The sequence below is a fragment of the Enterobacter sp. 22499 genome, from assembly GCF_052044815.1.
GTDB lineage: Bacteria > Pseudomonadota > Gammaproteobacteria > Enterobacterales > Enterobacteriaceae > Enterobacter > Enterobacter bugandensis.
Genome location: NZ_JBQENR010000005.1, coordinates 1 through 55255, shown reverse-complemented (window position 1 = coordinate 55255; position 55255 = coordinate 1). Strand labels below are relative to the sequence as shown.

General features: G+C 59.4%; 53 protein-coding genes and 2 pseudogenes (1 of these 55 cut by a window edge). 24 read left to right on the top strand and 31 right to left on the bottom strand.

What is annotated here, in order from left to right; translation table 11 throughout:
* From ACTJI7_RS15510 to ACTJI7_RS15490, 5 genes are all read left to right on the top strand, one after another.
* A protein-coding gene (locus ACTJI7_RS15510; protein ID WP_023331928.1) for a hydrolase crosses the window boundary here: on the top strand, positions 1 to 594 show its 3' portion. It extends 93 nt beyond the left edge of the window; only the last 594 of its 687 coding nucleotides appear in the window; its start codon lies off the left edge, out of view; the stop codon is at positions 592 to 594.
* Between the two features lie 61 nt (positions 595 to 655).
* Positions 656 to 877: a DUF1427 family protein gene (locus ACTJI7_RS15505; protein WP_028015362.1), complete on the top strand. Its 222-nt coding sequence runs from the start codon at positions 656 to 658 to the stop codon at positions 875 to 877.
* Positions 874 to 1134: a XapX domain-containing protein gene (locus ACTJI7_RS15500; protein WP_028015363.1), complete on the top strand. Its 261-nt coding sequence runs from the start codon at positions 874 to 876 to the stop codon at positions 1132 to 1134. Before ACTJI7_RS15505 ends, ACTJI7_RS15500 begins: the two co-directional genes overlap by 4 nt.
* Before the next feature lie 23 nt (positions 1135 to 1157).
* On the top strand, positions 1158 to 1538 hold the full coding sequence (locus ACTJI7_RS15495; protein WP_048960182.1) for a response regulator transcription factor: 381 nt from the start codon (positions 1158 to 1160) through the stop codon (positions 1536 to 1538).
* 9 nt (positions 1539 to 1547) lie between these two features.
* Entirely contained in the window at positions 1548 to 7130 is a 5583-nt protein-coding gene (locus ACTJI7_RS15490; protein ID WP_440670758.1) for a trifunctional serine/threonine-protein kinase/ATP-binding protein/sensor histidine kinase, read from the top strand.
* A 3-nt stretch (positions 7131 to 7133) separates the two neighbouring features.
* Here the strand turns inward: ACTJI7_RS15490 and ACTJI7_RS15485 are convergent, their stop codons facing one another.
* Together ACTJI7_RS15485 and ACTJI7_RS15480 are read right to left on the bottom strand one after the other, a co-directional pair.
* The gene (locus ACTJI7_RS15485; protein ID WP_045259555.1) at positions 7134 to 7751 is read right to left on the bottom strand and encodes a response regulator transcription factor; all 618 of its coding nucleotides are present in this window, start codon (positions 7749 to 7751) and stop codon (positions 7134 to 7136) included.
* A 179-nt stretch (positions 7752 to 7930) separates the two neighbouring features.
* On the bottom strand, positions 7931 to 8317 hold the full coding sequence (locus tag ACTJI7_RS15480) for a VOC family protein (RefSeq protein ID WP_045631073.1): 387 nt from the start codon (positions 8315 to 8317) through the stop codon (positions 7931 to 7933).
* An 85-nt stretch (positions 8318 to 8402) separates the two neighbouring features.
* On the opposite strand from ACTJI7_RS15480, the pseudogene ACTJI7_RS15475 reads away from it, so the two are divergent.
* A pseudogene (locus ACTJI7_RS15475) lies at positions 8403 to 9008 on the top strand (ATP-dependent Clp protease proteolytic subunit); the annotation flags it as partial.
* Between the two features lie 135 nt (positions 9009 to 9143).
* Positions 9144 to 10265, top strand: a complete 1122-nt coding sequence (locus tag ACTJI7_RS15470; RefSeq protein ID WP_047367254.1) for a ribosomal protein uL16 3-hydroxylase — start codon at positions 9144 to 9146, stop codon at positions 10263 to 10265.
* 38 nt (positions 10266 to 10303) lie between these two features.
* On the opposite strand, the gene ACTJI7_RS15465 is transcribed toward ACTJI7_RS15470, so the two are convergent.
* Positions 10304 to 10492 carry a hypothetical protein gene (locus ACTJI7_RS15465; RefSeq protein WP_047363975.1) on the bottom strand — a complete coding sequence of 63 codons (189 nt, stop codon included), beginning with the start codon at positions 10490 to 10492 and terminating at the stop codon, positions 10304 to 10306.
* Between the two features lie 221 nt (positions 10493 to 10713).
* Between ACTJI7_RS15465 and ACTJI7_RS15460 the strand changes: the two genes are divergently transcribed.
* From ACTJI7_RS15460 to foxA, 3 genes are all read left to right on the top strand, one after another.
* On the top strand, positions 10714 to 10947 hold the full coding sequence (locus tag ACTJI7_RS15460) for a DUF2171 domain-containing protein (RefSeq protein ID WP_028015371.1): 234 nt from the start codon (positions 10714 to 10716) through the stop codon (positions 10945 to 10947).
* Between the two features lie 138 nt (positions 10948 to 11085).
* Positions 11086 to 12039 (top strand): helix-turn-helix transcriptional regulator, encoded by a 954-nt coding sequence (locus tag ACTJI7_RS15455; RefSeq protein WP_440670761.1) that lies wholly within the window; start codon positions 11086 to 11088, stop codon positions 12037 to 12039.
* A 121-nt stretch (positions 12040 to 12160) separates the two neighbouring features.
* On the top strand, positions 12161 to 14272 hold the full coding sequence (foxA, locus tag ACTJI7_RS15450; protein WP_440670803.1) for a ferrioxamine B receptor FoxA: 2112 nt from the start codon (positions 12161 to 12163) through the stop codon (positions 14270 to 14272).
* Between the two features lie 79 nt (positions 14273 to 14351).
* Here foxA and ACTJI7_RS15445 read toward each other — a convergent pair whose 3' ends face one another.
* Positions 14352 to 15767, bottom strand: a complete 1416-nt coding sequence (locus tag ACTJI7_RS15445) for a PLP-dependent aminotransferase family protein (protein WP_440670763.1) — start codon at positions 15765 to 15767, stop codon at positions 14352 to 14354.
* A gap of 176 nt (positions 15768 to 15943) precedes the next feature.
* On the opposite strand from ACTJI7_RS15445, the gene ACTJI7_RS15440 reads away from it, so the two are divergent.
* A complete protein-coding gene (locus ACTJI7_RS15440) occupies positions 15944 to 16105 on the top strand; it encodes a DUF1127 domain-containing protein (RefSeq protein WP_063154866.1) in 162 nt (53 codons plus the stop codon).
* A 39-nt stretch (positions 16106 to 16144) separates the two neighbouring features.
* Here ACTJI7_RS15440 and pdxR read toward each other — a convergent pair whose 3' ends face one another.
* Complete coding sequence (gene pdxR, locus ACTJI7_RS15435) at positions 16145 to 17533, bottom strand: MocR-like pyridoxine biosynthesis transcription factor PdxR (RefSeq protein WP_063154865.1); 1389 nt, start codon at positions 17531 to 17533, stop codon at positions 16145 to 16147.
* 101 nt (positions 17534 to 17634) lie between these two features.
* Between pdxR and ACTJI7_RS15430 the strand changes: the two genes are divergently transcribed.
* Positions 17635 to 18114 carry a carboxymuconolactone decarboxylase family protein gene (locus ACTJI7_RS15430; protein WP_014882392.1) on the top strand — a complete coding sequence of 160 codons (480 nt, stop codon included), beginning with the start codon at positions 17635 to 17637 and terminating at the stop codon, positions 18112 to 18114.
* On the opposite strand, the gene ACTJI7_RS15425 is transcribed toward ACTJI7_RS15430, so the two are convergent.
* The gene (locus tag ACTJI7_RS15425; RefSeq protein ID WP_028015376.1) at positions 18101 to 19003 is read right to left on the bottom strand and encodes a LysR family transcriptional regulator; all 903 of its coding nucleotides are present in this window, start codon (positions 19001 to 19003) and stop codon (positions 18101 to 18103) included. The genes ACTJI7_RS15430 and ACTJI7_RS15425 overlap by 14 nt on opposite strands.
* A 100-nt stretch (positions 19004 to 19103) precedes the next feature.
* Here ACTJI7_RS15425 and ACTJI7_RS15420 point away from each other — a divergent pair, with 100 nt between their 5' ends.
* From ACTJI7_RS15420 to ACTJI7_RS15390, 7 genes are all read left to right on the top strand, one after another.
* Positions 19104 to 20516, top strand: a complete 1413-nt coding sequence (locus ACTJI7_RS15420) for an aldehyde dehydrogenase family protein (RefSeq protein ID WP_440670765.1) — start codon at positions 19104 to 19106, stop codon at positions 20514 to 20516.
* A gap of 75 nt (positions 20517 to 20591) precedes the next feature.
* Complete coding sequence (locus ACTJI7_RS15415; protein WP_041911331.1) at positions 20592 to 20915, top strand: antibiotic biosynthesis monooxygenase family protein; 324 nt, start codon at positions 20592 to 20594, stop codon at positions 20913 to 20915.
* Positions 20908 to 21303, top strand: coding sequence for a hypothetical protein (locus tag ACTJI7_RS15410; protein ID WP_063154863.1), 396 nt, complete (start codon positions 20908 to 20910; stop codon positions 21301 to 21303). Before ACTJI7_RS15415 ends, ACTJI7_RS15410 begins: the two co-directional genes overlap by 8 nt.
* A complete protein-coding gene (locus tag ACTJI7_RS15405) occupies positions 21278 to 21973 on the top strand; it encodes an ArsR/SmtB family transcription factor (RefSeq protein WP_063154862.1) in 696 nt (231 codons plus the stop codon). The genes ACTJI7_RS15410 and ACTJI7_RS15405 overlap by 26 nt, the downstream gene beginning before the upstream one ends.
* 149 nt (positions 21974 to 22122) lie before the next feature.
* Positions 22123 to 22593 carry a MarR family winged helix-turn-helix transcriptional regulator gene (locus ACTJI7_RS15400; RefSeq protein WP_028015381.1) on the top strand — a complete coding sequence of 157 codons (471 nt, stop codon included), beginning with the start codon at positions 22123 to 22125 and terminating at the stop codon, positions 22591 to 22593.
* Positions 22590 to 23657 (top strand): HlyD family secretion protein, encoded by a 1068-nt coding sequence (locus ACTJI7_RS15395; RefSeq protein WP_120279559.1) that lies wholly within the window; start codon positions 22590 to 22592, stop codon positions 23655 to 23657. Before ACTJI7_RS15400 ends, ACTJI7_RS15395 begins: the two co-directional genes overlap by 4 nt.
* On the top strand, positions 23647 to 24711 hold the full coding sequence (locus ACTJI7_RS15390) for a DUF2955 domain-containing protein (protein ID WP_248203793.1): 1065 nt from the start codon (positions 23647 to 23649) through the stop codon (positions 24709 to 24711). Before ACTJI7_RS15395 ends, ACTJI7_RS15390 begins: the two co-directional genes overlap by 11 nt.
* Here ACTJI7_RS15390 and ACTJI7_RS15385 read toward each other — a convergent pair.
* Entirely contained in the window at positions 24702 to 25082 is a 381-nt protein-coding gene (locus tag ACTJI7_RS15385; RefSeq protein WP_248071517.1) for a tautomerase family protein, read from the bottom strand. The genes ACTJI7_RS15390 and ACTJI7_RS15385 overlap by 10 nt on opposite strands.
* Entirely contained in the window at positions 25082 to 25390 is a 309-nt protein-coding gene (locus ACTJI7_RS15380; protein ID WP_028015385.1) for a carboxymuconolactone decarboxylase family protein, read from the bottom strand. Before ACTJI7_RS15380 ends, ACTJI7_RS15385 begins: the two co-directional genes overlap by 1 nt.
* A 97-nt stretch (positions 25391 to 25487) precedes the next feature.
* Here ACTJI7_RS15380 and ACTJI7_RS15375 point away from each other — a divergent pair, with 97 nt between their 5' ends.
* A complete protein-coding gene (locus tag ACTJI7_RS15375) occupies positions 25488 to 26351 on the top strand; it encodes a LysR substrate-binding domain-containing protein (protein ID WP_150144767.1) in 864 nt (287 codons plus the stop codon).
* On the opposite strand, the gene ACTJI7_RS15370 is transcribed toward ACTJI7_RS15375, so the two are convergent.
* From ACTJI7_RS15370 to ACTJI7_RS15360, 3 genes are read right to left on the bottom strand one after another with little or no spacing between them, the layout of a single operon-like run.
* Positions 26332 to 27609 (bottom strand): DUF445 domain-containing protein, encoded by a 1278-nt coding sequence (locus ACTJI7_RS15370; protein ID WP_440670770.1) that lies wholly within the window; start codon positions 27607 to 27609, stop codon positions 26332 to 26334. The genes ACTJI7_RS15375 and ACTJI7_RS15370 overlap by 20 nt on opposite strands.
* A gap of 3 nt (positions 27610 to 27612) precedes the next feature.
* Positions 27613 to 28266 carry a LysE family translocator gene (locus tag ACTJI7_RS15365; RefSeq protein ID WP_236327745.1) on the bottom strand — a complete coding sequence of 218 codons (654 nt, stop codon included), beginning with the start codon at positions 28264 to 28266 and terminating at the stop codon, positions 27613 to 27615.
* 47 nt (positions 28267 to 28313) lie between these two features.
* On the bottom strand, positions 28314 to 29057 hold the full coding sequence (locus ACTJI7_RS15360; protein WP_440670773.1) for a helix-turn-helix domain-containing protein: 744 nt from the start codon (positions 29055 to 29057) through the stop codon (positions 28314 to 28316).
* Positions 29058 to 29208: 151 nt separating this feature from the next.
* Here ACTJI7_RS15360 and ACTJI7_RS15355 point away from each other — a divergent pair, with 151 nt between their 5' ends.
* On the top strand, positions 29209 to 30579 hold the full coding sequence (locus tag ACTJI7_RS15355; RefSeq protein ID WP_048999303.1) for an NAD-dependent succinate-semialdehyde dehydrogenase: 1371 nt from the start codon (positions 29209 to 29211) through the stop codon (positions 30577 to 30579).
* A gap of 44 nt (positions 30580 to 30623) precedes the next feature.
* Here the strand turns inward: ACTJI7_RS15355 and ACTJI7_RS15350 are convergent, their stop codons facing one another.
* Together ACTJI7_RS15350 and ACTJI7_RS15345 are read right to left on the bottom strand one after the other, a co-directional pair.
* Positions 30624 to 30944, bottom strand: a complete 321-nt coding sequence (locus tag ACTJI7_RS15350) for a hypothetical protein (protein WP_440670775.1) — start codon at positions 30942 to 30944, stop codon at positions 30624 to 30626.
* Complete coding sequence (locus ACTJI7_RS15345) at positions 30944 to 31489, bottom strand: YfaZ family outer membrane protein (RefSeq protein ID WP_028015391.1); 546 nt, start codon at positions 31487 to 31489, stop codon at positions 30944 to 30946. The genes ACTJI7_RS15350 and ACTJI7_RS15345 overlap by 1 nt, the downstream gene beginning before the upstream one ends.
* Before the next feature lie 410 nt (positions 31490 to 31899).
* Between ACTJI7_RS15345 and ACTJI7_RS15340 the strand changes: the two genes are divergently transcribed.
* Positions 31900 to 33258 (top strand): esterase-like activity of phytase family protein, encoded by a 1359-nt coding sequence (locus tag ACTJI7_RS15340; protein WP_440670777.1) that lies wholly within the window; start codon positions 31900 to 31902, stop codon positions 33256 to 33258.
* A gap of 53 nt (positions 33259 to 33311) precedes the next feature.
* Here the strand turns inward: ACTJI7_RS15340 and yjiA are convergent, their stop codons facing one another.
* The 14 genes from yjiA to hpaG form a co-directional block, all read right to left on the bottom strand.
* Positions 33312 to 34265 (bottom strand): GTPase, encoded by a 954-nt coding sequence (gene yjiA, locus ACTJI7_RS15335; protein ID WP_236327743.1) that lies wholly within the window; start codon positions 34263 to 34265, stop codon positions 33312 to 33314.
* Between the two features lie 10 nt (positions 34266 to 34275).
* Positions 34276 to 34479 (bottom strand): YbdD/YjiX family protein, encoded by a 204-nt coding sequence (locus ACTJI7_RS15330; RefSeq protein ID WP_003856610.1) that lies wholly within the window; start codon positions 34477 to 34479, stop codon positions 34276 to 34278.
* Positions 34480 to 34544: 65 nt separating this feature from the next.
* Positions 34545 to 36698 (bottom strand): carbon starvation CstA family protein, encoded by a 2154-nt coding sequence (locus ACTJI7_RS15325; RefSeq protein WP_028015394.1) that lies wholly within the window; start codon positions 36696 to 36698, stop codon positions 34545 to 34547.
* A 191-nt stretch (positions 36699 to 36889) separates the two neighbouring features.
* The gene (locus ACTJI7_RS15320; RefSeq protein WP_048957191.1) at positions 36890 to 37807 is read right to left on the bottom strand and encodes a helix-turn-helix transcriptional regulator; all 918 of its coding nucleotides are present in this window, start codon (positions 37805 to 37807) and stop codon (positions 36890 to 36892) included.
* 176 nt (positions 37808 to 37983) lie between these two features.
* On the bottom strand, positions 37984 to 38496 hold the full coding sequence (locus tag ACTJI7_RS15315) for a 4-hydroxyphenylacetate 3-monooxygenase reductase subunit (RefSeq protein WP_041911318.1): 513 nt from the start codon (positions 38494 to 38496) through the stop codon (positions 37984 to 37986).
* Positions 38497 to 38513: 17 nt separating this feature from the next.
* Positions 38514 to 40076 (bottom strand): 4-hydroxyphenylacetate 3-monooxygenase, oxygenase component, encoded by a 1563-nt coding sequence (gene hpaB, locus ACTJI7_RS15310; protein WP_059354709.1) that lies wholly within the window; start codon positions 40074 to 40076, stop codon positions 38514 to 38516.
* Positions 40077 to 40271: 195 nt separating this feature from the next.
* Entirely contained in the window at positions 40272 to 41162 is an 891-nt protein-coding gene (gene hpaA, locus ACTJI7_RS15305; RefSeq protein WP_440670782.1) for a 4-hydroxyphenylacetate catabolism regulatory protein HpaA, read from the bottom strand.
* Positions 41134 to 42477 (bottom strand): 4-hydroxyphenylacetate permease, encoded by a 1344-nt coding sequence (gene hpaX, locus ACTJI7_RS15300; RefSeq protein ID WP_045631051.1) that lies wholly within the window; start codon positions 42475 to 42477, stop codon positions 41134 to 41136. Before hpaX ends, hpaA begins: the two co-directional genes overlap by 29 nt.
* A gap of 21 nt (positions 42478 to 42498) precedes the next feature.
* On the bottom strand, positions 42499 to 43293 hold the full coding sequence (gene hpaI / locus ACTJI7_RS15295) for a 4-hydroxy-2-oxoheptanedioate aldolase (RefSeq protein ID WP_440670784.1): 795 nt from the start codon (positions 43291 to 43293) through the stop codon (positions 42499 to 42501).
* A gap of 10 nt (positions 43294 to 43303) precedes the next feature.
* Positions 43304 to 44107, bottom strand: coding sequence for a 2-oxo-hept-4-ene-1,7-dioate hydratase (hpaH, locus tag ACTJI7_RS15290; RefSeq protein ID WP_440670786.1), 804 nt, complete (start codon positions 44105 to 44107; stop codon positions 43304 to 43306).
* A gap of 76 nt (positions 44108 to 44183) precedes the next feature.
* Positions 44184 to 44564, bottom strand: coding sequence for a 5-carboxymethyl-2-hydroxymuconate Delta-isomerase (locus ACTJI7_RS15285; protein ID WP_248225359.1), 381 nt, complete (start codon positions 44562 to 44564; stop codon positions 44184 to 44186).
* A 9-nt stretch (positions 44565 to 44573) separates the two neighbouring features.
* Positions 44574 to 45425 (bottom strand): 3,4-dihydroxyphenylacetate 2,3-dioxygenase, encoded by an 852-nt coding sequence (gene hpaD / locus ACTJI7_RS15280; protein ID WP_041911312.1) that lies wholly within the window; start codon positions 45423 to 45425, stop codon positions 44574 to 44576.
* 2 nt (positions 45426 to 45427) lie between these two features.
* Complete coding sequence (gene hpaE, locus ACTJI7_RS15275) at positions 45428 to 46894, bottom strand: 5-carboxymethyl-2-hydroxymuconate semialdehyde dehydrogenase (protein WP_440670788.1); 1467 nt, start codon at positions 46892 to 46894, stop codon at positions 45428 to 45430.
* The gene (gene hpaG, locus ACTJI7_RS15270; protein ID WP_440670790.1) at positions 46891 to 48168 is read right to left on the bottom strand and encodes a 4-hydroxyphenylacetate degradation bifunctional isomerase/decarboxylase; all 1278 of its coding nucleotides are present in this window, start codon (positions 48166 to 48168) and stop codon (positions 46891 to 46893) included. Before hpaG ends, hpaE begins: the two co-directional genes overlap by 4 nt.
* A gap of 271 nt (positions 48169 to 48439) precedes the next feature.
* Between hpaG and hpaR the strand changes: the two genes are divergently transcribed.
* Positions 48440 to 48883, top strand: coding sequence for a homoprotocatechuate degradation operon regulator HpaR (hpaR, locus tag ACTJI7_RS15265; protein ID WP_063942918.1), 444 nt, complete (start codon positions 48440 to 48442; stop codon positions 48881 to 48883).
* Position 48884: 1 nt separating this feature from the next.
* Here the strand turns inward: hpaR and ACTJI7_RS15260 are convergent, their stop codons facing one another.
* The 3 genes and pseudogenes from ACTJI7_RS15260 to xapA form a co-directional block, all read right to left on the bottom strand.
* Positions 48885 to 49784: a LysR family transcriptional regulator gene (locus ACTJI7_RS15260; RefSeq protein WP_063942991.1), complete on the bottom strand. Its 900-nt coding sequence runs from the start codon at positions 49782 to 49784 to the stop codon at positions 48885 to 48887.
* Between the two features lie 57 nt (positions 49785 to 49841).
* Positions 49842 to 51040 (bottom strand): annotated as a pseudogene (tsgA, locus tag ACTJI7_RS15255) (MFS transporter TsgA).
* Between the two features lie 44 nt (positions 51041 to 51084).
* A complete protein-coding gene (gene xapA / locus ACTJI7_RS15250; protein WP_440670793.1) occupies positions 51085 to 51918 on the bottom strand; it encodes a xanthosine phosphorylase in 834 nt (277 codons plus the stop codon).
* Between the two features lie 304 nt (positions 51919 to 52222).
* On the opposite strand from xapA, the gene tsr reads away from it, so the two are divergent.
* Positions 52223 to 53887, top strand: a complete 1665-nt coding sequence (gene tsr, locus ACTJI7_RS15245; protein WP_440670795.1) for a methyl-accepting chemotaxis protein — start codon at positions 52223 to 52225, stop codon at positions 53885 to 53887.
* 128 nt (positions 53888 to 54015) lie between these two features.
* Here tsr and ACTJI7_RS15240 read toward each other — a convergent pair whose 3' ends face one another.
* Positions 54016 to 55173 (bottom strand): integrase core domain-containing protein, encoded by a 1158-nt coding sequence (locus ACTJI7_RS15240; RefSeq protein ID WP_440670797.1) that lies wholly within the window; start codon positions 55171 to 55173, stop codon positions 54016 to 54018.
* Positions 55174 to 55255: the final 82 nt, after the last annotated feature.

The window sequence follows — 55255 nt, the reverse complement described above, 5'->3', positions numbered from 1 at the left end:
ATTGACCGCCAGGTGCTGAAAAACAACACCGTGGCGCTGGCGAAAGCGGCCAAAGTGTTCAACATCCCGACCATCATCACCACCGTTGAGACAGAAAGCTTCTCCGGTAACACCTATCCGGAGCTGCTGGACGTGTTCCCGGGCCAGGACATTCTGGAGCGTACCTCCATGAACTCCTGGGACGACCAGAAGGTGCGCGACGCGCTGAAGGCTAACGGCAAGAAGAAGGTGGTGGTTGCCGGCCTGTGGACCGAAGTGTGCAACAACAGCTTTGCCCTGTGCGCGATGCTGGAAGGCGACTACGAAATTTATATGGTGGCGGACGCGTCCGGCGGCACCTCCAAAGAAGCCCACGACTTCGCGATGCAGCGCATGATCCAGGCAGGCGTGATCCCGGTGACCTGGCAGCAGGTGATGCTGGAGTGGCAGCGCGACTGGGCGCGTAAAGAGACCTACACCGCAGTGATGGATATCGTGCGCGAACACTCCGGCGCGTACGGCATGGGCGTGGATTACGCCTACACCATGGTGCACAAAGCACCGTCTCGCCAGAAGAGCGAGCACCGCACCTTAGCGCCGGTTCCGGCTCGCTAAGTTCCGCTGGCGGGCTGGTCCCTCATCCGGCTCGCCGCTGCCTCTTTCTCTGGAGTTCACAATGAGTACTGGGCTGATATCCCTTGCCGCAGGCGTGTTGATTGGCCTGATGTATGCCGTGCTGAAGGTGCGCTCCCCCGCGCCGCCCGCGCTGGCGCTGATTGGCTTGCTGGGGATGCTGGCGGGTGAACAGGCGACGCGCCATCTGTTATCCCGCGACGGCGCGCCGCCTCCTCAGGTAACGGTTCCGCAGGTGAAATCACAGACGGGAGCGACGTCATGAGAGCATGGATAATTTCGCTGGTGTGCGGCGTGGTTGCTGGGGTAATTTACGCCCTGCTCGACGTTCATTCCCCGGCACCGCCGGTTGTCGCCCTGCTTGGCCTGTTTGGCATGCTGGTGGGTGAACAGCTCATCCCGGTGGGACGGCGTTTACTGAGTCGCGAACCGTTTACCCTCGCCTGGTTTCGTCACGAATGCGTGCCGAAAATCAGCGGCACGGCGCCCCCCGCGCCCGCGAAGGACGATCGCGACGTTTAATGATTTTTTTGAGGAAAGACAGCATGACGCTGCCGTGGCGCATTGCCATCATTGATGACGAACGTTCCGTCCGCAGCGGGCTGAGTAATCTCCTGGAGTCGGAAGGGTATGCCGCCGATACGTTTGATTCGGCAGAGGTATTTCTGAGCCATCCGCTCGCCCTGTCCGGCGCGGCGCTGGTGATCGCCGATATCAAGCTGCGGGGCATGAGCGGTCTGGAGCTGTTTGAAAAGCTGCGGCTGCTGGCCGTTCCCCCGCCGCCCGTGATCTTTATCTCCGGTCATGCTGATGAAAATATGCAGCGGTACGCTCTTAGCCTGGGCGCCGCTGCATTTTTGCGTAAACCCATTAACATCGATATTCTGCTGGATCATATACAGCGGGAGCTGGCCCGCCGACGATAAGGATCGCGGATGAACGAACACGAGCAGCCTGCATTCTGGCCCGCCCAGGGGAATCTTCACCAGGGGCGGGTTTTTGTCCTTAAAGAGGATGTGATTTTTACCGTGCTGGCGCAGGAGGGCGGTATCGCCTGGATGCACGCGCGCCATCCCCATTCAGGCGGCTCGTTCATCATTGCCACCGCGGTGAGCGACGAAGAGGAAGAGCGGGCCACACGGCTGCTAAAAAACGAATTTGCGCTGCGTGACGTGCTGCAGGACAGCTGGGCCATCCGCGCCGTTGCCTCCACCCAGTACCGTGGACGTTTCGCGCTGGTGTATGCGCCGTTTGCGTTTGAACTGCTGGCGCGGCGCGCGGGCAGGGCGATCTCGGGGATCTCGCGCTTTATTGAGATGGCGATCCAGATCTGCGTTCCCCTGCGCCAGATGCACCTGCAAAACCTGATCCACGGCGATATCAAGCCCGGCGCGATTTTTGTTCATCACGATGCCACCTGCCGTCTGGGCAGCTTTGGCCTCTCCTGTAGCCTCTCCGGTGCCTTCTCCCAGACCCGGCTTGCCGTTTCAGGCGGTACGCCCGCGTATATGTCGCCGGAGCACACCACCCGCACCCGGCGTCCCGTTGACGGCCGCAGCGATCTCTACAGCCTCGGCATGGTGCTGTATGAACTCCTGACCGGACGCCTGCCGTTTGAGTTGGGGGAGGACGATCAAACCAACTGGGCGCACTACCATATTGCCTCGGAGCCGCTGGCCCCGGACGAGATTCGCCCGGACGTGCCGGGGATGCTGTCGACCATCATCCTCAAGCTGCTGGAAAAGCACCCCGATAACCGCTACCAGACGGTCGACGGGCTGATTGCCGACCTCCGCCGCTGCCAGGCGACGCTGACCTGCGAGGGCGAGATCGTCGCCTTTATCCCCGGCCAGCAGGACCGCACTCCCGCGATCCATCTGGCGGACTCCTTGTTCGCGACGCATCCGCAGGCGAATGACGTCATTGCCGCGTTTGAGCGGGTGGGGCAGAACCTGGCGCCGGAGCTGGTGACAATCGGCGGGCCGTCGGGGATTGGCAAATCGTCCATCATCGCGACGGCGCTTAAAACGCTGCAGCAGCGTCAGGTTTTGCTGGCGGTGGGGAAAGTCGATCAGTTCTCGCCGTCTTTGCCCTACGGCGTATTAAGCTCCGCGTTCCGCACCCTGACGCTGCACCTGCTGGGGCTGCCCGCGGAAGAGGTAGCGAAGTGGAAAATTCGCCTGTCGCGCGCCCTGGAGGGGTACGAAGCGCTGGCCGTCAGCCTGGTGCCCGAGCTGGGGCTGCTCCTTGAGAGCAAGCCGCGCTACTCGGCGGATACGTTTTCCATTGATGCCCGGGCGCGCTTCAGCCATATGGTGCTGGCGCTGGTAAAAACCTTTGCTTCTCAGGGCTGCCCGCTGGTGCTGGTGCTCGACGATCTCCAGTGGAGCGACGCGGCCAGCCTGCATACGCTGAAACATCTGCTGGTGACCTGCGGCGCTATCCCGCTGCTGCTGGTGGTCGCCCACCGCGATATCGGTTCGTTGTCTGAACCGACGCTGCAACAGCAGCTGGCGAGCCTGCCGGAGGCGGCGCAAAACGCGACTGAAATTGTCCCGCAGGCGCTGTCCGTGAAGGCGGTGGCGCGCTGGCTGGCGACGATATTTCGTGCCCGCAGCGCGGCGACGACCGACCTCGCCACGCTGATCCACGAGAAAACCGGGGGCAACCCGCTCTTTGTGCACGAGTTTTTCCGCCGCATCGTGGATGACGGGCTGGTGGTGCACAACAAATATCAGGATAAGTGGCACTACGATCTGCAGGCGATCCGCGCCCGGCACTACACCGAAAACGTCGTTACCCTGGTGCTGGAGCAGCTCGAAGAGCTGCCCGACGAGACGCGCCGCCTGCTGGGCAGCCTCGCCTGCCTCGGCGGCACGGGCGAGATGGAGATGATCTGCCGGGTGGTCAGCATGTCGATGGCGGAAATGCGCTATGCGCTGCATCCGGCGGTGATGGCCCAGCTCATTGTGCTGACGGAAAAAGAGTACGCCTTCACCCACGACCGGGTGCAGGAGGCGGCCTTTGCGATGCTGGATCAGCATGAGAAAAGCCATCTTCACCTGACCACCGCCAGCCTGCTGGCCGATGCCGCGCGTCAGGCCGCGGGGAACGAACTGCTGTTTCGCGCCGTTCACCACGTCACGGCTGCGCTGGACTGCATCCAGCCCGCGCCGCAGCGCCAGATGTTCCGCGAGCTGAGCCTGCTGGCCGCACGACGGGCAAAGCGTTCGGGGGATTATCCATCGGCGCTCAGCTATATCCAGACCGCCAGAGCGCTGGGCAACGCCGGAACGGTGTCAGACTTTATGCTTGATATCGAAGAGGCGGGCTGCGAGTTTGCTCTGGGGCACCTGGAGCGCACCCGCGAGTTGTGTGACGCCATCCTCGGCTGTCCCGGCGGGCTGACCGAAAAGGCGCTGGCGGCCAACCTGCTGGTGGAGGTGTACATTCGCCAGTCGGACAGCCGTCTGGCGCTGGAGGCGGCGCTCTGCTGGCTGGGGATTTTCGGTATTCAGATTGGCCGCCACCCGGAAGATGCCGACTGCGACGAGGCCTGGGAACACTTCTGCAACCGCACGGCCGACGCGCCGCAAAACCTTTTTGCCCAGCTGTCGCGAATGGATAACCCGGAAACCGAAGCGGTGATGAACCTGCTCTACAGCGCCAGCATTTGCGCCAGCTTCATCTGCCCGCGCCTGCATTTTTTGCTGCTCTGCCGCATGATGCACCTGACCCTCGACCACGGCATCACTGGCGCCTCCACCACGGCGATGGCCTGGTTTGGCGTGCTGATTGGCCAGCGCTACGCCGAGTACCGCCTCGGGTTCCAGTACGGCACCCTGGCCCGCGAGCTGGTGAACCGCCACGGCTACGACGCGTTTGAAGCCAAAACCCTGCTGCCCCTCGACCAGCTCAGCGTCTGGACCCAGCCGCTGTCGTTCACCATCGAGTGCGCAAAAGCCTGCTTCACCGCCGCCGTTACCCACGGCGATATGACGGTGGCCTGCTTTGCCGCCTGCCATCAGGTCATTAACTTCCTCTCACGGGGCGATCACCTGGACGGAGTGTTGACCAGCATCGATCGCGGCCTGGCGTTTGTACGTAAAACCCACTTCCAGGACGTGGAGACCATATTGATGCTCCAGCGCACCTTCGTGGAGTTTTTGCGCACGCCGACGATCGGCACCTGGACCGCGTCGCAGGCGCTGCCCGAGGAGCTGCTTCCCGCGTCGCCGGAGCAGGCCCCGGAGCAGACCTCCACCATGCTGTTCTGGTACTGGCTCTACCGCGGCATGGCGCACTTTACCTGCGGCGAGTATACCGACGCGCAGGCGGATCTTGAGATGGCGGGCTGGTACGCGTGGTCTGCGCCGGGCCACATCCATCTGCTGGATTACCATCTCTACAGCGCGCTGGCGCTCTCACGTCAGCTGACGCCGGAGACATTTTCGGCGAATCACCGCCGCAGCATTCACGCTCACTACGACAAAATCGCCCTCTGGGCGCGCATTAATCCCGGCACGTTCGCGGATAAAGAGGCGCTGATCTACGCCGAAATTGTCCGTCTGGACGGGATGAACAGCATTGCGCTTGAGCAGTATGAGAAGGCGGTCCGGCTCTCCCGCGAGGGTGGCTTTAACCCGATTAACGCCCTGGCCCACGAGCTGGCGGGCCGCTTTGCGCTGGCCTGCGGCTACCCGACCGCATCAGACGCGCACTTCCGCGGCTCGATTGCCGCCTGGGGCCGCGCGGGCGCGCAGGCCAAGGTGCGCCAGCTGGAGCAGGATTTCCCGCACCTGCTGGCCTCCGGGCAGGCCAGCGCCTACGACACGGTGGCGTTTGCTCAGAACGAGACGATCCGCGATCTGCAGAGCGTGATCAAGGCTTCCCGCGCGCTGTCGGAAGAGATCAATCTTGAGCGCCTGATTGAAAACCTGATGACCATCCTGCTCGAACGCGCCGGGGCGCAGCGCGGCCTGCTGCTTCGCGTGAGCGATAACCTGATCCCGGAGATCGAGGCCAGCGCCTGGACCAGCACCGACGGCGTGCGGGTGCGGATCCTGAAAGATGTGCCGATGGCGACTGACATGCCGCTGTCGGTGCTGGCTGCGGTGATCCGCACCGGGCAGGAGATCCGCACCGGCAAGCCGGAGGAGTTTCATCCCTTCAGCCAGGACCCTTATCTGGTGACCTCGGGGGCGGCGGTGATGTGCGTCCCGATGTTCAAACAGGCGCGGCTGGTGGGCGTGCTCTACCTGGAAAACCGCCTGATGCCGGAGGTCTTCACCGCCGAGCACTCGCGCGTGGTCAGCCTGCTGGGCGCGCAGGCAGCGGTATCCCTGGAGACGGCGCGGCTCTACGCCGAGCTGCTGGCGGAGAATATTCAGCGCCGCCGGGTGGAAAAAGAGCTGCGCGCCAGCCAGACCTCGCTGATGCTGGGCGAGCAGATCAGCCACACCGGCAGCTGGCGCTGGGAGCTGGAGCAGGATCTGATGTTTGTCTCGGAAGAGTACGCTCGCATTCTCGGCCTGCCCGACCAGCAAAAGATGATCTCCATGGCGGAGTTTTTAACCTTCGTCCACGAGGACGATTACGCCCGCATCAGCGCCATCGTCACCCAGAGCGTGCGCGACGGGCTCTCCATGCGTGCGGAGTTTCGTATAAAGCGCACCGACGGCTCAACGCGCTACATCCTCGGAATTGGCGATCCGGTGGGGGTGGGCAGCGAGGTGAACGAGTACTACGGCATCATTACCGATATCACCAGCCAGCGCGCCGCGGAAGATGCCATGCGGGTGGCGCAGGCGGATCTGGCGCGCGTTTCCCGCGCCACCACCGTCGGGCAGCTGACCTCCTCCATCGCCCACGAGATCAACCAGCCGCTGATGTCCATCGTCTCGAATGCCGGGGCGAGCCTGCGCTGGCTCAGCCGCGAGCCCGCCCGCCTGGATAAAGTGCGTGAAGGGCTGGAGGAGATCGCCGCGGAAGGCGCGCGGGCGGGGGAGATCATTCGCAGCATCCAGTCCCTGACGCGTAAGCAGGATCCCACCTTCTCGCGCATCGATATGCACTACCTGATCCACCATATCATCACGCTTTCGCGCAGCGAGCTGGAGCAGAGACACATTAGCGTTGATTATCTGTTGAACGCCAGCGACAGCTTTATCACCGGGGACAGCGTGCAGATCCAGCAGGTGCTGCTGAATCTGGTGATGAATGCGGTAGAAGCGATGGCCGAGGTGAGGGATCGCGCCAGCACCATCATCCTCAGCACCGCCAACGCGGACGGGAAAGTGATCGTTGAGATCGCCGATACCGGGAGCGGCATTGAGCCCGAACGGCTGGAGCAGATTTTTGACTCGTTCTACTCCACCAAGCCGCAGGGGATGGGGATGGGGCTGACCATCAGCGCCAGCATCATCGAGCGCCACTGCGGAAAGCTGAGCGCGCGCCGCCGGGAGCCGCACGGCACGGTGTTTACCTTCGCGCTGCCGCTGGCCGCGCAGGAAGGGTAAACGTTATTCCGCGGGCTGGCTTTTGGTCAGGCGCTCAACGGCCCTGACCAGCTCGGCGACGGAGCGCACCTGCATTTTCTCCATCACGCGGCGGCGGTGCACCTTCACCGTGATCTCGCTGACGCCCAGCTCGGCGGCAATCTGCTTGTTGAGCTTGCCGGTGATGGCAAGCTCAAGCACCTCGTGCTCGCGCGGCGTGAGGGACAAATGGCGCTGCTTCAGGGCGTAGTGCTCTTTATTGCGCACGGCGTTGTTTTCCGCCAGCTGCAGCGCGGACTCAATGGCGTCGATCAGCGCGGCGGATTCAACGGGCTTGGTGAGAAATTCGTACGCGCCGCCTTTGATGGCGCGCACCGACATCGGGATAGTGCCGTGGCCGGTGAGAAAAATAATCGGGATCTCGCGCCCGCTGTCTTTGAGCGCGTCCGCCACCTCGAAGCCAGAGATGGCGGGCATCTGCATGTCGAGGATCACGCACGACGGCAGATCCTCAAACCGGTGTTGAAGAAACGTTTCTGCTGATGAAAAGCCGATGGCGTTTAAGTCTGCCGATTCCAGCAGCCCGATTACGGACTGCCTGACCGCGTCATCGTCATCAACCACATACACAATGTGTTCCATTCACCGCCCCGGTGCTGATTTAAATGTCGAGGATGCAAACAGTCTCAACGGTGGCGTAAGAGACTGTTTATGCTGACTTTCATCTTAACACATTAAATATCATTATCATTTAACAATATGATAACCATATGAAGTATAGCGAGCCGGGGCGGGGGCGGTGAAGGAATGAAACGCTGTTTTTATGCACCGACAAGCTCAATGCGGTTGCCGTCCGGGTCCGCGATTACCGCTTCATAAAAGCCGTCCCCGGTCATGCGCGGGGCGCTGAGCAGCGTGCCGTTTGCCTGCGCCCGCTCGGCCATGCTGTCCACTTTTGCCTTGCTGCCGACGTTAATGGCGATATGCGCCCAGCCGATAAACTCCGGGTGCGACGGGGCGTCGGGCAGGTCCGGCAGCGTCATCAGCTCGAGGGTCGGCCCGTCATCCAGGGTAATAAAATGGGATTCAAACCCCGGACGGTTTTTGCTGACGTAGCGTTCGTTACTGCGGCCATTAAACACCGTTTCCCAGAACTGAACCTGGGCCTCAAGGCTGCGGGTCCAGAGTGCGACATGTGCAATATTCATAAGATCCCTCGTTATTTGTCTGTGAGGACTTTCACCGATAAAACAGGCTACACTCTGGTTTTGAGCGCGACAAGCTGAGGAAACAACAATGCACTACACACTGAAAGAAAGCGACAAGGACAAAGCGGAAGGGTCAAGCGGCGCGGGCGCTCTGCAGCAAAAACTGCTGGAGTCCCGTTCGATTGTCATCTCCGGCGAGATCAACCAGGAGCTGGCGCAGAAGGTCATTACCCAGATGATCCTGCTGCAAAGCGTCAGCAACGATCCGATCAAGCTGTACATCAACAGCCAGGGCGGCCACGTGGAAGCGGGTGACACCATTCACGACTTCATCAAGTTCATCCGCCCGGAAGTGCACGTCATCGGCACCGGCTGGGTGGCAAGCGCCGGGATCACCATCTTCCTTGCAGCGAAAAAAGAGCACCGCTACTCGCTGCCGAATACCCGCTTTATGATCCACCAGCCGCTGGGCGGCGTGCGCGGTCAGGCGACGGATATTGAGATCGAAGCGCGCGAGATCATTCGCATGCTGGATCGCGTCAACAAGCTGATCGCTGACGCCACCGGCCAGCCGCTGGAAAAAGTGAAAAAAGACACCGACCGCAACTACTGGATGTCTCCGGCAGAAGCGCTGGACTACGGCATCGTGGGCAAACTGATTACCCATTACGACGAGCTGAACCTGGATTAAGTTTTACCGCCGTGTACGTGTCGGGTAGCGGCTTCGCCTTACCCGACCTACGCGCGCTCGTTTGACCCATGACAAGTTCCCCCTCTGCCTTCTTGCCTATAATCGCGCCTGTTTCCCCTCTCACTGGTGCTACCCATGGCGTATCAATTGAACCTGAACTGGCCGGAATTTCTTGAGAAATACTGGCAAAAACAACCCGTAGTGCTGAAAAATGCCTTCCCGAATTTTGTCGACCCGATTACCCCGGACGAGCTGGCAGGCCTGGCGATGGAGCCGGAAGTCGATAGCCGTCTGGTGAGCCACGCTAACGGCAAATGGCAGGCCAGCAATGGTCCGTTTGAGCACTTTGACGGTCTGGGCGAAACCGGCTGGTCGCTGCTGGCGCAGGCGGTGAACCACTGGCATATGCCCGCCGCGGAGCTGGTGCGTCCGTTCCGCGTCCTGCCGGACTGGCGTCTGGACGATCTGATGATCTCCTTCTCCGTGCCGGGCGGCGGCGTGGGTCCGCATATCGATCAGTACGACGTGTTTATCATTCAGGGGATGGGCAGCCGCCGATGGCGCGTGGGCGACAAGCTGCCGATGCGTCAGTTCTGCCCGCATCCGGCGCTGCTGCACGTGGATCCGTTTGAGCCGATCATCGACGAAGATCTTGAGCCGGGCGATATCCTCTATATTCCGCCTGGATTCCCCCATGACGGCTTCACCCATGAAACGGCGCTGAACTACTCCGTCGGCTTCCGCGGGCCGAACGGCCGCGATCTGATCAGCAGCTTTGCCGACTACGCGCTGGAAAACGATCTGGGCGGCGAGCACTACAGCGATCCGGATCTGACCTGCCGCGAACACCCGGGCCGCGTGGAGCAGTATGAGCTCGATCGTATCCGTCAGATGATGATCGACATGATTAGCAAGCCGGACGATTTCACGAAATGGTTTGGCAGCTTCGTCTCCACGCCGCGCCACGAGCTGGATATCGCCGCCGCCGAGCCGCCGTATTCGGCAGACGAGGTGCTGGACGCGCTGCAGGGCGGCGAAACGCTGTCGCGCCTGAGCGGCCTGCGCGTGCTGAACGTTAACGGCAGCGTCTTCATCAACAGCGAACAGCTGGAGACGGTAGACGCGAAGGGCGCGGATGCGCTGTGCCGCTACACCGAACTCGGCCAGGCCGAGCTGGGCGATGCGCTGAAAAACCCAGCGTTTGTTGACGAACTCACCGGGCTGATTAACCAGGGGTACTGGTACTTCGACGAGTAACAGGGGGCGGCGTTTAGTCAGCCTAAACGCCGCTACGTTCAAACCAGCATATTACACGCCTTCCAGTAGTTCAAAAGCCGCTCGTCGTCGCGTTCTTTCTCCGCTTTGATTTTCATCGCCTGGGCGAGATTCTCTCGCGATACCTCATGGCCTTTTTGCACGATGTCCAGGACCGCTTCACCAAGAGCCAGCGAAATTTCTGCCCGATTATTGTTGCGAATCGTCATAAATACCTCCTCGTTGGTTGCGATAATTTAATTATGATCGGGAAATAATCAGTCGGAAATAATTCATCTCATTCTTATTTTTTTCATTTCGGCGTTAAATAGACATCATATTCCATTCTGTCAATGATGTTTCAAAATGCTAATAAGCCTTTTAAGCCTGAATTTATGCGCTACAGTTATTTTTCGTGCAACAGGCAAATAACCGAAACAGGAGAATGATTATGGTAGATAAAAGCGCAATTAAGGATCACACTCAGGTTGTCGCCAGCTGCGGAACGCACGTCGGGGTTGTGGACCATTTAGACGGCGAGCGTATCAAGCTTGCTAAGAGTGACCCTGAATCAGGCGGCAAGCACCACTTTATTCCTCTCGGCTGGGTCGATAAGGTCGAAGATAATAAAGTTATCCTGACCAAAAACCATAAAGAGGTTTTTGCTGAGTGGCAGGAAGCATAAATATATTTCTCGTAAAGAAATATATACCTTCGCTCCGGCTTTGTCCGGAGCGTAATAGTGTCTGCGCCCGGTGATTGCTGATATGGCAAAGGGATGGTACTGTTTTGCCTGTCCTTTTCCCGATGCAGGCCCCGAATTATGCTCCAGAGTGAAAATAGATCAGCGAAACGCATATTTTTTGTTGAGGATTTTCAGGTATTCGGCGAGCGCTACGGCATCGACTACCGTTTCCCGCTGTTAAAAGGGGATCAGATCAGCGGCAGCCCGGTGTTGCAGGGGAATGTGGAAGAGATGACGCTCTCGTCCGGCATTTCGCTGACCCACTCCGACGTGCATGTATTACAACCCTACGAAACCACATCCCGCCACAGCAGCCCGCTCTATATGCTGGTAGTTCTGGAAGGGTGCGTTACGATTGCGCTCAATGGCATCGACTATCACGTTCGTCCCGGCATGGCGTTCAGCGCCCGTCTGAGTGAGGAGCAGGTGATGAGCGCGCGTCACGACGCTGACAGCGCGCTGAAAACGCTCTCGTTTGGCGTGTACCCGCATGAAGCCGGGCGTGAAGCCCTGCTTGAGTCGCTGCTGCTGGAATGGCAAAACCTGAATACACCCACGTTTGTCTGGCACGTTCCCGAGTTTGTTATGTCAGGCATTCAGCATGCGCAGCAGCAGAGGGGAAGCGTGCTCGCGCGTAAGCTGTTGCTGGAGGGGCTGATGTACCAGCTGCTCGGCCACGGCCTGAACCAGCGCCAGCAGCCCTGCCCGAGCCGCCCTGAGCATGCGCGCCTGGAACGCGTACGTTGCATGTTGGAACAGTCTCCTGAACGGGATCATACACTCGCGCAGCTGGCAGCCCTGGCTGCAATGAGCCCAAGCAGCCTGCGCAGCAAGTTCCGTCAGCGCTACGGCTGCACCCTCTTCGATTATCTTCGCGACTGTCGCCTTGCGCTGGCGCGCCGCTATCTGCTGGAAGGCCACAGCGTGCAGCAGGCGGCCTGGATGTGCGGGTATCAGCATGCCACCAACTTCGCCACCGCATTTCGTCGTCATTACGGGATTTCTCCGGGCGACGTGCGCAAACTCCGCTAACGTAATTTCGCCCATCGCGCGAACGCATCCCGTGCGGTTTAGCATCACGCATACGTAACCTGGCGGCGCGCATAGCCGTTTGCACTCTCAAAAAGGTAATAATTCTTATTAACAATAAGAAATATCTCTGGAGAGGGTTATGTTTGCTAAATCGCGTCTGGCACTGCTGGTGGGATGGGTTACCGGTAGCGTCGCTTTTCCTTTACTGGCGCAGGATGCGCAAAAAACTGACACCGTGGTGGTGACCTCGCAGATGCAGTCTGCGGCCACCAAGCTTGAAACGCCGGATATTGAAACTCCGCAGTCGGTCTCTATCGTCACGCGCGAGCAGTTCGAAGAGCAGGGCGCAACCAGCGTGCGTCAGGCCGTGAGCTACACGCCGGGTGTCTACAGCAACCAGATTGGGGCGTCTAACCGCTTTGACTACATGGTGCTGCGCGGCTTCTCTGACGGCAGCCTGGACAACGTCTACCTGGACGGCCTGAAGATGATGGGCGACACCAACTCCCACAGCTCGCTGGTGGTTGATCCGTGGTTCCTGGACAGTATCGAAGTCGTGCGCGGTCCGGCCTCCGTGCTCTATGGCCGTTCATCGCCGGGCGGGATTGTGGCGCTTACCTCTCGTAAGCCGTCGTTCGATCCGGGCGGGGAGATCAAGCTCTTCGCCGGGAACAATAGCCAGCGTGGGGCGATGTTCGACGTCACCGGCCCGGTTGATGATAATGACCGCGTGGCGGTGCGCCTCAGCGGGATGACCCGCTATGCCGATTCCCAGTTCGATCCGCTGAAGGAAGAGCGTTACGCGCTGATGCCGAGTCTGACCTGGCGTATCACCGATAACACCCGTCTGGATCTGATGGCCTACCTGCACCGCGATCCGGAAGGCGGCAGCCACTCCGGCCTGCCGTATGAGGGCACGGTTGTGCCGCACAGCGGGAAGAAAATCTCCAACACGTTCTTTGAAGGTGAAGACGATTACGACAAGTACGATCGTCGGGAAAACATGGTCGGCTATAACCTTGAGCACCTGTTTGACAGCGGCTGGTCCGTGCGCCAGAAGCTGCGCTACCTGCACACCAAAGTGGAGCTGAACCAGGTGTATGCCGCAGGCTGGCTGAATGACACCGAGCTGAACCGCGGCTATTCCGGCTCCGACGAGAAGATGAACGCCATCACCCTGGATAACCAGGTCGACGGCAGCTTCGACACCGGGGCGGTGAACCACCGCGTGCTGATCGGCATGGACTATCAGGATCGCACCAACAACGTGACCGGCTACTATGGCAGCTTCCCGCCGATTGACGCCTTCCACCCGGTTTACGGTGCGAAGCCGGACTACATCACCCAGTACAGCAGGGAAAAGCATAAGCTTCGCCAGACCGGTTACTACCTACAGGATCAGATGTCCGTAGACCGCTGGCGCCTGACGCTCGGCGGGCGTTACGACCAGGTGAGCGTGTCGAACGTCGACAACTTCAACCATACCCGCAGCGATCTGGATAAAAACAACTTCAGCAGCCGCGCGGCGCTGCTGTATCTGTTTGATAACGGCGTTGCGCCGTACGTCAGCTACTCCACCGCCTTTACGCCGACCAGCTTTGCCGACGAGCAGGGCAATATCCTGGATCCGATGAAGGGCAAGCAGTGGGAAGCGGGCGTGAAGTATGAGCCAGAAGGGATGAACAACAGCCAGTTCAGCGCCTCGGTGTTCCGCATCAACCAGAAGAACATTGCCACCAAAGAGGAGCCGACCGATCCGTACCGTTCCATCGGTGAAATCGAATCCGAAGGCGTTGAGCTGGAGGCGATTGGTCAGCTGACCGACAGCCTGCGCATGCAGGCGGCGTATACCTACACGGATATTCGCTATAAGAAGAGCAGCCCGGAAGAGAAGGGCAAGCGCGCCGTCTATGCCCCGCGTAACATGGCCAGCGCCTGGCTGAGCTACGACGTCAAAACCGGCCCGCTGGACGGCCTGACCGTCGGCTCCGGGGTGCGCTATGTCAACGGGATCGCCAGCGATCGCCAGAACACCCATACGCTTCCGTCGTACACGCTGGTGGACATGGTCGTGGGGTATGACCTGTCAAAAGTGGGGCTTACGGGCGTGAGTGCGCAGCTGAACGTCAATAACCTGACGGACAAAAGCTACGTTGCGGCGTGTAACTCGCTCTCTTACTGCTACTTCGGTGCAGAACGCAGCATTGTGGGCAGCGTTTCGTGGAAGTTCTGAGTCGTTGATTTTGCCGGGTGGCGGCTTCGCCTTACCCGGCCTACTCTATTCCGTAGCGCCACCGGCGCTAAAAAACGTGCTACTCCTCCATCGCAATCACAATCGCCTCGCCCATCTTCTTCAACGCTTCGCGATGTTTATCCGTCGGCGGCAGCGCCACGTTGATCCGCAGGCAGTTGCGGTACTTCCCGGAGGCGGAAAACAGCGACCCGGCCGCCGCCTGGATCTTCAGCCGACACAGCTGCTTGCTGACGCACACCATATCCACCTTCTCCGGCAGCTCAACCCACAGCAGGAAGCTCCCCTGCGGGCGCGTGACGCAAATCTCCGCTGGAAAATACTGCCGCACCCAGCAGGTGTAGGTTTCCATATTCTGCTGATAAATCTGGCGCATACGGCGCACGTGGCGATGGTAATGGCCGTCGCGAATAAACGCCGCCACCGCCATCTGGGTGCCCGGCACGTTAAACCCGCCCGCGGCGTATTTCATGTGCATCACCCGGTCGTAATAGCGTCCCGGCACAATCCAGCCGACGCGCAGGCCCGGCGCCACGGTTTTGGTAAACGAGCTGCAAAGGATCACGCGGCCGTCGATGTCCATCGAGTGAATGGTGCGCGGGCGCGGGTACTCCGCCGCCAGCTCACCGTAAATGTCATCCTCCACAATCACGATATCGTGCCGCTGGGCGAGGGCTAAAACCTGTTTTTTCCGCGCTTCCGGCATGATAAACCCGAGCGGGTTATTGCAGTTGGGCACCAGGATCACCGCCTTGATCGGCCACTGCTCCATTGCCAGCTCTAACGCCTCAATGCTGATCCCGGTTTCAGAGTCGGTGGGAATTTCAATCGCCTTGATGTCAAACCCGCGCAGCATCTGCATGGTGCCGTGAAAAGATGGCGATTCCACCGCCACGATGTCCCCCGGTTTGCACACCGAGAGCAGGGCGATCGACAGCGCGCCGTGGCAGCCGTTGGTGATCACAATGTCGCTTGCCGAGACGGTCGAGCCGCCGTCCAGCATCAGGCGGGCGATCTGCTCGCGCAGCTCAAGGCGGCCGTCGAACACGTCATAGCTCAGCATCTCGCTTGGGTTATGCTGCGCAAGGCGGCTCATCTCGCGCCACAGGGGCTTCAGGCTCGGCTGGTTAATGTCCGGCGAGCCGCCGCCAAAGGAGATCATCTCTTTGTCGGCGCGGGCGTCCAGCAGCATCATCACCTCATCCCACTGGGTGACGTCCACCGGGCGCTGCACCGGGCGCGTCATCGCCGGAACGGGCGGCTGGGCCTTGCGCGGCGAGACAAAATAGCCGGAGCGCGGCTGAGGGGTGATCAGCTGAAGGTTTTCGAGGATCTGGTAGGCCTGCTGTATGGTGCTGATGCTCACGCCGTGCTCCTGGCTCAGGGCGCGCACCGACGGCAGACGCTCGCCGCTGCGATACAGCCCTTGTTCAATGCGTTCTGCCAGAAGGTTGGCCAGGTGTTGATAGCGTGTCATGCTGTATCCTTTATTTTCACCATACAGATTATTAAACCAGTACAGATTGCCGCAAAAAACGGCATGCAGATACCGTTTTAGCGGATCTGTATGTTAAATAAAAGTTGTTTTTGCATCTGTATTGCGCAGGTCGATTTGCAGGAAGATAACCCCACTGGCACAGTGAGGAGAGCATTATGGAATTCTACGAGAATCGTTCAAAACGTCCGTTTATTGTGTTTGTCTGGATCGCAAAAACGCTGCGTAACTGGTACCGCATCAACCGGACCCGCCGCATCCTGAGCCAGATGAGCGACGAGCAGCTCAAGGACGTTGGGTTATCCCGCAATGATATTTAAACCGTGGCCGGGTAAGGCGCAGCCGCCACCCGGCGTTTTTCAGCTCAACAGCGCGAGCGTCTGCCGTTTCGGCCTTTCCAGCAGCTCCACCGCCTCCTGATACGTTCGTACGTTGTTATAGCCCATCACCAGCCCGTAGCGTTTGCCCGACCCGCGATACCACTCCGAGAGCGCATTGACCTGCAGCTGCTGTTCCTGCCAGCAGCGGGCCATTTCCCGGTCGCAGCTCCCTTTGGTGAGAAACGCCACGATATGCATTCCGCCGTCGTTTTGCTCGGTGAAAAACAGATCGCCATACACCTCGCGCAGGGCGGCAATCATCCAGTCGCGGCGGGTCTGGTACAGCGCACGCATCTTTTTGAGATGGCGGAAAAAATGCCCTTCGTTGAGAAACGCGGTGAGGATCTTCTGCATCAGCACCGGCTGGCCGCTGGTGGTGATATCCGCGCAGTCGGTAAAGGCTCCGACGGTGCTGGCGGGCATCACCACGTAGCCCATGCGCAGCGACGGCATGATGGTTTTACTGAAGGTGCCCATAAAGATCACCCGGTCGTGCTGGTCGAGGCTTTTCAGCGACGGCAGCACCTTGCGGGTGTAGTGAAACTCCCCGTCGTAATCGTCTTCGATGATCCACGCCTCGTTCTGGCTGGCCCAGTCGAGCAATTGCTGCTTGCGCGGCAGGGAGAGCGTCACCGCCAGCGGGCTCTGGTGCGAGGGGGTGACGATGGCAAAACGCGCGTCACGATGGTGACGAAGCAGGTATTCCGTATCAATGCCGCAGCGATCGACCGGCACCGTGTGCAGGCGCGGCACGATCCGCTTCAGCAGCTGCTGGCCCATAAAGTAGCCCGGATCTTCAAACACCACCTTGTCGCTGCGGCTGGCGAGGGTATCGAGGATCAGCCGCAGGCTGCCGCTGTAGCCGCTGGTGATCAGCACCTGTTCGGCGGTGCAGGACAAGCCGCGCGAGATATTGAGATAGCTGGCGATGGCCTGGCGCAGCGGATACCAGCCCAGGACGGGCGGGTTGAGCATCTCCTCCTGACGCATGGCGCGCGTCGCCTGGCCCGCCAGCAGCAGCCATTTTTTATACGGGAAGCTGTCGAGGGCGGGGATGCCGGGGCGCAGAAATCCGGCCCGCTCGCGCTGGCTGATAAGCGAGGCCGGAAGCGTGCCGGTAGGCTGTTCCGCAGGGGCATTGTTATCCGTTAGCAGTAAATCCGGGTTGACCCGCGTGCCGCGCGCGCCCTGGCTCACCAGATACCCTTCACCCGTCAGAATGGCGTACGCCGTTTCGACGGTTTTGCGCGCCACCTTCAGCTCTTCCGCCAGCACGCGGATGGCAGGTACCTTATCCCCCGGCTTCAGCACGCCGCGCGTGATGTTGTCGCGATAGCGGGAATAAATGTCGTGATAGCCCGGCTTCATGTCCTACCTCATTTCACGCTTTTTGTATCTTTTTACTATGTCATGAACGGCGTAGATTTGCCTCATCGCACGGCACATGCCGCACAAAAAGAGGAAAGACAATGAGCACTCGCGTTAACCACCATAAAGTTACACCTGCCCTCGCCAACGCGCTGTCTGCCCTGAGTATGGAGGTGGCAAAAACCTCCATCGACCCGGCGCTGAAGCACCTGATCGACATTCGCGTGTCGCAGCTGAACGGCTGCACCTTCTGCCTGGATATGCACTCTAAAGAGGCCAAAATCGCCGGGGAACGCGAGCTGCGCCTGTACCATCTGGCGGCCTGGCGCGAGTCCCCGCTGTTCAGCGCCCGCGAGAAAGCCGCGCTGGCCTTCACCGAAGCGCTGACCCAGATTGGCGTTCACGGGGTGAGCGACGCGCTGTACCGCAGCGTGGCGGAGCACTTCTCGGACGTGGAGATTTCAGAGCTGAACTTCGCCATCGTGGCGATCAACGCCTGGAACCGTCTGGGGATCACTTCCCGCATGGCGCCCGGCTCGCTGGACGCGGCTTACGGGCTGAATAAGGCTAACCTGGAATAATCCCGCGCTCGCGGATCATCGCCACCAGCGCCCGCAGTCCCGGCGGGACGTGGCGATGGCCGGGGTAATACAGGCGCAGCCCGGCAAAGGGCTGCGCCCAGTCGTTTAAAACGCTCACCAGTTCTCCACGCTCAAGCTCTTCCCGGATATACAGTTCCGGCAAAAATCCTACCCCTAATCCCGCCTTTACGGCGCGGATCGAGGCGAAAAGATCGGATGTCGCAAAGCGCGGCGGTACGGCAAGGGCGTACGTTTCCCCCCGACGCGCCAGCTCCCAGCGGTAGATCCCGCCGTGGGCCATGCGCATGCCGATCCCCTGATGTGAAAGCAGATCGTCCGGCGTCTGCGGAGTACCGTGACGGGCAAAATAGTCCGGCGTGGCGGTCACCAGCTGGCGGATCTCCCCGGTCAGCGGCACGGCGATCATGTCCTGCGGCACGGACTCCTCAAGGCGGATCCCCGCGTCGTAGCCTTCCGCGACGATGTCGATCATGCGCGCTTCGCTGACGGTTTCCACGCGCATCTTCGGATAGCGGATCATAAAGTCGATCAGCAGCTGGTCCAGAAACAGGGTGCCGATATGGTTCGGCACGTTCAGACGCAGCGTGCCGGCGGGTTCCCCAGTGTCGCTGTGGATCTCCTCGCTGGCGAGGCGGATCTCCTGCAGCGCCGGGCCAACGCGCGCCACGTAGCGCTGTCCGGCGTCGGTGAGCGCCACGCTGCGGGTAGTGCGGTTAAAGAGGCGGGTATCAAGGCGGCTCTCCAGCCCGGCGATAGCGTTGCTGACCGCCGTGGCGGACATGCCGAGCTCCTGCGCCGCGCCGCGAAAGCTGCCGCGCCGCACCACCGCCATAACCACTTCCAGCTCTGTCAGACCTGAACGATGCATAGATTATCCTGAAAATCGAAACAACCCTTGCAGCATAGCGTGGATTATCGCAACGGAGAAGCCGTGCCAGACTGTGCTCACACAGCCTGAGGAGGTTTATATGCACACTATCGAACAGATCTTTATTAACGGCGAATTTGTTACCCCGCACGGCACCGAACGGTTTGATTTATACAATCCGGCGACGGCGCAGGTCATCGGGCAGGTACGCCTGGCGGATGAGGTTGACGCAGCGCGCGCCGTTGCGGCGGCAAAAGCGGCGTTCCCCGCGTGGTCGCAGACGACAAAGCAGGAGCGCATTGCCGCGCTAAAACGTATGCACGCCGCCGTGGCCGCTCGTCACGACGATCTGCTGGAAGCGGTCATCGAAGAGTACGGCGCGCCCGCCTCGCGCTCGGCGTGGATGGCCAGCTATCCGGCGGAGGTGATTGCTCAGGCGATTGAGGCGCTGGAGACGTTTGAATTCGTCACCCCCGCGGGCGCAGCCACGGTGCAGATGACGCCGCTTGGCGTGGCCGGGCTGATTACGCCGTGGAACAGCGACGCAGGATTTATCTGCGGCAAGCTGGCGGCCGCGCTGGCCGCGGGCTGTACGGCGGTGATCAAGCCGAGCGAAATGAGCGCCCTGCAAACGCAGATTGTCACCGAAGCGCTGCGCGATGCGGCTCTGCCGCCGGGCGTGTTTAACATCGTCACCGGACGGGGTGAGACGGTCGGTGACATAATCAGCCGCCATCCGGACGTGGCAAAAATCTCGTTTACCGGTTCGACGCATACCGGCAAGGCGATCCTGCGCAACGCGGCGGAAAGCTTTAAGCGCGTGACGCTGGAGTTAGGCGGGAAATCGCCGACGATCCTGCTGGATGACGTGGATCTGGCGCAGGCGATCCCGCTGGTGATTCAGGCCGGGTTTATGAACAGCGGGCAGGCGTGCGTGGCCGGTACGCGCATTCTGGTGCCTTACTCGCGTAAGGCGGAGATCGAAACCGCGCTGGCGCAGGCCGTAGCGGCGGTGAACTCCGGCGATCCGCGCGATAAATCAACGGACGTCGGCCCGATGGTCAGCGCAAAGCAGTGGCAGCGGGTGCAGGGCTATATCAGCAAAGGTGTCGAAGAGGGGGCGCGCCTGCTGGCGGGCGGCGAGGGGCGGCCGGAAGGCACGCAGGACGGCTGGTTTGTGCGCCCGACGCTGTTTGCCGACGTGAACAACCAAATGACGATTGCCCGCGACGAGATTTTTGGCCCGGTGCTGTGCGTAATTCCCTATCGTGACGAGGCGGAGGCGATTGCCATTGCCAACGACACGGACTACGGCCTGAGCGCGGTGGTGCTGGGCGGTGCGGACCGCGCGCGCCGCGTGGCGCAGCAGATTGTTTCCGGTCGCGTACTGGTGAACACCCTGGCCCATGAACCGAAAGCGCCGTTCGGCGGGTTTAAGCACTCCGGCGTGGGGCGCGAGATGGGCGAGTGGGGGATCCGCGCGTTTATGGAGCCGAGGTCGGTTCTGGGCTAAAGCTTCGCTCTTTACCGAAGCATTGTGTTTTTCCATCCTGCATTCTCTCCTCAACATCACAGCGGAGAGACCATCATGATCGCAGTCCTTTTCGAAGCCAAAGCCGCGCCTGCCCATCAGGCGCGCTACCTCCAACTTGCCGCAGAGCTTAAGCCTTTGCTGGCCGACATCGACGGTTTTATCGATATCGAACGGTTCCAGAGCCTGACGACCGACGGCAAAATTCTTTCCCTTTCCTGGTGGCGGGATGAAGAGGCCGTCCGCCGCTGGAAGCAGAACGTTTTCCATCAGGCGGCGCAGGCCGAAGGGCGGGAGTCGATTTTCTCTTTCTACCGTATTCGCGTGGCGCAGCTGGTGCGGGAGTACAGTTCCGAAACGGGAGGGCGCGCGAATGTATGACATTCACGTGATTTTCCGCGACGGGCCCGGCGAGCTGGCGCGCTTTGGACAGCTGTTGGGGCGCAACGGCGTGGGGCTTGAGGGTGGCGGCGTATTCGGTACCGATGCCCATTTCCTGGTGGAGGACGGGGAAAAAGCCCGCCGCGTGCTGGTGGAGGCCGGGTTTACCGTGCAGGCGGTGCGAAAGCCGGTGATCAGAAAGCTCAGGCAGGCGCGCCCCGGGGAGCTGGGTGAAATTGCGGCGGCGCTGGCGGCACGCGGCGTGTCTGTTCTTACCCAGTACAGCGACCATGCGAATCACCTTATTCTGCTGACGGATGATGATAAGCTGGCCGCAGAAATCACCGAACCCTGGGCAGCACATGTTAAAGACAAGCTTACCGACTGATAACGGCGCGGCGCTGGAGAAGGCCATTGCGGCGGTGGCGGCGGCAATGGCCGATCCGTCGCGCGTGAAGATGCTGTGTGCGCTGATGGACGGGCGGGCGTGGACCGCCACCGAACTGAGCACCGCGGCAGACGTCGCCCCCTCGACCGCCAGCGGGCATCTCGCCCGGCTGGTGGAGGGAAAGTTGATTACCTGTCTGTCTCAGGGGCGGCACCGCTACTATCGTCTGGCGGGGCACGACGTGGCGGAGCTGATCGAACAGATGATGGGGCTCTCCTGGAGCCGCATTGCGCCGCCGGAAACCACCGCGCCGAAGGCCATGCGGGAGGCGCGCACCTGCTACGATCATCTGGCGGGCGAGGTGGCGGTAAAGATCTACGATTTCATGCAGGCGGAAGGCTGGCTGGAGGCAGACGGTTCAGCACTCACGCTGTATGGCCGAGAGCAGTTTCTGAAGCTCGGCGTGTCGTTAAGCGCTCATCCGCGCCGCAAGGCCTGCTGCGCCTGTCTGGACTGGAGCGAGCGGCGGTTTCACCTCGGAGGCGAAGCTGGCGCGGCGCTGCTTATTCATCTGGAAAGCAAAGGGTGGATCCAGCGGGTGGCGGGGTATCGGGAGGTGGTGGTGACGGCTTCGGGAAAAAGTGCCGTCAGGAGGCATTTTAGCCGCTAAACTCCACTGCGGGCTGGTGCCCTCACCCCGACCCTCTCCCACAGGGAGTGGGAGACATCGTTTTCGCAATTCCTGCTCTTTCGTCTCGCGTTTCTTGATACTTACCCTGATAACTATTATCTTGACCGCGTGTGACGAGAGGTTTCCCCATGAGTGAAGAAGCGCTGTTTAGCCGCAGGCCGATGGGCATGCGGATGGCAATGATCGTGCGCCAGTGGCGTGCGGTGATCGATGATGCCATTCTCGATACCGGCTTAACCCAGTCGAGCTGGACGGTGATGATGCAGCTTCATCAGCTCGGGGATAACGTCTCAATGAGTGAGCTGGCGGAGGTGCAGGGTATTGAACTGCCGCCGCTGATGCGCACCCTGACACAGCTGGAAAAACAGGGTTACCTGCTGCGCACCACATCGCCTTATGACAAGCGCATCCGGCTTCTGACGCTGACGCCTGAGGGAAAAGCCATTTTAAAAAGGCTCACTCAGGTGATTGAGACCTATCAGGCGCGCGTGTCGCAACACATCGCGCCGGAGCATATCGAGATTTTCAGCGCCACGTTAAATCAAATCGCCTGCAATTTGCGGACAATCCGCGAAGAAGACAACAAGACCGAAAAATAATGACCCCTGAACAAAAATTTGCCCGCTGGGTAAGGGTGAGTATTGCCTCTTTCCTGCTGATGTTTATCTATTTTGTCGTCGCGGATATCTGGATCCCGCTGACGCCAGACTCCACCGTCATGCGCGTGGTGACGCCGGTTTCTCCGCGCGTCTCCGGCTACGTGGCGGCGGTACATGTCCACAACAACAGCCAGGTGAAGAAAGGCGATCTGCTGTTTGCGCTCGACGACACGCCGTTTCGCAATAAAGTGGAAGCGGCGCAAATCGCGCTGGAGCAGGCGCGTCTCTCTAACGAACAGCTGGACGCGCAGATCGCCGCCGCGCAGGCCAGCCTGAAAACCGCGGTGCTGACCGCACGTAACGACAAGGTAACCTTCGAACGCTATCAGAAACTGAGCACGTTACAGAACGTATCGCAGGCGGATCTGGATAAGGTCCGCACCGCCTGGCAGAGCAGCGAGCAGTCCGTCAGCACGATTCAGGCCAACATCCGGAACCTGCGCATCCAGCGCGGCGAGCGCGAAGAACACCGCAACGTGACGCTGCAAAAATACCGCAACGCGCTGGATGAAGCAGAGCTGAACCTCGGCTGGACAAAGGTCTACGCCCAGGCGGACGGCACGGTCAGTAACCTGCAGTTAAGCCCCGGTTTTTACGCCTCATCCGGGTCCGCCGCGCTGGCGCTGGTAAACAACCAGACCGATATCGTGGCCGATTTCCGCGAGAAGAGCCTGCGCCATACCCGTCAGGGCACCGATGCCGCCGTAGTGTTTGACGCCTTCCCGGGGCAGGTGTTCCGCGCCCACGTGGCCAGCAGCGACGCGGGGATCCTCGCAGGCCAGGAGGCGGTTAACGGCCAGCTCTCCCAGCCGGAGACCTCTAACCGCTGGGTACGAGACGCCCAACGCATGCGCATTCACGTCACGCTGGATGAGCCGCTGCCGAAGCCGCTGCCAACCGGCGCGCGGGCGACCGTGCAGCTCTACAACAGCGAAGGGCCGTTTGCGCGCTTCTTCTCTGGAATGCAGATCCACCTGGTGAGCCTGCTTCACTATGTCTATTAATACGCTGGCGCGGGTCTTTACCCCGCACGGCAACATCGTCTACACGGCAAACGACTTTCGCCAGACCCTGCGCATCGTTTTTGCCGGGATGATTGCCCTGAGCATATCGAGCTTCTACAACACCAGCTACGGCGTGTTTTTCGTGGTCTATCCGATCATGCTGCTGTCGCTGGTGCCGGTGTTTAACCGCCACGTGGCGAAGCAGTTTATCTTCAGCGCATCGCTGAACTGCGTCGAAATGGTGATTATCATCGGCTATCTTTCCCAATGGCCGGTCATCATGACGCTGGTGGTATTTGCTCTTTACGTGATGCGTTTTCGTTTTATGAGCAAAGGGCCGCTGTTCCTGTTCGGCTCGATGGGCGTTGTGTGCCAGAGCGTAATGCTCAACTTTATGAGCTACCCCACCACCAACTGGCACACGCTGCTGTTTTCCAACATTGAAGCGAGCGTGATGGCGGTGTGCCTGAGCGCGCTGATGAACTACCTGCTGCCGGACGTGGAGCCCCGCAAGCCGCCGCCGCTGATTGAGAAAGACGACGCCCGCGTGCGCCACGAGTCGCTGCTCTCCGGCAGCGTCGCGACGATGATTTTCGTGGTGTTTCAGATTAGCGACTTAAGCGATTCGCTCTCGGCGCTGATGGCAGGAATTCTGATCCTGTTCCCTATGCACTATCGCGGCGCGGTGATGAGCTCCATCTGGCGCGTGGTCGGGGTAGTGCTGGGCTGCCTCTACATTCTGGTGGTGCAGCTTATCCTCTACGATCACAGCAGCCATATGCTGCTGATGATGCCGCTGATTGGCCTCGGCCTGGCGTTTGGCGCGCGGCTGCACGTGATGGAGAAAGTGGGCGCGGGCGTGGGGTTTTCCAGCATCACGACCATCGGCATTATGTTCGGGCAGAACATGCACCCGGACAGCGACCTGGTGTTCAGCGATCTCTATCGCATCACCTCCGTGACCTTTTCGCTGGTGGCGACGCTGACGATGGTCTTTCTGGTGCATTTGATCCTGAACCGTTTCGCCGTCACGCGCTACGTCATTCAGGGTTGATAGCGTTTGCCGCCGCTGAAGCTCCAGTCCTCAGCGGCCGTAAACTGGATAACGACCATCACGTCTCCACCTTCAATGCCCATCTTCTCATTCAGTTGCGCAGCCAGCTGGTGGTAGAGGGCAGATTTCTGTTCATTGCTCCTCGGCTTACCAGCAACGATATTAAACAGTATCGCCCCCTCCGTTCTGCCCGTGCTGAGATAGTGCCGATCAATGTATCGATCCCCGGCCGCGAAGCATTCAAAAAAATGGAATCTGTCCTGTGCGGGAACGGCGAAGGTTTCCGTCAGCGCCTGGTGCAGAATGTCCGAGATCTGCTTTTGCTGCATCTCGCTATAGCGGTCACCCGTCATGATACGAACAAACGGCATTACTGTTTCTCCTCTGCAAGACTGCTCAGCGCGCTGACGGCGGCCGGCCAGCCTGCGTAAAACGCCAAATGGGTAAACGCTTCGGCTATTTCGTCGTCCGTCACGCCGTTTTGCCGGGCGAAGCCGATATGCCAGGGAAGCTGCGCGGTGCGCCCCAGGGCTGCCAGCGCGGCAAGCGTGATCAGACTGCGATCCCGCGGGGCTAGCTGCGGACGCTGCCAGATATCGCCAAAAAGTACCTGCTGGCTCAGTTCCGCCAGCTTAGGGGAAACCTGCGCAAGCGTGTCGCGATTCAGTGTTGTGCTCATTTTTATTCCTCCTGTCGTCTGGAAATCACTTTCGCAGGCTGCCACCATAAATAAAATCGCAATGTTCAGGACTGAATGTCCTGAAAATGAGGATGATATGGATAAACGCTTTTCAGCATTAGACCTGGACGCGCTGCGCAGCTTTGTGGAGGGGATCCAGTCCGCCAGTTTTGCCGAGGCGGCGGACAGACTGTGTCGGTCCACCTCTGCGGTCAGTGCCCAGTTAAAAAAGCTGGAGCAGCAGTGTGGCGTGGCTCTGACCGTTAAGCAGGGGCGTACGCTGGCACTGACCCGAGAGGGTGAAATTCTGCTGAGCTACGCCCGACGCATGCTGGTATTAAATGATGAAGCGCTCCGGGCTATCAGAGGTGAGTTGCTTCAGGGCGAGGTGCGGCTGGGTATGCAGGAGGACTTTGGCGAGTCCGTGATGCCGAAGGTCCTCGGCGATTTTCACAGACAACACCCTGAGCTTCGCATGACGGCACGTGTCGATCGCAACCCGCCGCTGCTGCGCGGCGTGGCGGCGAATGAACTCGATCTGGCGCTGGTCTGGCAGGAAGGTCGAGAAGGCGACTACGTGCGAAGCGAACCGCTGGCATGGATTTGCCGGTCCCGCGAGGACATTGAGGTCCTTCTGCAACGAGGTGAGCCGCTGCCGCTGGTGATGTTTGACGCGCCCTGCCTCCTGCGAAGCCGGGCCATCGCGGCACTGGATGCCGCAGGTATTCCCTGGCGTATCGCTTATACCAGCTATAGCCTGAGCGGGCTGTGGGCGGGAGTTAGCGCGGGGCTGGGTATTACGCTCCGCACGCGTATTGGTCTGCCCGAGACGTTATGGATCGACAGCCACCTGCTGCCAGATGCAGGAGAGCTGGGTATCGCCCTGCATCAGGGGAGCGCCTCCCCCGATGCAGCTATTACCAGCATGAAGGCGCTGATCCTCAGGACGCTGAATGGATAAGCGTTGGGACTTGCGAGAGTAAGTACAGGATGAGGCCTATCGTCCCGCCCACCAGCGTGCCGTTGACGCGGATGAACTGCAGGTCTTTGCCGATGTTCAGCTCAATCTGGCGGGACATGTCTTTGGCGTCCCAGCTTTTGACCGTGTCGCTGATGTGGCGGGTCAGGAACGCGGCGAAATCCGGTGCGACGCGGTGCGCGGCCTGCTCCAGATGCTCGTTCAGCGACGCGCGCAGGCTGGCGTCGTTTGTTAGCGTTTCGCCAAACCACAGCCCGGCGTTGGCGATGCGCTGCTTCACGCGCGAATCCTCGCTCTGCATATCCGCCTTCAGCCACTGGCGCAGGTCAGCCCACATCTCGCCCAGATAGCGGTTAAACGCCTCATCGTTTTTCAGGTAGTGCTTGATGTTATCGGCTTTCGCCGCCATTTCCGGATCGTTTTTCAGGTTGTCGATAAGCTTCAGCGTGGCGCGGTCGAACGCCTGACGGATCTGGTGCGTGCGGTCGTGGCTGATATCGTCCAGCAGCGTGTTCACCGCGTTCGACACCATCTCCGCGCTTTGATCGCCCAGCCACTCCGTGGGGAGCACCATCGCCTTGCGGGGATGCTCGGTTTTGAGCCAGTGGACGATCTGGTCGGCAATAAAGTCCCGCGTGCTTTCCCGCTGAATCAGGGTAATCAGGCGGTTGATGATGGCGTCCAGCAGTACCTGATGGCGGTTATTTTTGGTCATGCTCTCCAGCATGACGGCGCTGGTTTCGGTGAAATCCACCTTGTCGATGGCCTTATGCACCGCCCGTTTAAGCAGGCGCTGAATACGTCCGTCATCGGTCAGCTCGAGAAAACCGCTCATCACCTGCATCAGATGCAGCCCGACGCGCTGGGCGTTGTCGGGCTTGCTGAACCAGGCGCCAATCATCTGCGCTGGCTCATAGCGGCGGATCAGCGCCACAAGCGACTGAGTATCAAGAAACTTCTCCTGCACGAACTGGCCAAGATTGTCGCCGATTCGGTCCTTATTGCGCGGGATAATCGCCGTATGGCGCGAGATAAACGGAATGGGAACCCGGCGGAACAGCGCGACGACGGCAAACCAGTCCGCCAGCGCGCCGACCATCGCCGCCTCGGCAATGGCTTTGACGCCGCGCACCCAGAAGGTCTGCGGCAGGAAGAGGGTGGTGACAAAGGCCGCGGCGGCAATCAGCAGCAGCGACAGCGCCAGCAGCTTGGCGCGTTTGAGTTCAGCGATTTTTTCCATGGGTTAAGGATAGAGGGAAGCGGGGGAAAAGTGCAAAAATCGCCACAGCACCCACCCGCCAAACCCCATCAGCACCACGCCCGCCGTGCGCTCAATCCACCACAGCGAACGGCTGAGCTTCTGTTGCACCGCCGATAGCCCCATCATCGACACCAGCGCCAGATCCCACGCCAGCACCACCATCACCATCCAGACGCTGCAGGTCGCCTGCTGAAGCAGCGTGACGTCCGGCCCGAGTAAAGCCGTCATCAGCGCCAGGTAGAACAGCGCATTTTTTGGATTTAACAGCGCCGATCCCAGCCCCAGCAGGATCTGCTTCATCAGAGAAGGGCACCGCTGACGGGTTTCTGCAAGCGCCAGCGCCTGCGGTTGGCTGCGCACCAGATGCGAGCCGATCCACAGCAGGTACAGCGCCCCGCATACCTCGATAAGCGTAAACAGCCACGTAAACTGGCGCAGCGCGCTCCAGCCGATAATCACCAGAACAATATAGAGCGCGTTACCCGCGGCGATGCCGACGCACAGCCCGGCGCTGCCGCGCAGTCGGTAGCGCGCCGCGTAGCCCACAAGCAGGAAAAAATCCGGACCCGGGCTCAACAGCGCAACAAAATGCGCCAGCGCCAGAGCGAGAAAAGCGGAAGGGAAGAACAGTTCCATAGCGACCTCAGTTAACCATCTGAGGACAGGCTACGGCGCTGCAGAACCTATTTATTGTCTGATATTGATCGGCCCGTGGCGTACTGGCGCGGCGTGGCGGCGGTATAGCTGACGAAGGTCTTATGAAAATGGCTCTGGTCGGCAAAGCCGCTCTGGTAGCCGACGTCGGCGATGTCGTCCCCGGCACGTAGCCGCGCTTTGGCGAACTCCACGCGGGAGATGTTGAGGAAGCTGCCCGGCGTCAGGCCGGTGTCCTGCCGGAAGGTGCGGATCAGCGTCTCCTTGCGCAGCGAGAAGCGTTGGGCAAGTTCGTCGAGAGAGGGCGGGCTGGTGAGATTGGAAAGAAACGCCTCCTGAACCTGCTGGCTGGTTGGCCGAAGCGCGTCTGCGTTATCTGCGCAGCGGGGAAGGGCAGAAAGCAGCGCCTCCACGGACGCTGGAGACATTGTCTTAACGACGTCCAGGTAACGGGCAAACAGGGCAGGGTTACGAATCACCTGTAGCGCCAGAGGAAAATCGGTGTCGATATAGAGCATATGGTAGCTGCGCGGCTGCCCGTCGACGGGGTTGCAGCTGTGCGGCACATAAGCCGGGATCGCAATGAGGTCCCCGGGATGAAGAATGTACTCTTGGTCATGACACACGCAGCAGGTCTGGCCCTCAACAATCGCGCCGATGGAGAGTTGAGGGTGACAGTGGCGTTTGTACGCCTGCGTGCTCTGCCAGGTGCTGCGCAGCTCAAGGCCCCTGGCGCGGTGAAAAGTCTGGCGAACGTGTCGGGTATCGGTCATGGAAACTCCTTCTGGACGTTTTTTATACCACGTCAGCGAACCGTCCGGCACTGCTTAACTCAGAACCTTCCGGATATACCCAACTTTACGTCCACAGCCAGTCATGTTGACTATCCTTAATACCCTAAGCGGTAAAACAAGGAGATTCGATATGGCTTATCAGACAGTAAATCCTGCCACTAACCAGCTCATCAAAGAATACCCCTCACATACCGACGCGGATATCGAAGCGGCGCTGAAGGCGGCCGATGCGCTTTACCATTCGGAATGGGCGAAAGGCGACATCAGCCAGCGCCTGCCGGTGCTGCATAAGCTTGCCGACCTGATCGACGAGCGCGTGGAGGATCTGGCAAAAATCGCCAGCCAGGAGATGGGTAAGCTCATCGAACAGAGCCGCGGCGAGGTGAAGCTGTGCGCGCAGATCGCCCGCTACTACGCCGACAACGCGAAGCAGTTCCTCGCCCCGGTGAAGTACGACTCTGAACTTGGGGAAGCGTGGGTGGAGCATCACCCTATCGGCGTGCTGATGGCCGTCGAGCCGTGGAACTTCCCGTACTACCAGCTGATGCGCGTCCTGGCACCAAACCTGGCGGCGGGTAACCCCGTTATCGCCAAGCATGCCAGCATCGTTCCGCACTGCGCCGAGACCTTTGCGCATCTGGTGCGCGAGGCGGGTGCGCCGGAAGGGGCGTGGACGAACCTGTTTATCTCGTCCGAACAGGTGGCGAATATCATCGCAGACGATCGCGTGCAGGGCGCAGCGCTAACCGGCTCCGAAAAGGCGGGCAGCGTGGTGGCCGCGCAGGCGGCGAAGCACATTAAGAAATCGACCCTCGAACTGGGCGGTAACGACGTCTTCGTGGTGCTGGACGACGCGGACCTGGATAAAGCGGTTAAGATTGGCGTGAATGCGCGGCTCAACAACGCAGGGCAGGTTTGTACCGCGGCGAAGCGCTTTATCCTGCACGAGAAAATTGCCGACGCGTTCCTCAGCAAATTTACCGAGGCGTTTAAGCAGGTGAAGATTGGCGATCCGCTGGACGAGAGCACCACGCTGGGGCCGCTCTCTTCCAAAGATGCGCTGGAAACGCTGACCAAACAGGTTAACGAGGCGGTGAAAAACGGTGCCACGCTGCACTTTGGCGGCAAGCCGGTGCAGCGCGACGGGAGCTTCTTCGAACCGACGATCCTGACGAATATCTCCCGCGATAACCCGGCGTACTTCGAAGAGTTCTTCGGCCCGGTTGCGCAGATGTACGTGGTGAAAAACGACGACGAGGCGGTCGCGCTGGCGAACGATTCCCACTACGGCCTGGGCGGGGCGGTGTTCAGCCAGGACATCGAGCGCGCGAAGGAAATGGCGTCGCGGATCGAGACCGGGATGGTGTACATCAACTGGCTCACCGATACCGCAGCAGAGCTGCCGTTCGGCGGCGTGAAGCGTTCCGGCTACGGACGCGAGCTGTCGGATCTGGGGATCAAAGAGTTTGTGAACCAGAAGCTGGTGGTGGTGCGTAAGTAAGAGGTAATAAAAAAACCTGCCGGTTGGCAGGTTTTTTCAGTTGATTACTGTACTTCGATCTTGTCCCAGCCGCTTTTGAACATGCAGCTGTCGACTAACGTATCCCGGCGATATTCATTCGCGTCTTGAACCGTGTAGCTCGTGGAAATATCCTTTTTCTTGTTCTTTTTGTCCGTTTTTTCCGAGCTCGAACCGGTCACCACGTTATCCGGAGGCAGATCGATCAGGGCCTGCGCTTCGCATTCCGTAAGCTTTTTATTCATCTCAGCGTCGCTCACGCCCGGTTTTACCCATTTGTACTGGACGCAGCCGGTGAGCATCAGCGTGAGGCTCAGAACGCAAAGCGCGGTAATGCGGTGTTTCATCAGAAGCTAACTCCACCGCCGACATATGCGCCATCAATCAGGGTGTGGTTTGGACGACCATCTTTACCGTCAACGCTCACGTGGCGGTAGCCTACTTTCAGCGTAACCGGTTTGATTGGGGTCCAGCTTACGCCGCCGTTAGCTTCAACGTAGTTTTTCACGCTGTTGTTCAGGCCTTCTGGTGCCGCATAGCCTTCGCCATAGACGTGGATGCTGTCGGTCAGCGCAACGTTTACGCCGCCGCCAATCGGGAAGGCCACGCCGTTATCGCCTTTTTTCGGGCCGATGTAGATGGCTTTTGCGCCCGCATTCAGCATCACCGGGCCCACTTCCAGGTTGTAGCCTGCGCCCACGCCACCGGTCTGGGTACCGTCGTCGGTGTTTTTCAGCCAGTTACTTTCGAGGTAAACACCGGATGAGGATTTGCCCATTTCCAGGTTGAGGTTGGTAAAGTTTTTACCCTGCTCAATGCTGCCGCCCATTGCCAGTGCGGAACCCGAGATGGCGGTCAGTGCAGAAAGAAGAAGAATGTTCAGTTTTTTCATGTTTCGTGCCTCATCATCAAATTAATCTGGGGGCACCTTAACAAGCGATGTTTATGACTGCAAATGTGATGCAAATCGACTTTTCATGCTGTAATTGTTAATTCTTTTATATTTATTTGTAACGCTTAAGTTGGGTTGTCGGTGTGTCAACGCGCAAATTTCAGATGTTGAGGAACAGTTTAATTTTTTGACTAAACGAAATCTGAACGAGGCAGGGATAGTGATTTGAGATGCATTAATTGCGCTTCTAATAATTTCCAATTCCATTTCTAAAATCACATAAAAAAACAAATTTTTACATTTTTATGGTCATTATTCGTTCAGATGTCCGGCCACGTTTCCTTTCCATGTCATTTTTCTGACACGTTTGTTCATTACGTTGTGGGCTTCACTTTCCGGATGCTAACAATATGAAAAGAAAAATCATTCCTGTGCTTATCGGCTGTACGCTCTCTTTCTCTGGCCTGGCGGCGCAGCCCACGGCTGAGCGCTATGTTGTCAGCTTCCCTGACGGCTCACACGTGAAATACAGCGGCGCGTTTGCCGGTACGTTTCCGAATGGACTCCCGGTAGGGATTGGCTCCGGCCTGCTGTTTACGGGCAAGCAGGGCGATGCTCTGACCTTCGCGACCGTGACCGATCGCGGTCCTAACGCCGATGCGCCCAAAATGGGTAAAAACGAAGCCAAAATTTTTGTCACGCCGGATTTCGCGCCGCTGCTGATGACCATCCGCGTTCAGAACGGCAAAGCGGAGGCAACGGATGCCCGCCCGCTGCATGATGATAAAGGCGAGATTAACGGCCTGCCGCTGCAAAGCGGCGTGATTGGAGCCACCAACGAGGTGGCGTTCAGCGATACCCTTAAAATTCTGAAGGGTGACAACCGCGGACTGGACACGGAAGGCATCACCCCGGACGGCAAGGGCGGCTTCTGGCTGTGCGACGAGTATGGCCCGTTCCTGATTAACGTCGACAGCAAAGGGAAAATTCTGGCGATCCACGGGCCGCAGGCGGCGGAAGGGGAAAAATCCATCGCGGCCGGTCTGCCAAACGTTATTAAATGGCGCCAGCCGAACCGGGGCTTTGAAGGCCTGACCCGGATGCCGGACGGGCGGATTATCGCCGCCGTGCAAAGCACGCTGGATATCGACGGTAAGAGCAAAAAGCAGGCGCTGTTTACGCGTCTGGTCAGCTTCGACCCGGCGACCGGGAAAACGGCGATGTACGGCTACCCCATCGACAGCGCGGCCTACAGCAAAAACAGCGACGCCAAAATCGGCGACATCGTGGCGCTGGACGACCAGCACATCCTGCTGATTGAACAGGGTGAGGATAAAAATGACGCGATGCGTAACCTTATCTACAAGGTGGATCTCAGCAAGGCGAGCGACCTGACCGCTTTCGACAAGCCGGGCGAGTACCCGGAGTTTGATGATGAGAAAACCCTGGCGCAGCGCGGCATTACCCTTGCTGCAAAAACGCAGGTCGTCGATCTGCGCGCGCTGGGCTGGAAGCAGGAGAAGGCCGAAGGGCTGGCGCTGATCGACGGCAAACGGCTTGCGGTGGCGAACGATAACGACTTTGGCGTGAAGGTGGCGATGCAGCATCCGGTCGAGGGCAAAAAGCTCAAGGACTATCGGGTTAACGAGGAAGGCAAGCTGACGCTGGATGATAAACCGGTGGAAACCACGCTCAGCGTGAAGCCGCTGAAGAAGCCGGAGTCAGAGAGCGAGCTGTGGATTGTGACGCTGCCGGAGGCGTTGAAATAATTTTACCCCTCATCCTAACCCTCTCCCCAAAGGGGAGAGGGGAAGCAAGGCGGTTATTTCTTCAGACCCGCAAACGCTGCCCGAATCTCCTCCTCCGGCAGCTGGATACCAATAAACACCATCACGCTATGCGGCGCTTCATCGCCCCACGGGCGGTCCCAGTCGGCGCTGTACAGGCGCTGTACGCCCTGAAACAGCAGGCGGTTCGGCTCGCCGTCGATCCACAGCATGCCTTTGTAGCGCAGCAGCTTGTCGGCAAACGACAGCAGCAGGTTTTCCATTACCCGCGAGACCTCGCTGATGTCCACCGGATAGTCCAGCTCCACCACAATCGACGCCACGTCGTTTTGCTTGTCTCCCATAAAGTGGAAGCGCGGTTTCGTGGTGACGTTCTCCTCCAGCATAAAGCCGTTGGTGTTAAACAGCTGGGATAGATCGATATCGCCATGCGTCACCGTATAAATCGGCGCGCGCGAGTTGATGCGCATCAGGCGCTCGCGGAGTTTTTCGCTGTCGCCTGCCACGTCGGTTTTGGTCAGCAGAATGCGGTCGGCGTAGCCTACCTGAGACTGGGCAATGGTGAACTGGTTCATCTGCTCGTCGGCGTGGACCGCGTCTACCAGGGCAATCACCCCGTCCAGCAGGTAGCGCTGGCAAAGAATATCGTGCGAGAAAAAGGTCTGAATAATCGGGCCGGGGTCGGCCATGCCGGTGCACTCGATCACCAGGCGGTCGAAGCCGATGTCACCGCGATCGCGGCTGTCGAGCAGGTCCAGCAGGGCGTCTTCCAGCTCGTTAGAGCGGGTGCAGCAGATGCAGCCGTTGGTCAGGGTTTTGATTTGCGTGGCGCGGTCTCCGATTAATTGATCGTCAACGGAGACTTCGCCAAATTCGTTTTCGATGACGGCGATTTTGAAGCCGTGCTGCTCGTTCAGGATGTGGCGCAGCAGGGTGGTTTTACCGGCGCCGAGGAAACCGGTCAGCAGGGTAACGGCAATCGGGGTCATGGTCTCTCCTTTAGCAGCAGCGGACGCCGCCTTCTCCACTTCCGCCGTAGCGCGCTTCCTGACGCTCGCGGAAGAATTCGGTGTAGGTCATGTACGGCTTATCCGGATGGTTGGTCTTCATATGCTCAACGTAGTTGTCATAGTCCGGAATGCCAATCAGCATCTTCGCCGCCTGACCGAGGTATTTTTTTGCTTCGCCTAAGTTACCAAACATTGAGGGTTCCAGATAGAAGAAGCCCGGAGGCGTGCAGCGATCCGGGCCTACAGTGACAGGTTTAATTAATGGTGTGAAGAGGTCTTCACGCCGCCTTCCGGCACCGGCACGTACGGGGTCTCTTTATCCGTACGGCCTTCGGTGTTGCGCACTTTCATCCAGGTTTTGATGCCGTAGAAGATAATGCTGTACACCACCACCAGGAACAGAATGCTTAGACCCGCGTTGGTGTAGTTGTTCACCACGATATGGTTCATGTTAGCAATCTGCTGCGCGGTCAGATCCGCGCCGCCTGCTGCAATCTTCTCTTTGTACTGGTTAGCCATGAAGAAGAAGCCTTCCAGCTGCGGGTTGGTGCTGAACAGCTTCAGGCCCAGCGCCCAGGTGGTGCAGAGCAGCAGCCACAGCGCAGGAACCACGGTCACCCAGATGTATTTGGTGCGCTTCATCTTCACGAGGACGACGGTACCGAGCACCAGGGCAACGGCTGCCAGCATCTGGTTAGAGATACCGAACAGTGGCCACAGGCTCTTCACGCCGCCGAGCGGGTCGACAACGCCCTGATACAGCAGGTAGCCCCACAGGCCTACGCACCCGGCAGTACCCAGAACACCCGCTACCAGAGAGTCGGTTTTCTTCAGGAACGGCACGAAGTTGCCCAGCAGATCCTGCAGCATGAAGCGGCCCGCACGGGTACCGGCATCCAGCGCGGTGAGGATGAACAGCGCTTCGAACAGAATACCGAAGTGGTACCAGAAGCCCATGTCCGCCCACGGCAGCACTTTGTGGAACACGTGTGCGATACCCACGGCCAGCGTCGGCGCGCCACCTGCGCGGTTCAGCACGGACGGTTCGCCAATGTCCTTCGCGGTCTGCATGATCTGCTCAGGCGAGATCACGAAGCCCCAGGAGCTGACGGTCGCCGCCGCGTGTGCGCTGGCCTCTTTCAGCTGCGCCATGATCAGCGCGGTATTTTCCCCGCCCATCTCATGCAGGTTTGGCATGGTGATGCCCAGACCCGCCGGTGGAGTGTTCATCGCGAAGTACAGGCCTGGCTCGATAATCGAGGCCGCAACCAGCGCCATGATCGCCACGAAGGACTCCATCAGCATCGCGCCGTAACCGATAAAGCGCGCGTCGGTTTCGTTAGCCATCAGCTTCGGCGTGGTGCCGGAGGCGATCAGCGCGTGGAAGCCAGACACGGCGCCGCAGGCGATGGTAATAAACAGGAACGGGAACAGGGCGCCTTTCCACAGCGGACCGGTGCCGTCAATGTACTGCGTCACTGCCGGCATTTTCAGCTCAGGGTTGATGATGACAATCCCGATCGCCAGCCCGACGATGACACCGATTTTCAGGAAGGTCGCCAGGTAGTCGCGCGGAGCGAGAATCAGCCACACCGGCAGCAGGGCGGAAACGAACGCGTAACCGATCAGCGCGAAGGTGATGGTGGTGTCTTTAAAGGTCAGCGCCGGGCCCCAGTACGGGTCGTGCGCAATCACGCCGCCGAAGTAGATGGAGGCGACCAGCAGTACGATACCAATGACCGACACTTCACCCACGCGGCCTGGGCGCAGGAAGCGCATATAGATGCCCATGAACAGCGCAATCGGTACGGTAGAGCAGACGGTGAAGACGCCCCACGGACTTTCGGCCAGCGCTTTCACCACGATCAGCGCCAGCACCGCGAGGATGATGATCATGATCAGGAAGCAGCCGAAGAGGGCGATAGTGCCCGGCACGCGGCCCATCTCTTCTTTGATCATCTCGCCCAGCGACGAGCCGTTACGGCGCGAGGAGATAAACAGCACCATAAAGTCCTGCACCGCACCCGCCAGCACCACGCCCGCCAGCAGCCAGAGCGTACCCGGCAGGTAGCCCATCTGGGCGGCCAGCACCGGGCCGACCAGCGGGCCCGCGCCTGCAATGGCGGCAAAGTGGTGACCAAACAGCACGTAGCGGTTGGTTGGCACGTAGTTCAGACCGTCATTGTTAATGACCGCCGGGGTGGCGCGCGTCGGGTCGAGCTTCATGACCTTCTGCGCGATGTACAAGCTGTAGTAGCGATAGGCCACAAGGTAGACGGAAACCGACGCGACCACGATCCACAGGGCGCTGACGTGTTCGCCCCGGCGTAATGCGACAACCGCCAGACAAAAAGCGCCGAGGATCCCGAGTAAGGCCCAGGGCACGTGCTTAAGTAGTTTTTTAGTATCCATAGAAAGACCTGGTTTTTTATGTAAAGAAAAAAGGGTCAGGGTTCGTTGTGAGGAGGTATTGATTAATGCTGGAGCGATCGTGCCAGATCCGCGCGCGCGTAAAGGACGGTAAATGAGTGAGTGGTTGAAAGTGATGGGTGAGCGGTCAAAGGACGCGGCGAGTGGTTCAGGCTCGCCGCTGGTCGGGGAAATTATGTGATTGAGATCACGTGGTTTTCCGGGCTGCGCTCCATCGACAGGTAGCTTTCCAGCGTCTTGATGAGCTTCTCCTTCAGCCAGCTTGGCTCCAGGATCTGAATATTCGGCAGCCAGTAGAACAGCAGCGGCAGGATCTGGTTTTCGTGTGCCGCCTGGCAGCGCAGCGTGACGCCGCCGCGCCGCTCCTCCAGCAGCTCCTGTTCCGGCAGGAGATCGCGGCGCAGGAAGTAATGTGAAATATTATCCTTAATGAATATTTTCACGGTGAAAGTAGTTTCGGACACCCACGGGTCGAGGCTTTTTTCCAGCAGTTCCCGAACATTTTCATCAGGAGTAAAAAAGGTTTTTTGAACATCAAACCAGCTAATCTGGCTTAATGAAAAGGATTTCAACCGGCTATTTTCGGTAGCTTGTAAATACCATATATTTTTTTTGTTAATGAGTTTATAGGGATTAATCAGACGTGTTTTACCCTTATAAACGATCTGACAGACATTATGGTTCTTAATCGATTTCTCGATTTTCGCTAAATGGCGGCGGATATCACGCTGCACCGTGTGCTCTGCGTCATTACCGAGGATAAGAATATGGTTTTCGTCGACGCGCGCCTCCAGCTTTTGCCAGAAGTCCGTATTTCTTTCAGGGAAAAAGTTATCGGCATTCAGGAAGTTAGCCAGAGCATGATGTAATCCCTGCCCGCCGGGAGATTGGGCGGAGTGGATCAGTCGATATAGCCCGTTACCGGTATGTTCAACAATGGGCGAGAGCGCATTTAAATCCCGGTAGACGGTACGCTCGGTAATTTTAAATTTCTCCATTAGCGCACTGCGGTTTACCACCCCGTGTAAATGTAGCTCAAGGAGAATATCGACCAGACGTTCAGCCGAGCGGCTCCGCGTCGTTTTAGCCATAAGGTCTTCCTGTATATTGGGTATGCGCTGAACAATGCAAAAGCACTGACCGGAGATGTCAGTATTCAGGCACAGAAAATTTCTCTTATGGATATATAACGGCGTGATTTAGCGGAAACCTTAGGAATTTTTGTAGAAAGCGGCGCTAGCCCGAAAAAAGGCCAGCGCGAGGGGGATCACACGACGGCTTCCATCTCCATCATCACCGGGTGGAAACGGCGCTTAAAGTAGATCAGGCCGTGTCCCGCGTCACTCAGGATGATGTTTTTCACTTCGACAAGATAAACCAGATGCGTGCCGATGGTTTGCACCTGGGTAATCTCGCCTTCCAGGCTCGCCAGCGCGCCTTTCAGCACCGGCTGCCCCAGCGGGCCTTTCTGCCAGCAGGAGAGGGCAAAGCGCTCCTCCATTGCCATCCCGGTCATCCCGGCGAAGTGGCGGGCCATGATCTCCTGCTCGTGGTTCAGCACGTTGACGCACAGCCTGCCGTTGCCCTGAAAGACCGGGTTCATGGCGCTGTTGGCGTTAATGCAGACCATGACCGACGGTGGGGTATCCGTCACCGAGCAGACGGCGGTGGCGGTAATGCCGCAGCGTCCGGCGTCGCCCTCGGTGGTGACCACATTGACCGCCGCCGACAGGCTGCTCATTGCGTCGCGAAAACGCAGGCGTTGTTCATCTGAATGCATTGTAACCTCCCGCTGCGCTATTTCAGCAGCTTGTCGAGCATGTTGATATCGCTGTTGTTGTGCAGGTGCGGCACGGTCCAGCCGTGCTGGTCGTACTCGGACATGCAGCGGTCGACCATTGCCATCATCTTGTCCATATTTCCGGAGCTTTGCGCCTGACGCAGGCATTGCAGGCGGATCTCATCCTGGCTGCCGGAGTAGTTGATTTCGTACAACTCGTGACGCCCCCCAAACTCGCTGCCGATGGCGTCCCACATCAGTTTCAAAATCTTGATGCGTTCGACGTGATCCATTCCGTTGGAGCCGCGCACGTACTTCGCCAGATACTGGTCGATCTGCGGGTTATTCAGGTCCCGCGCGCTTGACGGCAGGTAGATCAGCCCGGAGGTCACGTTACGTTCGATGATGTTCTTGATCTTCGCGTAGGCCATCGGGGCCATCACGCGGTAGGTTTGCAGCGCCGCGTGGTCCGGCAGGTACGCGCCGTTCACCCACGGCGTGGCTTCGGAGCACATGGAGTCGCTCAGCGCCCAGAACATATTGCGCCAGGCAACTACTTCACCGAGATCCGCCTGCACGCCGCGGAACTCAAGGGTACCGGTGCACTCCAGGGATTTCTTCAGCAGGGCGGTGATGAAGTCGAGCTTCACCGCCAGACGCACGCAGGCCTGAAGCGGGTACATGCGGGCGAAGCCGCCCTCCATCGTCCAGCGACGGCAGCGGTCGAAATCGCGGTAGATCAGCACGTTTTCCCACGGGATCAGCACGTTATCCATCACCAGGATCGCGTCGTTCTCGTCGAAGCGGCTGGAGAGCGGGTAGTCGTACGGGGAGCCGGTTGCGCCTGCCACCATCTCATACGAGGCGCGGGAGATCAGCTTCACGCCTTCGGCATCCATCGGCGCGACGAACATCAGTGCGAAGTCCGGGTTTTCGCCCATCACCTGCGCGGAGCCAAAACCGATCATGTTGTAGTGGGTCAACGCCGAGTTGGTTGCGACGACTTTCGCACCGCTGACGATAATCCCGGCATCGGTCTCTTTCTCCAGCTTGATGTAGACGTCCTTCACCTCGTCCGCCGGCTTGTGGCGGTCGATCGGCGGGTTGACGATGGCGTGGTTAAAGTACAGGCCGGTTTCCTGAATGCGGGTGTACCAGCTGCGGGCGTTCTGCTCGAACTGACCGTAGAAAGCCGGGTTAGCACCGAGCGCGCAGCCGAACGCCGCTTTGTAGTCCGGCGTGCGCCCCATCCAGCCGTAGCTCAGGCGCGACCACTCGGCGATGGCGTCGCGCTGCTGGCGCAGGTCGTCGGCGCTTTTCGCCACGCGGAAGAATTTGTGGGTGTAGCCGCCGCTGCCGGTGTCGGTGCCCCAGCACAGCGTGTCCTGCATATCCGGCTTGTGCAGGGCGTCGTACATCTGGGCGATGGACGCCGCCGCATTGCGAAACGCCGGGTGGGTGGTGACGTCCTTAACGCGCTCGCCGTAGATATAAATTTCGCGTCCATCCTGCAGGCTTTTTAAATACTCTTCGCCGGTTAACGGACGTTTGGCATCTGCGCGGAAATCTTCAGGCTTCATAGGGACCTCGTATCGGAAGATGATTGTTAAATTTATGTTTTGTTTTTGTTGTTTAATTGAAGCGTGAGAGGGGCGGAACGTGAAGGGACGTTTGGGACAACGGCGGGTACTTTTCGGGCGGGATTGGGATTTGTGATCTGTGCGGGTTTTTGGCGGGTGGCGCTGCGCTTACCCGCCCTACATACCGCGATGCGCTCAGGAAACCGGTACTTTCTGCGCCCGATACGCGCTGGGCGAGCAGCCCGTCAGGCGATTGAAAAACCGGGCGAAATAGGCTGGATCTTTAAATCCCAGCTGCCAGGCAATCTCGCTGACCGCGCTGTCGGAAAACAGCAGCAGGCGCCTGGCCTCGCGCAGCTGCCGGTCGAAGATCAGCCGTTTCGGCGAGCGGTTGGCGAAGCGGCGGCAGATGTCCGTCAGGCGGGATTCGGTCAGGTGCAGTTCGCTGGCGTATTCCGGCACCGTCCAGTGCTGGTGGTAATGGGTGTCGATCAGCTGGGTAAAGCGCTGGAACAGCTTCAGCTCGCCGCGCATCCCGCTGGCCGCGTGGTCGTCGAGCTTCGCGTTGCGCAGCAGCAGGGTAAATACCGCCTGCGCCAGCAGGACCAGCGTATGCTCACGGCCCGGCAGCTGCTCCGTGGATTCCCGGGCAATGAGCTGCCAGTAGTGCTTCAGCGCCGCCAGTTCGTCAGGCTTGTCGGCAAGCGACAGACAGATCCCCGGCAGGCCGAACGCTTCCCGCGTGCCGGGGTAGAGCACCTCCAGCAGCGGCCAGATGAGATCCTCGCGCACCGTCAGCACGTGCCCGTCGCTGTCGGATTCGGTGATAAACGCGTGCGGCACCGACGGCGGCGTCAGCACAAACAGCGGCGCCTGCACCGAATAGCGGTGGTCGTCGAGCTGGAGCTCAATCTGCCCGGTGTCGAGAAAGTGCATCTGAAAGTACTGGTCGTGACGGTGCGCCTGCATGTCGCGGCCAAAAAAGGCCGCCATGCGGGCGAACGACTGATAGTGCACGTCGTCGGTGCCCAGACTTTCGTCGTACTCCTTGCTGATATCAATGTTGGCGATAGGGCTCTGGCACATGATCGTTCCTCTGTTGAACCCGCTGCGTCATCGGGATGCGCGTCAGCACCAGCGCGCCGACCACCAGCAGACCCGCCACGAACCACAGCCCGGAGCTGAAGCTGCCGGTCGCGTCGCGCAGGATCCCAATCAGCAGCGGGCTGACGGCGGATCCGACGTTACCGATGGCGTTGATCACCGCCAGCGCCACCGCGCGTGACTGCAGGCTAATAACCTGGTCCGGCGTGGTCCAGAATATCGCCATGGCGGTAAACGATCCGGTTGAGGCCATGATGATGCCAAGCAGCTGGATCAGGCTGTGATCGGTCGCGGAGGCCAGCATCCATCCCGCCGCTGCAAACAGGTACGGCAGGATGGTGTGCTTTTTTCGCTCTTTCAGCCTGTCGGAGCGGCGGCTCCACCAGATCATCCCGAGGATGGTACAAAACTGCGGGATCGCCGCCAGCAGGCCAATCACGATATTGCTGCTGCCGGTGTTGAAGCTTTGCAGGATCTGCGGCGTCCAGATGTTGATCGCGCTCAGCGTATTGGTCAGGCAGAAGTAGGCCAGCGTGTAGAGCAGCACGGCGGGCGTAAGCACCTCGCGCAGCGTCGAGCGCGGCGTGACGGATTGGGCGATGGCGACCTCCTGCTCGCGCGCGATCATCGTTTTCAGCGCCTGCTTTTCGTCTTCATCCAGCCAGGTGGCCTGATCCGGCGTGTCGTTGAGGTAAAACCAGGTCACCACGCCGAGCACCACCGACGGCAACCCCTCCAGCAGAAACAGCCACTGCCAGCCCTTCAGGTTCCACAGCCCGTCCATCGCCAGAATATACCCGGAGAGGATCGAGCCAAGCATCATGGTCACCGGCATGGCGATCATAAACAGCGCGTTGGCGCGGGCGCGGTGATAGGCCGGGAACCACCAGGTGAGATAGACCAAAATCCCTGGCAGGAAACCGGCTTCCGCAATGCCAACCAGCATGCGCAGGACGTAAAGCGTTTCGGGGCTGGTGGCGAACATGGTGCAGGTAGAGGCGATGCCCCACACCACCATGATCCCGGCGATCCAGCGGCGCGCGCCGACCTTCGCCAGCATGATGTTGCTGGGGATCCCGCACAGCACGTAGGTGACGTAAAACAGCGTCGCGGCCAGGCCAAACATGGTCGACGTGAGGCCCAGATCTTTGCCCATCGTCAGCCCGGCAAAGCCGATGTTGATGCGATCGAGAAACGAGAAAACAAACAGGATAAAGAGAAACACGATCAAACGACGGAACAGCTTATTTATTGCGCGATGTTCTACATCTTTATTATGCAGGGTTGAGGTCGTCATGTTGCGCTCCACATCGTGCGTTTAGTAGACGGATTTATTGTTATCAACTGCTGTGGTGACGTCGGTAAAGCGGGCCGCCAGCGCTTCGGCGCTGCGGGCGAGCAGGGTGGTATCCACACCGACCGCCACAAACAATGCGCCGAGGCCGAGATAGCGTTTCGCCAGCTGTTCATTCGCCATCAGGATGCCGGGCGCTTTGCCCGCGTTGAGGATCTGGGCGATCGCCTGCTCAATGGCGGCCTGCACCTCCGGGTGCTGCGGATTGCCGGCAAAGCCCATATCGGCGCTCAGATCCGCCGGGCCGATAAACACGCCGTCGACGCCTTCCACGTCCAGGATCTGCGGCAGGTTTTTCAGCGCCTCGCGGGTTTCGATCTGCACCAGCACGCACATGGCGTCGTTAGCCTGATGCAGATAGTCCGGGATGCGGTTCCAGCGCGACGCGCGCGCCAGGGCGCTGCCGACGCCGCGGATGCCCCCAGGCGGGTAGCGGGTGGCGCTTACCGCCAGCCGCGCCTCGTCAGCGTTTTGCACCATCGGCACCAGCAGGGTTTGCGCGCCTATGTCCAGCAGCTGCTTGATCTGCACCGGATCGTTCCACGACGGGCGCACCACCGGCTGGCTGGGATAAGGGGCGATAGCCTGAAGCTGAGTCAGGATGGTCTGCACGCTGTTCGGCGCGTGCTCGCCGTCGATCAGCAGCCAGTCAAAACCGGCCCCGGCCAGCAGCTCTGCGCTGTAGCTGCTGGTCAGCCCCAGCCATAAACCGATTTGCGGGCGGCCCGCCTTCAGCGCCGCTTTGAATGCGTTTTGCATGGTCGCCTCCTTATACAAAGCGACAGCTGATGGAGCCCATGTTGCCGTAGTCAACATGGAAGGTGTCGCCTCTGCTGGCGGCAACCGGACGGGTAAACGAGCCGCCGAGGATGATCTGTCCGGGCTCAAGCTGCACGTCGTACGGCGCGAGCTTGTTCGCCAGCCACGCCACGCCGTTCGCCGGGTGGTTAAGCACGCCTGCGGCGACGCCGGTCTCTTCGATCACGCCGTTGCGGTAGAGCAGGGCGGAGATCCAGCGCAGATCCAGCGCGTCGGGCTTAATCGGACGACCGCCGAGGATCACCCCGGCGTTGGCGGCGTTATCGGAGATGGTGTCGAACACCTTGCGCGGGAGCTGGGTCTCCGGGTCAACGTTGTGGCAGCGGGCGTCGATCAGCTCCAGGGCGGGAATGACGTAATCCGTGGCGTTGTAGACGTCGAAGATCGTGCAGTTCGGGCCGCGCAGCGGTTTTGCCAGCACGAAGGCCAGCTCCACTTCGATACGCGGGACGATAAAGCGGTCAACGGGGATGTCGCTGCCGTCGTGGAAGAACATATCGTCCAGCAGCGCGCCGTAGTCCGGCTCGCTAATCTGCGAGCTGGCCTGCATCGCTTTCGAGGTGAGGCCAATCTTGTGGCCTTTCAGCACGCGGCCTTCGGCAATTTTCAGGCTCACCCATTCGCGCTGTACGGCGTAGGCGTCTTCGATGGTGATCTCCGGGTACTCTAGCGAGATCGCGCGGATCTGCTCCCGGGACTGTTCCGCCTGATGCAGGCGCTGGGCGATCAGGGTATGGGTGTGTTTGTCGAGCATGGTGATATCCTGTTTTTGCCGGGTGGCGCGTAGCGATCCCGGCCTACGATGTACGGTACGGGGCGGTGTGCGCTCGCTATTTAAACAACGCGTGCACGTTGTTCTGCTTGTAATTGAGCGTCGGGTGCAGTTCGTCGAGCTCAAACGACAGCGCCAGATAGCGCTCCGCCATCAGCGCCGCGAAGTGGGTTTGGATCAGCGCAAACAGCATCTCCCCCACGGCTTCCCGGCTCTCCAGGCTGCGCCCGGCGCCGATCTTCAGCGTCATATGCACAAAGGCGTAATCATGCTTACCGTCCGCCATCTGCCAGGTGTCCAGCCAGTGGGCGCGGCTGCGGATGCCGCCGAGCGGGAAGATGCCCGTGGCGGCCAGCGCCTCGTTCACTTTGGCGAACAGCCCCGGCAGGTCGGCCTGCGCGCGGATGTTGTCGGTACATTCAGCAATAAAGTGCGGCATAACGACTCCTTATGCGGGCAGCGGGAAAACGGCATTGACCTGGCCGGTGCCGGAGCTGGCGAACAGCTCGGTGAGAAACTCCACCTTGCCGTCGTATTTATCCCAGCCCAGCATCCCCAGCAGCATCACCGTGTCGTGCATGTTCCCCTCGCCGTAGCAGTAGTCGGCGTACTCCGGCAGCATGCTGCAAAACTCTTTAAACTGGCCTTCGCGCCACAGCTTCACCACCCGCTCGTCCATCTGACGGTCGAACTCGCGGGTGTAGCTGTTCATCCCTTCTTCCGCACGCTGGTCGTCGATAAAGCGGTGCGAGAGCGAGCCGCTGGCGAGTACCGCCACGGTGCCGTCGTACTTTTCGATGGCGCTGACGATGGCCTCGCCCAGCCTGCGGCTGTCGGCGAAGTCGTGAACCGTGCAGAACGCCGAGATGGAGATCACTTTGAAGTGCTTATCCGCGTTCATGTAGCGCATCGGCACCAGCGTGCCGTACTCCAGCTTGAGGCTCGGGATGTTGTGCGCCTTGGCGCGCACGCCGAGCTTCACCGCTTCGTCGGCGATCAGTTGCCCGAGCTCCGGGTTGCCGTCGTAGTCGTAGGTCATGTCGCGGATAAAGTGCGGCAGCTCGTTGCTGGTGTAGACGCCTGAAAAATGATCCGCACAGTTGATGTGGTACGCGCTGTTCACCAGCCAGTGGGTGTCGAACACGATGATGGTGTCCACGCCCAGTTCACGGCAGCGCTTGCTGATCTCTTTATGCCCGTCGATGGCGGACTGGCGGCAGCCGTGGTTTTTCCCCGGCAGCTCGGAAAGATACATCGACGGCACGTGGGTGATTTTTGCCGCTAACGCTAGCTTGCCCATTGTCAGATCCCCCATTTTGGAATCGGATGGTCGCCCATGGAGATGCAGACGTTCTTCATCTCCGCGAACACTTCAAAGCTGTACTCGCCGCCCTCGCGGCCGGTGCCAGAGGCCTTCACGCCGCCAAACGGCTGGCGCAGGTCGCGCACGTTCTGGGTGTTCACGAACACCATGCCCGCTTCAATGCTGCGCGCCAGGCGCAGCACCTTGCTGACGTCCTGGGTCCAGATGTATGACGCCAGGCCGTACTCCACGTCGTTCGCCAGGCGCAGGCCTTCCGCCTCGTCCTTAAACGGCAGCAGGCAGGCCACCGGCCCGAAGATCTCCTCCTGCGCCACGCGCATGCGGTTGTCGACGTCCGCCAGCACCGTCGGGCGCAGGAAGTTGCCGCCTTTCAGGTGTGCAGGCAGATCGACCGGTTTGTCCGGGCCGCCCGCCAGCAGGGTGGCGCCTTCCTCAATGCCGAGGCGGATATAGCCGGAGACTTTCTCCCAGTGCTGCTGGCTGATGAGCGCGCCAATCTGGGTGTTCGGATCGGTCGGATCGCCCACGCGCAGGCGATTGGCGCGTTCGGCGAAGCGCTTGACGAACTCCGGGTAAATGCTCTGCTGGATGAAGATGCGCGAGCCCGCTGTGCAGCGCTCGCCGTTGATGGAGAAGATGGTGAACAGCGCGGCGTCCAGCGCGCGCTCGATGTCCGCATCTTCAAAAATCAGCACCGGGGATTTGCCGCCCAGCTCCATGGAATATTTCTTCAGCCCGGCGTTTTTCATGATGTTGCGCCCGGTGGCGGTGCCGCCGGTGAAGGAGACAGCGCGCACGTCGTGGTGGCGCACCAGCGCGTCGCCTGCCGTCGCCCCGTAGCCCTGCACCACGTTCAGCACGCCCGCCGGAATGCCCGCCTCCAGCGCCAGCTCGCCCAGACGGTCGGCGGTCAGCGGCGAGAGTTCAGACATCTTCAGTACCGCGGTGTTGCCCAGCGCCAGGCACGGCGCGACCTTCCAGGTGGCGGTCATAAACGGCACGTTCCACGGCGACACCAGCGCGCAGACGCCCACCGGCTGCACCAGCGTGTAGTTGAGCATTTTGTCGTCGACCGGGTAGGTTTTGCCGTTCATCTGCTGGCACACCTCGGCGAAGAACTCGAAGTTGTGCGAGGCGCGCGGGATCAGCACATTTTTGGTCTGGTGGATCGGCAGGCCGGTGTCGGCGGTTTCCATGGCGGCGATCTCGGGCACGTTCTGGTCGATCAGATCCCCCAGGCGACGCATCAGGCGCGCGCGCTCCTTCATCGGCATGTTGGCCCATTTCGGGAACGCCTCTTTAGCGGCGGCAACGGCCTGATGAATTTCCGCTTCACCGCCGGAGGCGACTTCCGCTAATACCTCGCCGGAGGCCGGGTTAGTGGTATGGAAGTACTCGCTTCCGGCGACGTTTTTACCGTTGATCCAGTGGTTAATCTTTTTCATTTTGCAGTCTCCTCGCTGACAATCCGGTTCACCAGGCGGCCCACGCCTTCCACTTCCACCACCACTTCATCGCCCGGCACCACGTCGGACAGCCCCTTCGGCGTGCCGGTGGCGATCATGTCGCCCGGCTGTAGGGTCATAAAATCGCTCAGATACGCAATCAGGTAAGGAATGCTGAAAATGAGATCGGCGGTGGTGCCTTCCTGACGCAGTTCGCCGTTGACGAAGGTGCGCAGGGTTAAGTTATGCGGATCAGGAATGGCTTCTTTCGGCACGATGTTCGGGCTGATGGGGGTTAATCCGTCGCGGCTTTTGACCCGCAGGTTCGGGCGGTAGTAATTTTCCAGGTAGTCGCGGATGGCGTAGTCGTTGCAGACCGTGTAGCCCGCGACATACTCCATCGCCTCGGCTTCGCTCACCTTACGCGCGGTTTTACCGATAACCACCACCAGCTCCGCCTCGTAGTGCATGTATTCGATATTGTTCGGGCGCACCGAGGTCTGGTTGTCGCCATTGAAGGTGTTCGGCGCTTTGATAAACACCAGCGGCTCGGTGGGCGGCTTGAAGTCCAGCTCGCTGGCATGATCGGCGTAGTTAAGACCGAGGGCGAACAGCGTGGCGTGTTCAGGCGTGTGGTGGGAAAGGGCAACGTCGCGCTCGTTCACCACCGGGTTTTCCAGCGGCGGGAAACCTTCCGCCAGAATCCGCACGAGATCGCCCGGGCGGATCTCCACGCGGCTTTGCGGCGTGCCGAGCAGGATCGCATCGCCGGGATTGAGGGTGGCGAATTCGCTCAGGGCGCTCAGCAGTTCGGCGGCGCTGCGCTGCAGATCGGCGGTGTTCCAGTGGTCCGCTTCGCGGCCGTTGATCTCGGTGATGATGGTCAGGTTGTCGACGTTATCAACGGCGGCCAGCTCGCCAAGCGGGCAAAAGCCGTCCCGGCATTTGGCCTTAATGGCCGGGCGGTAGAAGCTCTCTTCCGGCAGGCTCACCTCGTTGGCCAGCGCGTACCCGGCGATGTAGGCCGCGGCGTCCTCTACGCGCACCCTGCTGGCGGTTTTACCCACAACCAGCGCCACCGTCGCGCCGCTTAACACCGTTTCCCCCTGCGGGAAAGGAATGGGCTCGCCCGCGCGAATCACCGTGTTGTGCGGTTTGATAAACCACACCGGCGTTTTTGGCGGCGTGTTGTAAGGGGCTTTTTCAAACGCCTCAGCCCAGGCTTCTTGCTGACTCTGGTGGTTCAGCGCGACGGCAAATACGGTACCTTTCATTCACCTACTCCTCACCCCGACGGTCCGGGTTATGATTTCATTAATATGTTAATGATCTGTTTTTATGCTTTTGCTGTTTATTTCGCAATCAGAAGTGAAGAATTTGTGATATGAATAACAATAAATTTACATGTTGGATTTTAATGTCATCTAAATCAGTTGCTTAATAAAACAGAATGGTTTCTGTTAGACTTTCTGGCAGGAAACGTGTTGTTTATAAAAACATCTTTTATGAATCGTTTACTTGTTAATGATGTGAAGGGGAGAGGCTATGCATGATTCATTAACCATCGCGCTTTTGCAGGCGCGGGAAGCGGCGATGTCGTACTTCCGTCCGATTGTGAAGCGGCATAACCTCACCGAGCAGCAGTGGCGCATCGTGCGCGTGCTGGCTGAACATCCGTCGATGGATTTTCACGATCTGGCATTTCGCACCTGTATTCTGCGCCCGAGCCTGACCGGCATTCTGACGCGCATGGAGCGCGACGGCCTGGTGCTGCGCTTAAAGCCGGTGAACGACCAGCGCAAGCTGTACGTGTCGCTGACCAAAGAGGGAAATGCGCTGTACGAGCACGCCCAGGCGCAGGTGGAAGAGGCGTATCAGCAGATTGAGGCGGAATACACGCCGGAGAAGATGAAGCAGCTGACGGCGCTGCTGGAAGAGTTCATTACCCTCGGCAATCGTCACATTGCCGCGCGCGGGGATGAGGAGTAGCTCATCCGCGTAATGCCGCGAGGACGTTGCTGAACAGCTCGGGGAGAGGGGCGTCGTACCACAGGGCGTACAGGTCGGCGGGAATCTGTTCTTCAAGCGTGACAAAGGTGACGCCGGGCCAGTGGATCAGCGCGCAGGTTTCCGGCAGCAGCGCCACTCCCGTGGCCGCGCTGACCAGTGCCAGCACCGTTTGCGGCTCAAAGACCTGCTGGGCAATCAGCGGCTGAAAGCCATGTTCCGCGCAGGCGTCGTATACCTGACGCGCGAAGTCGCCCCGGTTAAAGGAGAGTGAGATAAAGGGGCGCTGCGCCAGCTCCGCCAGCGATACGCGGCTGCGTTTCGCCAGCGGGTCGTTTTCATGCACCGCCAGGCGCATGGTTTCCCGCGAAATGAGCTGGCAGCGGATGTTGACCTCGGTGTTGGGGATGACGTTGCGGTTGATGGCGATATCAATCGTGCGGGCGCGCAACGCCTCTATTTGCTGCTGCTGAGAGAGCTCTGTCAGCGTCCAGTGGACGTTGGGGTACTGCTCGTGCAGCGTCTTAAGCCGGGTAAGCAGTGTTCCCCAGATGGCGCTGCCAATAATGCCGATGTTGATATGCTGTTTTTCACTGCGGCCAATCTGCTGAACGTAGTTGAGGGACTGTTCGGCAGCGCTCAGCAGCCGGTCGACCTCGGCCTTCAATATTTTTCCCGCGTGGGTTAACACGACCTTACGGCTCGTCCGCTCGAAAAGCTCAACCTCGAGCAGGGTTTCAAGCTCTTTAATCTGCATGCTTAGCGGCGGCTGGGAGATATTCAGCCTGGCCGCTGCGCGGCCAAAGTGCAGTTCATCGGCCAGAACCTGGAAGTAGCGTAGCATGCGCATGCGCACGCGGCTGAGGAGAGCAGAATCGTTCATGAGGATGGCTGGTAAGGGAGAGGTTGCCGCCATTGTTGCCATCCTCTCCCTGGTCTGTCAAACCGCGCTGGCGGTTGAGTGATGCAAACGCTCGGCCCGGCTGCGCATAACCGCGCACAGCAGCACCAGAAGCAGGGCAGCGTAGGCGACGGTCGCGGCATTCACCGCACCGTGCAGGCCAAAGCGGCTGTTCACCAGCGACGATACGGTGGCGAACAGCAGCGTGCCGACGGTGCCGCAGGTCAGCAGAGCGGAGATCAGCGTTGGCGAGCTGCGGCTCACCTGCAGCGAACCGTAGCTCATGAGCCCGGAGAACAGGCCAGAGTTAAAGAAGCCAAAGCAGCCGCAGGCAATCAGGATCGCCGTAGTGCTGCCACTGTTGGCGATAAGCGCAATGGAGATCATCCCGACAACCGTGCAGATCAGCAGGAAGGTACGCAGCTTCATAAGCTTGACGGTGAACTGGTTGATGAACAGCCCGGTTGCTTTGGTGACCCAGTAAACGGTTGTAAACAGCGCTGCCTGCTCAGGCTGCATGACGAAGCGCCATTGCAGATAGCCCGGCGTCCACATGGTGAAGATGGGCTCGGCCAGCAGGAACAGAAACAGCGAAAGGCAAATCAGCCATACCGACATTCCCCAGGGTTCAGCCACCGGCGAAGACGCTTCAACGGGTGTTGCCGCTTCTGTCGTCGGAAAGCGAGCGCGCAGCACCAGAACCAGCATCAGCGCACCCAGCGCCCCCATGATGGCATACATCGCCATCCAGCTTGCGCCAAGCTTAAAAAGCCACGCCAACAGGAAGGAGAGCGTTGCCCCGGCAAGGCTAAAGAAGAAATCGGTGAAAATCAGGCTGGCAGAACGGCTTTTTTCATCGGGATTAATGCGCACCACCAGATAGCTGCCGATAGTCATGAAGATCCCGCCGCAGGCCCCCATCAGGGCGACCGCCACGCTAAACAGGGTCAGGGTCGGGTGCGTAAACAGCACGATGCTCACGACGAGGGTGAGCGCGGCGGCGATGGCCAGCGGTTTTTGCAGCCCCCATTTTTTCATCAGCAGGCCGCCGAGCATAATGGGCACAAACATGCCGATGTTCATCAGGGTAAATACCTGGCCGATAAAGCTCGGATCTTTGTTGAAGGCCGCGCACAGCGGGCCGAGGTCCCGAGCGTCGATACCAGCGCGCCGACAAAGTAGTAGCTGAGGTAGGATACGGCGTTCAAACTGCCGCGAGAATAGTTGTTATCAGACATGTGTATTCTCCTGACGGGCACGGATGCCCGTCTGTGGATAACGATCAGCGGTAGTGCTTCACAAACTCGCTGATGAGACGAATAAAATCAACTGTGACCATGGCAGCGCATTTCAGGGTCTGCTCATGGGAAAGTTCAACGTCGCTCAGACCTTCCGCCATGTTGGTAATCGCGGAGACGGCCAGCACGCGCAGGCCGCAGTGGCGGGCAACGATCACTTCCGGCACCACTGACATACCGACGACGTCACCGCCTATTCTTTGCATCATGCGGATCTCTGCTGCCGTTTCGAAGTTGGGGCCAGGGTAGGAGACAAACACCCCTTCATGCAGCGTCAGGCCGAGAGTTTTTGCCGTGGCGTGCAGGCGTTCGCGAAGCGTCTTGTCGTAGGCATTCGCCAGGCTGAAAAAGCGTGGGCCAAAGCGTTCGTCGTTGGGACCCACCGTTGGCGTGGACGGCATGGTATTGATGTGGTCGTTCAGCGCCACCAGCGAACCCGCTGGAATGTCGGTGTTCAGGGAGCCGGCGGCGTTGGTGCAGAGCATGAAATCACATCCCAGCAGCTTAAAGGTGCGTACCGCGTGGGTCATGATGCCCATCCCGACGCCTTCGTAAAAATGCCCACGGCCCTTCATGCAGATAAGGTTGACGCCGTGCAGGCTCCCCATCACCACTTCGCCCGCATGGCCAATGACCGTACTGACCGGAAAACCGGGCAGCTTTTCGTATGAGACAACGGTTTTATTTTCCAGCCTGTCGGCTAACGCGCCGAGACCCGAGCCGAGGATCATCGCGATGCGGGGCGTAAAACCGGGTTTAGCCGCGCGCAGGATTTCAGCGGCTTCAAACGGGGAATCAGTAAAGACGGAACGGGACATAACTACTCCTTGACGGGTTATCTCCTTACATTTTCGGGTGCCGTTGATTGGGGTTCCAATATGATTGGCGGGGTTATTGATATTGTTTTTATATTGATGTGGGCGGAAGGGTAGATATTTCAGTGGGTTAGGAAAAAGCGGGGCCCGCAGCGTCGCAAAATGGGGAGAAGAAATGTGATTGGCTTCACTGTGCGGGTGTGAAACGCGATTGCGCGACTTTTTTGCACGAAAAGAGTGCGTTTTTTGTAAAGTTTTCCCTTATCAGGCCGAAAATTCTGTTATCTGTCTGATGGAAAGAGAAAACATGTTAAACCGTATCAAGATTGTCACCAGCTTAATGCTGGTTTTAGCGATATTTGGCCTTTTACAACTCACATCCGGTGGTCTTTTCTTTAATGCTCTGAAGAATGACAAAGAGAATTTCACCGTCCTGCAAACCATTCGTCAGCAACAATCCACCCTTAACGGGAGCTGGGTTGCGCTGCTGCAAACCCGTAATACCCTGAACCGCGCGGGCATCCGCTACATGATGGATCAGAACAATATCGGCAGCGGCGCGACCGTTAACGATCTGATGCAGATTGCGTCTGCCTCGCTGAAACAGGCGGAAAAAAACTGGGCTGACTATGAAGCCCTGCCGCGCGACCCGCGTCAGAGCGACGCCGCTGCGCTGGAAATAAAACGTAACTACGATATCTACCACGGTGCGCTGGCTGAGCTAATTCAGCTGCTGGGGGCGGGCAAAATCAACGCCTTCTTCGACCAGCCGACCCAGAGCTACCAGGATGGATTCGAGAAGCAGTACGTGAGCTACCTGCAGCAGAACGACAAGCTGTACCAGATAGCGGTTGAAGACAGCAACAGCTCTTACACTCAGGCTATCTGGGTGCTGATCAGCGTGCTGGTTGCCGTGCTGGTGGTGATTGTGGCCGTCTGGCTGGGTATCAAGCAGGCGCTGATCTCTCCGCTGACGCGTCTCATTGACAATATTCGCCACATCGCCAGCGGCGACCTGGTGAAACGCATCGACGTGGAAGGCTCTAACGAGATGGGCGAACTGGCCGACTCGCTGCGTCATATGCAGGGCGAGCTGGTGCGCACCGTGGGCGACGTGCGTAACGGCGCGAACGCTATCTATAGCGGCGCGAGCGAAATCGCGATGGGCAATAACGACCTCTCTTCCCGTACTGAACAGCAGGCCGCTTCACTGGAAGAGACCGCTGCCAGCATGGAGCAGCTGACGGCGACCGTTAAGCAGAACGCCGAGAACGCCCGTCAGGCGAGCCACCTGGCGCTAAGCGCGTCTGAAACCGCGCAGAAGGGCGGCAAGGTGGTGGACAACGTGGTGCAAACCATGCGTGATATCGCGGGCAGTTCGCAGAAAATTGCCGATATCATCAGCGTGATCGACGGCATTGCCTTCCAGACCAACATCCTGGCGCTGAACGCGGCGGTAGAAGCGGCGCGTGCGGGCGAACAGGGCCGTGGATTTGCGGTGGTGGCAGGGGAAGTGCGTAACTTGGCCCAGCGCAGCGCTCAGGCAGCACGTGAGATCAAGAGCCTGATTGAAGACTCCGTGGGACGCGTGGAAGTGGGGTCAACGCTGGTGGAAAGCGCCGGTGAAACCATGGGTGAGATCGTGAACGCGGTGACCCGCGTGACCGATATCATGGGCGAGATTGCCTCTGCGTCCGACGAGCAGAGCCGCGGTATCGACCAGGTGGGCCTGGCGGTGGCAGAGATGGACCGCGTGACCCAGCAGAACGCCTCGCTGGTAGAAGAGTCAGCCGCAGCGGCGGCGGCGCTGGAAGAGCAGGCGAGCCGTCTGACGCAGGCCGTGGCAGTGTTCCGCATTCAGCAGGAGCAGATGAAGGCGCGCGAGTTCGCTGCCGCGAAAAGCGTTGTCGCGCCGGTGATGTCGCGTAAAGTCGCGACGGCGGACGCGGGCGATAACTGGGAAACGTTCTGATCCAGCGCGTTGTGCCGGGTGGCGGCTACGCCTTACCCGGCCAACGGAAGCTTGTTGTAGGCCCGGTAAGCGAAGTGTATGACCGGATACATAGGTGACAGATCAGACCGGGAACATAGGTAACACTTTTAGTCTATCCGGAGCACACTCTGGGTTTTTCGGTCATAGTACGCAAGCGTTATTCCGTTAAAGATGATGGCCTCAAGGCCATCATCTTGTTCTTCCAGCATGATGTACTCATCAGTCAGCGCTTCACTCAGGAACACCGTCCCCTTTTTCCCCATATAGAGTGTCCCCCTCGATTTCACTCTGTAGACCGTTCCTCCTGACGGATAGGCATAGTCAGGAACACGGCCATCCCACTGTCGCTTCGAGGGTTGCCACACCGTTCCGGGCGTTGCACCCGCCAGGGCTTCATGCGGTCTTTCATAGTTAAATTCTTTCCGGTAGTCACTGAACCACCGCTGTTGTTCTTCCATCGTCATGAAGGTGTTCCCCTGCGCCAGCGCACTTTTCAGGGAACGGTGCATGCGTTCGTGCCGCCCGTTCTCTTCGGGATGGCCCCGGCGGATTCGTTCCGGTCTGACGCCCAGCTTTATCAGCCAGACTGCAAGACGACTTAACCCGGCGATACCCGTCCCTGCGAAGGGCTGACCATTATCGGTTCTCAGAACGTCCGGCAGACCGTACTCCAGGAACGCCTCCGTCAGACAGTGCCTGACGAAGGGCTCGCTCTCACGGTCCGTTCCACGGCAGCTCAGCAGATACCGGCTGTGGTTGTCGGTCAGGGTGAAGGGATGACAGTACTCTCTGCTCAGCAGCCTGAACTTGCCTTTAAAATCAGCGCTGCAGACCTGATTGTTCTCACTGATGCTGGTCAGGGGCCGGCGATTCCCCGGCGTTCTGCGCTTTCTCTTTCTGTCTGGTACCAGGCCTTCACGCTTGAGGATATCGCCGACAGTGCTGGCAGCAGGAACGGTAAAATCGACGTGATGATTGAGGAGCCACATCCGCAGTTTTTTCGGGCCCCAGTCAGGGTGTTTCTGACGCAGGGCAGTCAGGTGTCCGACGACCTCATCAGGAACCGTCCGGGAGTGGGAGCGTGGTGCGCGCGACCGGTCAGAGAGAGAGGACAGGTCAGAAGGGTCAAAACGCTGAAGCCATTTGTAGCCGGTTTTGCGGCTGATGCCAAAAAGACGGCAAAGAGCGGAGAAGGAGTCCGTACCTGCATGGCAGGCACGGATAAAATCAAGGCGTTGCATAGGTCGGGTCTCAGTCCAGGGCATAGCGAGTCTCCTCTTCTATGCCAGTTATAACTGTTACCCATGTATCCGGTCTAAAGTGTTACCCATGTTTCCGGTTCATACC

Bases quoted from the DNA above. Each gene is read 5' to 3' on its own strand.
- yjiA (WP_236327743.1), bottom strand. From the start codon at position 34,265: ATGACCCCGATTGCCGTTACCCTGCTGACCGGTTTCCTCGGCGCCGGT.
- hpaG (WP_440670790.1), bottom strand. From the start codon at position 48,168: ATGAAAGGTACCGTATTTGCCGTCGCGCTGAACCACCAGAGTCAGCAA.
- hpaA (WP_440670782.1), bottom strand. From the start codon at position 41,162: ATGTGCCAGAGCCCTATCGCCAACATTGATATCAGCAAGGAGTACGAC.
- ACTJI7_RS15465 (WP_047363975.1), bottom strand. From the start codon at position 10,492: ATGACGATTCGCAACAATAATCGGGCAGAAATTTCGCTGGCTCTTGGT.
- hpaB (WP_059354709.1), bottom strand. From the start codon at position 40,076: ATGAAGCCTGAAGATTTCCGCGCAGATGCCAAACGTCCGTTAACCGGC.
- ACTJI7_RS15385 (WP_248071517.1), bottom strand. From the start codon at position 25,082: ATGCCGTTTGTTCGTATCATGACGGGTGACCGCTATAGCGAGATGCAG.
- hpaI (WP_440670784.1), bottom strand. From the start codon at position 43,293: ATGCAAAACGCATTCAAAGCGGCGCTGAAGGCGGGCCGCCCGCAAATC.
- ACTJI7_RS15440 (WP_063154866.1), top strand. From the start codon at position 15,944: ATGGAATTCTACGAGAATCGTTCAAAACGTCCGTTTATTGTGTTTGTC.
- ACTJI7_RS15490 (WP_440670758.1), top strand. From the start codon at position 1,548: ATGAACGAACACGAGCAGCCTGCATTCTGGCCCGCCCAGGGGAATCTT.
- ACTJI7_RS15420 (WP_440670765.1), top strand. From the start codon at position 19,104: ATGCACACTATCGAACAGATCTTTATTAACGGCGAATTTGTTACCCCG.
- ACTJI7_RS15485 (WP_045259555.1), bottom strand. From the start codon at position 7,751: ATGGAACACATTGTGTATGTGGTTGATGACGATGACGCGGTCAGGCAG.
- ACTJI7_RS15390 (WP_248203793.1), top strand. From the start codon at position 23,647: ATGTCTATTAATACGCTGGCGCGGGTCTTTACCCCGCACGGCAACATC.
- ACTJI7_RS15455 (WP_440670761.1), top strand. From the start codon at position 11,086: ATGCTCCAGAGTGAAAATAGATCAGCGAAACGCATATTTTTTGTTGAG.
- ACTJI7_RS15345 (WP_028015391.1), bottom strand. From the start codon at position 31,489: ATGAAAAAACTGAACATTCTTCTTCTTTCTGCACTGACCGCCATCTCG.
- hpaE (WP_440670788.1), bottom strand. From the start codon at position 46,894: ATGAAAAAGATTAACCACTGGATCAACGGTAAAAACGTCGCCGGAAGC.
- ACTJI7_RS15365 (WP_236327745.1), bottom strand. From the start codon at position 28,266: ATGGAACTGTTCTTCCCTTCCGCTTTTCTCGCTCTGGCGCTGGCGCAT.
- ACTJI7_RS15360 (WP_440670773.1), bottom strand. From the start codon at position 29,057: ATGACCGATACCCGACACGTTCGCCAGACTTTTCACCGCGCCAGGGGC.
- ACTJI7_RS15325 (WP_028015394.1), bottom strand. From the start codon at position 36,698: ATGGATACTAAAAAACTACTTAAGCACGTGCCCTGGGCCTTACTCGGG.
- ACTJI7_RS15240 (WP_440670797.1), bottom strand. From the start codon at position 55,173: ATGCCCTGGACTGAGACCCGACCTATGCAACGCCTTGATTTTATCCGT.
- ACTJI7_RS15400 (WP_028015381.1), top strand. From the start codon at position 22,123: ATGAGTGAAGAAGCGCTGTTTAGCCGCAGGCCGATGGGCATGCGGATG.
- ACTJI7_RS15370 (WP_440670770.1), bottom strand. From the start codon at position 27,609: ATGGAAAAAATCGCTGAACTCAAACGCGCCAAGCTGCTGGCGCTGTCG.
- ACTJI7_RS15330 (WP_003856610.1), bottom strand. From the start codon at position 34,479: ATGTTTGGTAACTTAGGCGAAGCAAAAAAATACCTCGGTCAGGCGGCG.
- ACTJI7_RS15480 (WP_045631073.1), bottom strand. From the start codon at position 8,317: ATGAATATTGCACATGTCGCACTCTGGACCCGCAGCCTTGAGGCCCAG.
- ACTJI7_RS15410 (WP_063154863.1), top strand. From the start codon at position 20,908: ATGTATGACATTCACGTGATTTTCCGCGACGGGCCCGGCGAGCTGGCG.
- ACTJI7_RS15500 (WP_028015363.1), top strand. From the start codon at position 874: ATGAGAGCATGGATAATTTCGCTGGTGTGCGGCGTGGTTGCTGGGGTA.
- ACTJI7_RS15430 (WP_014882392.1), top strand. From the start codon at position 17,635: ATGAGCACTCGCGTTAACCACCATAAAGTTACACCTGCCCTCGCCAAC.
- hpaD (WP_041911312.1), bottom strand. From the start codon at position 45,425: ATGGGCAAGCTAGCGTTAGCGGCAAAAATCACCCACGTGCCGTCGATG.
- ACTJI7_RS15375 (WP_150144767.1), top strand. From the start codon at position 25,488: ATGGATAAACGCTTTTCAGCATTAGACCTGGACGCGCTGCGCAGCTTT.
- ACTJI7_RS15340 (WP_440670777.1), top strand. From the start codon at position 31,900: ATGAAAAGAAAAATCATTCCTGTGCTTATCGGCTGTACGCTCTCTTTC.
- hpaX (WP_045631051.1), bottom strand. From the start codon at position 42,477: ATGACGACCTCAACCCTGCATAATAAAGATGTAGAACATCGCGCAATA.
- hpaR (WP_063942918.1), top strand. From the start codon at position 48,440: ATGCATGATTCATTAACCATCGCGCTTTTGCAGGCGCGGGAAGCGGCG.
- ACTJI7_RS15350 (WP_440670775.1), bottom strand. From the start codon at position 30,944: ATGAAACACCGCATTACCGCGCTTTGCGTTCTGAGCCTCACGCTGATG.
- ACTJI7_RS15285 (WP_248225359.1), bottom strand. From the start codon at position 44,564: ATGCCGCACTTTATTGCTGAATGTACCGACAACATCCGCGCGCAGGCC.
- ACTJI7_RS15315 (WP_041911318.1), bottom strand. From the start codon at position 38,496: ATGCATTCAGATGAACAACGCCTGCGTTTTCGCGACGCAATGAGCAGC.
- hpaH (WP_440670786.1), bottom strand. From the start codon at position 44,107: ATGCTCGACAAACACACCCATACCCTGATCGCCCAGCGCCTGCATCAG.
- ACTJI7_RS15505 (WP_028015362.1), top strand. From the start codon at position 656: ATGAGTACTGGGCTGATATCCCTTGCCGCAGGCGTGTTGATTGGCCTG.
- ACTJI7_RS15405 (WP_063154862.1), top strand. From the start codon at position 21,278: ATGTTAAAGACAAGCTTACCGACTGATAACGGCGCGGCGCTGGAGAAG.
- tsr (WP_440670795.1), top strand. From the start codon at position 52,223: ATGTTAAACCGTATCAAGATTGTCACCAGCTTAATGCTGGTTTTAGCG.
- ACTJI7_RS15320 (WP_048957191.1), bottom strand. From the start codon at position 37,807: ATGGCTAAAACGACGCGGAGCCGCTCGGCTGAACGTCTGGTCGATATT.
- ACTJI7_RS15355 (WP_048999303.1), top strand. From the start codon at position 29,209: ATGGCTTATCAGACAGTAAATCCTGCCACTAACCAGCTCATCAAAGAA.
- xapA (WP_440670793.1), bottom strand. From the start codon at position 51,918: ATGTCCCGTTCCGTCTTTACTGATTCCCCGTTTGAAGCCGCTGAAATC.
- ACTJI7_RS15460 (WP_028015371.1), top strand. From the start codon at position 10,714: ATGGTAGATAAAAGCGCAATTAAGGATCACACTCAGGTTGTCGCCAGC.
- pdxR (WP_063154865.1), bottom strand. From the start codon at position 17,533: ATGAAGCCGGGCTATCACGACATTTATTCCCGCTATCGCGACAACATC.
- ACTJI7_RS15495 (WP_048960182.1), top strand. From the start codon at position 1,158: ATGACGCTGCCGTGGCGCATTGCCATCATTGATGACGAACGTTCCGTC.
- ACTJI7_RS15470 (WP_047367254.1), top strand. From the start codon at position 9,144: ATGGCGTATCAATTGAACCTGAACTGGCCGGAATTTCTTGAGAAATAC.
- ACTJI7_RS15380 (WP_028015385.1), bottom strand. From the start codon at position 25,390: ATGAGCACAACACTGAATCGCGACACGCTTGCGCAGGTTTCCCCTAAG.
- ACTJI7_RS15415 (WP_041911331.1), top strand. From the start codon at position 20,592: ATGATCGCAGTCCTTTTCGAAGCCAAAGCCGCGCCTGCCCATCAGGCG.
- ACTJI7_RS15425 (WP_028015376.1), bottom strand. From the start codon at position 19,003: ATGCATCGTTCAGGTCTGACAGAGCTGGAAGTGGTTATGGCGGTGGTG.
- ACTJI7_RS15445 (WP_440670763.1), bottom strand. From the start codon at position 15,767: ATGACACGCTATCAACACCTGGCCAACCTTCTGGCAGAACGCATTGAA.
- ACTJI7_RS15260 (WP_063942991.1), bottom strand. From the start codon at position 49,784: ATGAACGATTCTGCTCTCCTCAGCCGCGTGCGCATGCGCATGCTACGC.